Origin of the sequence: Pseudomonas sp. ICMP 561 (assembly GCF_002699985.1) — a bacterium.
Taxonomy (GTDB): Bacteria; Pseudomonadota; Gammaproteobacteria; order Pseudomonadales; family Pseudomonadaceae; genus Aquipseudomonas; species Aquipseudomonas quasicaspiana.
This window is the reverse complement of record NZ_LKBT01000021.1, coordinates 1-56,875: the sequence shown is the minus strand read 5'-3', so window position 1 is coordinate 56,875 and position 56,875 is coordinate 1. Positions and strand designations below refer to the sequence as shown.

The following is a 56,875-nucleotide window of genomic DNA, read 5'->3' as shown; positions in this document are numbered from 1 at the left end:
TCCACAGCTACAACAACTACTTGTCGCCAATAGCTATGGAGCAGCAGGCGGCTTGATCACCGTAATCGGTGTCCGGAAAAACTTGACCAGAACAGGCTTGCCCGCGATACATGAGACGCGGCTGGAAGACACACCGCGTTATCCTTTATCGTCCGCATGCGGCTCGGCCCAGGCGCCGCTCAGATATAGGTACTCACCTGTAGGAGTGAGCTTGCTCGCGATGAACGATGACACGGTCTAGCTGACAAACCGAGTCGTCTGCATCGCGGGCAAGCCTCGCTCTCACAGGTTTACAGGCCAACATATAACCTCCCACAGGGATTGTGGTCAGGACCCGAAAAGAGTCGCCAGAGTTCGCTCAAAACGGCACTGCATCAAGTAATTCGAGCTAAGCACAGCGAAGGCAGTCACGCCCTGCATGCTTGGCGGAGTAAAGCGCGGCGTCAGCGGCACCGATCAAGGCTCCGGCGCTGACGTGAGGCGCGACGGCGTCCGCGACTCCCAGGCTGATGGAGACTCGAGCACCTTCGCCCAGTGCCGGGTGTGGTACATCGAGGGCAGCGACTGCCGCTCGCAGCCTCTCCGCTAACGCGCTGGCTTTGGCGAGATCCGCATTCAGCATCAACACCAGAATCTCTTCACCGCCAAAACGAAACGTCAACGCCCCCTCTTTTTTAGCAATCTGCTGAATAGCGCCACTCAACTGTTTCAAACAGATATCGCCCTGCGGATGACCATAACTGTCGTTGTAGATTTTGAAGTGATCTATATCCAGAAGGATGACCGCGACTTTCTTGGGCGAGCGCGCCGCGTGATCCCAGACCGATGTCAGTACTTCATCCTGATACCGGCGATTGAACAATTGGGTCAGCGCATCAGTGCGGGCCATTTCCATCAATTGCACCTGCAACAGACGTCCTTGCAAGGCGAACAGATAGCTCATCCGGCTACCACGCTCAAGAAAATACGATGCCATCAACAGCAGTGCCACTGTCGAAACAAACAACAACGCATTGGCTTGCCAGATCAGAAAATCAGCGATATCTGCCATGTAGGTCGTTACAAGCTGGATGACCAGCATCAGGCTCATCGCCAGCGCGGCGTAACGCAATGGCAGTTGCTGGATCATGGTGCAATAGACCATGAGCAGCAGCATTCCCAACTGGTAGTGAAGCCGATACGGACTGTCGCTATAGATCATCACGATCAGTGGCATCAGCGAGGCGACGACAGTGCCAGTCGCCGCAATGGCTTCCAGCGCCCAGCGCTTTTTCAGCCGCTGGATCCACAACAGGAAGACGATAAACATCGGCGTGATCAGGCACAGCCTGCCGAGTGCTACGTAAGCAAATACATCGCGCAGTGTCAGCCAGTCGCTGATCAGGAACAGGTTGTAAACCAGTCCTCCTCCAATGCCGACGATGGTGATGAATTGACGCCGCTGTTCCAGTGTTTCGGCCTCGTAGCGTTGCTCAAGATCGTCACTGAAGCGCAATGCACGCACCCCTGACGCGATGGTCTGCTCGACCTCGATCAGAATTTGAGGATCCTTGGCACTTGGGCGATCCAGGAGGGTATTGAGCATGGGGCACCGGAACAGCAAAGAGAATTCGGTTGGATAGCGCAATGCAGCCTGCTGCTACCCTGATAACCGGAGCGATCTGTAAAGACGACCGCTCCGTTCACACGTCATGAGATGAGTGTTGTCAGCCACGTTCTACATCTTGAAACGTGACACCACCATTCGTAGCTCACCTGCCAACGTCGACAGCTCGTTGGCAGTGACGGCGTTATCTTCTATCTCTTCCCTGAGCGCTTCGCTCCCGTTGCGAATTTCGGTGACGTTACGGTTGATGTCTTCAGATACCGCATGCTGCTGTACAGCCGCACTGGCGATCTGGGTATTCATCCCGACAATCCGCTCGACACCCTCGTTGATTTCATCAAGGCTGGCCGCTGCCTGATCTGCAGAGGCAATACAATCCTGCGCCCGGTGCCTGCCGGCTTTCATTTGCTCCACCGCCGCGGTTGTCGCCAGTTGCAACTCCTGGATAATCCGGCGGATTTCTTCTGTCGAATTCTGCGTGCGTGAAGCCAGGGTCCGAACTTCATCAGCAACCACCGCGAAGCCACGGCCCTGCTCCCCTGCACGGGCAGCTTCGATGGCAGCATTCAGCGCCAACAGGTTGGTTTGATCGGCGATGTTGCGGATAACCTCGATCACGCCGCCGATTTCCTGGCTGTGCACGGCCAGCGCAGAGACCTTCTCGGCGCTGACTTCAACTTCACTGGCCAGTTCTTCAACGGTCAGTCGGGTGTCGCGCATGACTGCAAGACCTGTGCTTGACGCCTGGCTGGCTTGCTCGGCGGCACGTGCGGCGCCCTCGGTGTTCTGCGCAACATCCGCAACACTCGCGGTCATTTCATTGATGGCCGTGGCAACCTGTTCGGTCTCACCCTGCTGGGAGGTCATTGAGTGTCTTGCTCGCTCGATTGACAATCCGAGGCGTTGAGCTGCGTCCGATACGGATTGTGAGCTTTGTTCAACCTGAGTCAGCGATGTGCTGAATGCCTGTGCCATATGGTTGAGGCCATTGCCAATGTCCGCCATCTCATCTTTGCCCTGCACTTTTGCGCGGGCCGTGAGATCGCCTTGCGCAATCAGTTGGGTAGCGCTCAGCAAGCTATCGATCGCCCGGCGCATGGAACTGTAGATTCCGCTGAAACCGTAAATCAGCAACAGCCCCATGAACGCCAATGCGCCCAGAATCAGCATTCTTTCGCCTGACTTCTCTTCGATACGCTGATCCAGCAAAGCCGACAGAGAATCCTGCAGCATGTCCTGGGCCTTGTACAAATCGGCCACTACAGCGTTGCCTTTTGCTGGCAGGTCCTGCACGCCACTGATGGTGTCGCTGGTCGAAGCGATCAGCGAATCAAGGTCATTACGGAAACTGTCCAGATTCACCAATGCGTTGGTCACAGGGAGTTGAATCCGGTCAGCCAGAGCGGGTTCCTTGCGACGCAACAGATTGAGGCTCTGTTGCAGTTCTATGCGGATCTGCGCTTCAAGCTTCAGCAGTGACTGCAGCGTAGAACGTGTGCCGTCAGTCAACGGTTGCCCGTTGCGCAGACCGCTGGACAAGCCCCGTAGTTGTCCCACTACGTTGATCTGGCGAGGTAGCCTGATTGTGCTCTGGTCGATCATGAACAGCGAAGCGTAATCCTCATCCAGGACCATGCCGGAAGTGGCAGAGACGAAATAGATGAAGTTCAGCGTCTGAACAAGCTGGTCATTCCAGTCATCGAATGCCTTCCCTGGGTTGGCACCCGGCCTGGCCTGATCGATGAGCCGCTGAGCCCCGGCGCGCAAACGTTGCACGCGGTCGCCGGTTTCCAGCGCCATATTGTATTGACGGTCAGTGGAATCAAGCTTTGAAAAAGCATCCAGCAGCTTCGCCTGGTTGGCCGAGAAATCAGCCTGAACCGTCGGGTCGCCACTCAGCAAGCGATTGGTAAGCGCACGTTGCATCATCGATAGACGAAGCACCGGGGTGACGTCCATCAAATAGCGCTGCCCCACCTGTTCGGAATGCACACCATCAATGCTGGCATTGATCTGACTGACGATTCGGCCACCCAGCAGCGACAAGGGAATGAGGACTATTAATGCAAGTAAGGCGAATTTTGCGGGAAAACGTAAACGGCTGGACAGGTACACGGCAGGTGCAAGGATGTTCATGAAGATTCTCACAGCCCTGATGGGCAATATTTTCTTGATGGGGGTGAGAACGATCCGTTTCTCTAAACAATCAGGGACTTCTTTGGCCCCTTGAAGCGCACTTCGAACGATTATTTCACAAGCTAACTAAAATGCTGGCCATGAGACATCATTCAGGTTACAGCTCCGACTCGCGGATTCTGTAAAAAGTTGCGCGGCTTGATTATGTTTCGGCTGGATTTCGATTTTTATTGATCTTTATCGACGAATGGCTATGTGCCACCTCGAATATTTACAATCAGGGTGCTGCTGCCCATGCGCGGGAGTATTAGGTAGAGCGCTGTTATACGCATCGCAATTTCATCAATTACTTTCATATATTTTCTTTATAAAATGCCGATAAAGAATAATATCAATATTCCAAAAAAGCATTTCCAACGATTTTATTATGCAAATACTATCCAGTGCAGACGACATCGTTCCAGCTTTCACACCTTTCTATCAGGCCAACTCATCTGCACCCTCGCCACGGGCCAGTGCCAGTTCAATGGACACCGCCCGACATGACAACGACGCTCGCAGCAAGCGCTGCCAAAACGTATCCGCTTTTAACACTCGCCGCTGCTCTGTTGCTGGGGGTATTCTCGCCAGTGGCCGATGCCGCCGACGATGAGTCCAGGCTCAGTACAGTGACAGTGATCTCCACCGGCGTACGCGGGCAACAACGAACAGTGGCGGACAGCCCGGCGCCTATCGACATCATCAATAGCGAGCAATTACTCAAGACCGGTCGCGCTGAGCTTTCGGAAGCCATTGCGAAACTGCTGCCCTCTTTCAACTTCGGCACCAACATTGCGGGCTATAACTCGGTCACCCGGCCATTGAGCAACCGCAGCCTTGGCCCCGCCTACACACTGGTACTGGTTAACGGCAAGCGCCGCCACAACGGCGCAACAGGCCAGCGCGGCTCTATCGATAACAGCGGTGCCAATGCGGTGGATATCGACCTGATCCCGGTCAGCGCCGTGGACCACATCGAAGTGCTCAAAGACAGCGCTGCGGCTCAGTACGGTTCCGATGCAGTCGCCGGGGTGATCAACATCATTCTCAAATCCGGTGATTCTGGCGGACACTATGAAACCACCTACGGCAAGCTGTTCTCCGGAGCCGGGGAAACCATCAAGATTGCTGGCGACCAGGGCTTCACCCTCGGTGAAGAAGGCTTTTTCCACTTTTCTGCCGACGCTCGCAAACGTGGCGAGGCGTCCTGGAACAACAAGGCTGACAGCAGCGTTCGCGCGTTCAGCGACCCGGTAAAAGAGGCGGCCTGGGATCGGGTCGCGATCAAAAACGGCGATCCGGATCTCAAGGCCTTCAACCTGGCCTACAACGCCGAACTGCCCCTGGAAGACCTGACGCTGTATTCCTTCACAACTTACGGTGAGCGTGACGCCGAGGCTGCCAATTACTTCCGCTTGCCCACCGGCACCGCAGCAGTACCGGAAGTATTCCCCGACGGTTACTACCCGCTGAACAACATCAAGGACACGGATTACCAGTTCCTGTTCGGTGGCAAGGGCGAAGTGGCTGACTGGAACTGGGACCTGAGCACCACTTACGGGCGCAACAACGTTCATCACTCCAGCGACCTGAATATCAACCCGTCACTGGGCACCGCGTCGCCCACCCGATTCGACAACCTGGCGACGTTTCGCTTTGAGCAATGGGTCAACAATCTGGACTTTACGCGTCGCTATGACAGCCTGTTCCAGCTGACCTCCCCGGTTCAGGTATCGGCAGGCCTGGAACATCGCTGGGAACGTTTCAGCACCTTTGCCGGGGATCCCGAGGCTTATATCACGGGCACCTATCCAGCTGCATCGGGCGCGCAAGCGGCAGTCACTATTCGTCCGGAGGATGAGGTCAACCTGATTCGCAACAACTACGCGGGTTACCTGGATCTGGGCTTTGATCTGACCGATCGCTGGTTTCTGGACGTCGCAGGACGGGTTGAACATTACGACGATGATTCAGGCAACACCTTCGGCCTGAAAGTGAACTCCCGCTATGAACTGACCGATTCGGTCGCTGTAAGGGGCACGGTCGGCACCGGTTTCCGGGCGCCCTCCCTGACCCAGATCGGTTATACGGTTGCAGACAACCGGGTCGCCGTCGACGTGAACGGTAACGTTGTACCCGCCGTGACCCGGCTTACTCCGTCAGGCAGCAACCTGGCCAAAGCCTTGGGCGGCGATGATCTGAAGCCTGAAAAATCGCGCAACCTTGGCCTGGGTTTGACCTGGCAACCGGCACCACGCACCAGCGTCACGGCCGATGCCTACCTGATCGACATTGATGACCGCATTGCCCTGACCAGCAACATTTATGATCAGGGTAATGGCGTTATCAATGGCATTCTCGCCGCTCAAGGCGTTCCTTCGGGAACCTGGGTCAACTATTACACCAACGCGTTCGACACCCGCACACGGGGACTGGATATCGTTGCTGACCACACCACGCCATTGAATGGCTGGGGTGATGTGCGCTGGAGCCTGGGGTTCAACTGGAACAAGACCACTATAGAGGGGGTTACCGACACCCCCGCCGCTCTGGCCAACTCCGGCGTAACACTGGTAGGCCGGGACCGCGAAGGCGACCTGACCGAAGCCTCACCCAAAACCAAATGGATTCTGGGTGCCAACTGGAAAGTCGAAGACCTGGCGGTCAACCTGCAGACCAGCCGCTACGGGGCCGTCAAGACACTGGCCGTCAACCCAGGAGGCGACCGGAGTTTTGGGGCCAAATGGATTACCGATCTGGATATCAGCTACACCTTTATTGACCAACTGACGGTGAGCATTGGCGGCACCAACATCTTTGATGTGCGGCCGTCGAAAAACGCTGTTTACAGCAACCTTGGTCTGGCACCTTATGGCAACCCGCCGTTCTACCCGGGTGGCGGTTACTGGTACACCAAGCTGGCTTATGATTTTTAGTTGATTAGTGATACTGCGCTATTTATCTGCGAATGAGGATCTGTGGGAGCAGAGCTTGCTCGCGATAAGGCTGGAGGCGGTCCAAAGTGAATCGCGTCCAGCCTTATCGCGAGCAAGCTCTGCTCCCACAGGATTCTGCGCAACTCCGCAAACCATCGGATTATTACTGGCAGAGACATACTCAATATCATTCCGAATGATATTAACTTTTGTTTCATTCGATTCGTGCAATACAACCCTCAAGAACAGAATCCGCCCATCTTAATATTCCGGCGGACATTCCCATGGCTCAGAAATTCAATCAATTGCGCTTCCCTCTCGCCGCGTTGGCGTTGGTGGTGATCAGCGCTTGCGGCGGAGCACCTGAAGCGACGGTCGCGCCTGCTGCCGCTAAAGTCAGCGTGGCGAAAGTGCTGGAGCAACCCGTCAACGAATGGGATGAATTCACCGGACGCCTCGAAGCACCGGAAACTGTTGAAATCCGCCCGCGGGTTTCCGGCCAGATCGACTCAGTGGCTTTCACTGATGGCGCACTGGTCAAGAAAGGCGATGTGCTGTTCCAGATCGACCCTCGCCCTTTCCAGTCTGAAGTTCGCCGCCTCGAAGCTCAGCTGCAACAGGCTCGCGCTACTGCAAACCGCAGTGACAACGAAGCCCAGCGCGGCGAACGCCTGCGTACCAACAATGCCATTTCCGCCGAACTGGCCGACTCGCGTACCACCACCGCACAGGAAGCCCGCGCCGGGGTAGCCGCCATTCAGGCGCAACTGGATCTGGCAAAACTGAACCTGAGTTTTACCCGCGTGACATCGCCGATCAGTGGCCGTGTCAGCCGCGCCGAAATCACTGCCGGTAACATCGTCACCGCTGATGTCACCCCGCTGACCAGTGTGGTTTCCACCGACAAGGTCTACGCCTACTTCGACGCTGACGAGCGTGTCTTCCTTAAATACACCGAGCTGGCGCGCAAAGGCCAACGTGGCCAGGCCACCCCGGTGTACTTGGGTCTTTCCAATGAAGTGGGTAACCCGCATCAGGGCCAGATGAACTTTGTCGACAACCAGGTCAACCCGCGGACCGGCACCATTCGTGGTCGCGCTGTGTTCGACAACAGCGATGGCAGCTTCACTCCAGGCCTGTACGCACGGGTCAAGCTGGTGGGCAGCGGCGTTTACTCAGCGGTGCTGATCAATGACGAAGCGGTGGGCACCGACCTCGGCAAGAAATTCGTACTGGTCATGGGTCAGGACAACAAGCCGACGTATCGCACAGTCGAACTGGGTCCGAAAGTCGAAGGCCTGCGAATCGTACGCAGCGGCCTGAGCAAAGACGACACCATCGTGGTCAAGGGCCTGCAACGCGTCCGCCCCGGTCAACCGGTCACACCGGAAGAGACCCCGATGGCCAGCGCCGAGACGCTCGCTGCACTGCTCAAACAACGCCAGGCTCTGGAAGCCAGCAACCTGCCGCAAGTGAAGCCTAAAGCACCTGAAAAGGTTGCCGGCATCTCCGCGCCACGCGGTTAAGGGAAACCACTGATGAACTTCTCTCAATTCTTTATTTCGCGTCCGATCTTCGCGGCAGTACTGTCGCTGTTGATTCTGATCGCAGGCTCCATCTCGCTGTTCCAGTTGCCGATCAGTGAATACCCCGAAGTTGTGCCACCTACCGTCGTCGTTCGCGCCAACTTCCCGGGCGCCAACCCAAAGGTCATCGGCGAAACCGTAGCCGCTCCGCTGGAACAGGCCATCACCGGCGTCGAGAACATGCTGTACATGTCCTCGCAATCCACCGCTGACGGCAAGATCACCCTGACCATCACTTTCGCACTGGGCACTGACCTGGACAACGCGCAGGTACAGGTTCAGAACCGGGTCACCCGGACCGAACCGAAACTGCCTGAAGAAGTGACGCGCATCGGTATCACCGTGGACAAGGCGTCGCCCGATCTGACGATGGTGGTCCACCTGACCTCGCCGGATAAACGCTACGACATGCTGTACCTGTCCAACTACGCGATCCTTAACATCAAGGATGAGCTGGCGCGCCTTGGCGGTGTCGGTGACGTGCAGTTGTTTGGTATGGGCGACTATTCGCTGCGGGTCTGGCTGGATCCAAACAAGACCGCCTCGCGCAATCTGACCGCGACCGACGTTGTGAACGCTATTCGCGAACAGAACCGTCAGGTCGCTGCGGGTCAGTTGGGCGCGCCGCCCTCGCCTAGTGCTACCAGCTTCCAGATGTCGGTCAACACCCAGGGCCGCCTGGTCAGCGAAGAAGAATTCGAAAACATCGTGATTCGCTCCGGAGCTGACGGCGAGATCACTCGTCTGCGCGATGTCGCCCGTGTCGAGCTGGGTTCCAACCAGTACGCCTTGCGCTCATTGCTTGATAACCAGCCTGCAGTGGCGATCCCGATCTTCCAGCGCCCTGGCTCCAACGCCATCGACATCTCCAACGAAGTTCGGGCGAAGATGACGGAGCTGAAACAGAACTTCCCGGAAGGCATGGATTTCAGCATCGTTTACGACCCGACAATCTTTGTTCGCGGCTCGATTGAAGCGGTTATTCATACGCTGTTCGAAGCGTTGATCCTGGTTGTGCTGGTGGTCATCCTGTTCTTGCAAACCTGGCGGGCCTCGATCATTCCATTGGCAGCTGTGCCAGTGTCATTGATCGGTACATTCGCCGTCATGCACATGTTCGGCTTCTCGCTCAACGCGCTATCGCTTTTCGGACTCGTGCTGGCCATCGGTATCGTGGTCGACGACGCCATCGTAGTAGTGGAAAACGTCGAACGGAACATCGGACTCGGACTGAACCCCGTTGAAGCCACCAAACGGGCCATGAAAGAAGTGACAGGACCCATCATCGCCACGGCGCTGGTGCTCTGTGCGGTATTCATCCCGGCTGCGTTCATCTCCGGATTGACGGGGCAGTTTTACAAACAGTTTGCCCTGACGATCGCGATTTCCACGGTGATTTCGGCCTTCAACTCGCTGACCCTTTCACCGGCGTTGTCCGCCGTGTTGCTCAAGGCTCACGACGCGCCCAAGGATCGCTTCTCACGTGGCCTCGACAAAATGTTCGGGAGTTGGCTGTTCCGCCCGTTCAACCGTGTGTTTGAACGCGCCAGTAATAGCTACGTGGGGATTGTCGGGCGTGTAATTCGCAGCAGCGGCATTGCACTGGTGCTGTACGGCGGCCTGATGGTGCTGACTTACTTCGGTTTCGCCACCACACCGACCGGTTTCGTACCGCCGCAGGACAAACAGTACCTGGTAGCTTTCGCCCAGTTGCCGGACGCTGCCAGCCTGGACCGTACCGAAGACGTCATCAAACGCATGTCCGACATCGCCCTCAAGCAGGACGGCGTGGAAAGTGCGGTAGCGTTCCCGGGCCTGTCCATCAACGGCTTCACCAACAGCCCGAACGCTGGCATCGTGTTCGTGACCCTAAAACCTTTTGAGGATCGCAAAGACGCCAGCCTTTCGGCAGGCGCCATCGCGGGTGCACTGAACGGCAAGTTCGGCGAAATTCAGGATGCCTACATGGCGATCTTCCCGCCGCCACCCGTACAAGGTCTGGGCACCATCGGCGGCTTCCGCCTGCAGATCGAAGACCGTGGCAACCTGGGTTACGACGAGCTCTATAAAGAGACGATGAACATCATCGCCAAGAGCCACAGCGTGCCGGAACTGGCCGGGCTGTTCACCAGTTACACCGTGAACGTACCGCAGGTCGATGCTGCCATCGACCGTGAAAAAGCCAAGACCCACGGCGTGGCGATCAGCGATATCTTCGACACGCTGCAGGTTTACCTGGGCTCGCTGTACGCCAACGATTTCAACCGTTTCGGCCGTACTTATCAGGTCAACGTTCAGGCTGAACAACAGTTCCGCCAGGACGCCGATCAGATTGGTCAGCTCAAGGTGCGCAACAATCTGGGCGAAATGATTCCGCTGGCAACCTTCATCAAGGTCAGCGACACCGCAGGGCCGGATCGAGTCATGCACTACAACGGCTTCATCACCGCCGAGATCAACGGCGCTGCGGCTCCGGGTTACAGCTCGGGTCAGGCTCAGACCGCCGTGGAAAAACTGCTCAAGGACGAACTGCCTAACGGTATGACCTACGAGTGGACCGAGATCACGTATCAGCAAATCCTGTCCGGCAATACAGCACTGCTGGTGTTCCCGCTGTGCGTACTGTTGGCCTTCCTGGTACTGGCTGCTCAGTATGAAAGCTGGAGCCTGCCACTGGCGGTGATCCTGATCGTACCGATGACATTGCTGTCGGCCATCACCGGGGTGATTCTGTCGGGTAGCGATAACAACATCTTTACCCAGATCGGACTGATTGTTCTGGTGGGACTGGCCTGTAAGAACGCGATTCTTATCGTCGAGTTCGCCAAGGACAAGCAAACCGAAGGCATGTCGCCGCTGGAAGCCGTACTGGAAGCGTGCCGCCTGCGTCTGCGTCCGATTCTGATGACGTCCTTCGCGTTCATCATGGGGGTTGTGCCTCTGGTGTTCTCCAGCGGTGCCGGTGCAGAAATGCGTCACGCCATGGGTGTAGCGGTGTTCTCGGGGATGCTCGGGGTCACCTTCTTCGGCCTGCTGCTGACGCCGGTGTTCTACGTGCTGATTCGTAACTATGTCGAGCGCAAAGAGGCCCGCAAGGCGGCCAAGGTACAACGCCTGCAAAACCTGAACCCGGAGGCGCATTAATGAATTCGTTAAAGCTGTTCATGCCCAGCCTGCTGGTTCTGGCGCTGGCGGCGTGCGCTGTCGGCCCTGACTACAAGGCTCCCGACACCGCCGCTGCCAAGGTCGCTTCGGCGACCCAGGACAAGTTTGACCGCAGTCATCAGGAAACCATCTGGTGGCAGCAGTTTGAAGATCCAACCTTGAACCAGTTGGTCGCCAAATCGTTGAATGACAACCGCGAACTACGTGTCGCCTTCGCCCGCCTCAAAGCGGCTCGGGCAATCCGCGACGACGTCAGCAATGACGCCATGCCTGTTGTTACCAGCCGGGTCAGCAGTGACCTGGGCAAAGGCCAGCAGCCAGGCATCACTGAACGCCGGGTCAGCAGTGAACGTTACGATCTGGGCCTGGACATGGCTTGGGAGCTCGATTTGTTCGGCCGCATTCAGCGTGAGCTGGAAGCCAGCGAAGCCGATCAGGACGTTGCCGAAGCCAATCTGTACCAGCTTCAGGTCACGCTGACGGCCGAAGTGGTCGACGCCTATGGGCAGTTGCGTGGTGCGCAATTGCGTGAGGCCATTGCTCGGGAAAACCTGAAAAACCAGCAGGAATCCCGCGGAGTTACGGCACAACTGCGTGACGCCGGGGTAGGCAACGAGCTGGATGTCATGCGTGCCGATGCGCGTCTTGCCGCCGTCGAAGCCTCGGTTCCGCAATTACAGGCCGAACAGGTGCGTCAGCGTAACCGCATTGCAACGTTGCTGGGTGAGCGTCCGGAAAGCCTGAGTGTCGACCTGAGCCCGGCGAAACTGCCGGCGATTGCCAAGGCGCTGCCTATTGGTGACCCGACGCAGGTGTTGCGTCAGCGCCCGGACATTCGCGCCGCTGAACGTCAGCTGGCCTCCTCCACTGCGCGTATTGGTGTGGCGACGGCTGATTTGTTCCCGCGCGTCAGCCTGAGTGGTTTTCTGGGTTTCACCGCTGGCCGGGGATCGCAAATCGGTTCGTCAGCCGCCAGAGCCTGGTCGCTGGGGCCAAGCATTTCCTGGGCTGCGTTTGATCTGGGGAGCGTGCGGGCACGGATTCGTGGCGCCGATGCCGATGCTGAAGGCGCGTTGGCGAATTATGAGCAGCAGGTGTTGTTGGCGCTGGAGGAGTCGGAGAACGCATTTAGCGACTATGACAAACGTCAACAACGCCTGGTCTCGTTGATTCGTCAAAGTGAAGCGAGCCGCGCTGCGGCTAATCTTGCCTCGATTCAGTATCGGGAAGGCACCGCAGACTTCCTGGTGCTGCTGGACGCAGAACGCGAGCGTCTGGCGGCCGAGGACTCGCAGGCTCAGGCCGAGATTGAGCTATATCACGGCATCGTCGCTATCTATAAAGCACTGGGCGGAGGCTGGCAGCCACAGGCTTGATGGATTGAATGCTTAAACCAAAAAGCCCCGCTCCTGGGGCTTTTGGGTGTCTGGCGTTTGGTTATTCTTGGGTACATATCCGTTACCGCGTTATTGGCTTCTATTGGTTGCGCCCTTACGGCGCCTCACTTTTGATAGATCCGGAAGCCGGCCCAGACAAAAGTAAGCAAAACGCTCTTGCCCCACCACTCGGTCCCTCGCCTGGGCTCGGCATGCCCGTAATCCGACATTGCTGCGTGGGGCCGCCGCCACCGGCCATCCATGGCCTGAGGCGGCTAAACCGGCATCCCTGCCGGTTTGCCCCACGCAGCAATATCGAATTCCGGCCGTCGTGGTTTAACGGGGCGCTTAAGATCAAAAGCAGATCAAAAGCAGCGATTTCACCTCGGATCGGTAGGAGCGAACTTGTTCGCGAGACGTCACCACAACCAACACATTCGTCGTCTGACACACCGCATCGCAGCCTTCGGCAGCTCCTACAGAAGCCCGGAAAGTTCACAAATCAGGTCGGCTGTCAGGCCGCCGCGCTTTTGATTTTGGGCGCCCCGTTAAATCACGCTGGCCGAACGCAGATTCTGAACCGTGGGCAACCCGGCAGGACGCCGGGTTAGCCGCACCGGGCCATGGATGGCCCATTGCGGCGGCCCACGGTTCAGGATCTGCGGGCGGGTACACCGAGCACCAGCGAGGTGCCGAGTGATGGGGCAAGAGCGTTTTGCTTACTTTTGTCTGGGCCGGCTTCCGGATGTTCAAAAGTGAGGCGCCGTAAGGGCGCAACCAATAAAGGCCAATAACGCGATAACGGATATGTACACATAAATCACTAAATGGAAGAGCTATAGATACCGGTCACTCAACATACATCGTTTGACACCAAGCCATCCCTCCACGAAGCTGCAAGCCGTAAAGAAATGGATATCGGTACTCTCATGCCTGTTCGAGGCTTTTTTTCAAAAACATCGGCCCGCCGCCGCATAGCACTAATCGCCGGATTAATCCTGATTGCGCTGATCGGCGTCGTTTACCTGACACGCCAATGGTCCGTCCCGCCTGCTCCCCCGGTGCTCAGCCAGACTTACGGTGAAGCCCTGGAACTGGCGCATAACGGAAAACCTGGCGCTGCAAGGGTCCTCTACCAACACCTTGCCCGCAACGACCTTTCCGATATTCGTCGCGCTAGCCTGCTGGCCGAGCTCGCCAACTACCCGAGCCCCCAGGCACTTAAACTGCTGGATGCCGCCCTGCAGAGCGACTCAGTCCTCATCCGTCAGGCAGCGATTGAAGTCACCACAAAAATGCTCCCCGACGGCAAGCGCAGTATCTTGCTGGGGCCATTGCTTGAAGACCCCGAGGCGGCGGTTCGTCTGGCTGCGACCATGGCCTTGCTCGACTTGTCTCCCGACGAACTCGGCCTGTACTTCGCAGCCTTGCAACACAGCGTCGACCTCTGCACGGCCAGCCTCAAAGCGCAGCCCGCCACGGGCACGAACCAACTGCAACTGGCTCGTTTACTGACACACAGCGGTGAAAAGACTACTGCGCTCTCAGTGTTGAAGGCCGCAATGGACGCCGAGCCGAAAAATCTGGATGTGGCCATTGCCTACCTCGATCAACTCGACCAGCAAGGGCAAGCCGAGCGCGCACGTCAGTTGCTTGCACAACTACTGGCGCAACACCCGCACTCCTCAAGGCTTCAGCATGCCTTGGGTATGTGGCTGCTGGTGCACGACCAAACCGAATATGCCTTGCTGGCACTGGCCAAGGCTGTTGAGCTGGAACCTGACAACACCGACTATCGCTACGATCTGGCCGTGGCGCTTCACGACCTGGAACAGGTAGAGGCAGCACAGAAACAATTGGCTGAAATCCTCCAGCGTCAGCCAGCCAACCGCAAGGCACGGATTTTATTGATTCGATACTGGAAGGAAACCGGACAATTGCAAAACGTTCAGGTACTGCAAGCCGGGCTTGAACAGCAGAACCCCGACGACCCCGCGCTGCAGCAGGGGCTATAGCAGAAACTGTCGCCTCGAGACCCGTTTTGACGATAAAGCCGGTCTATTTCTGTGGCCGTCTAATATCAGAAATAACTTACAGCCGACTTCATCAGATAAGACAACATGAGTAGCGTCGCGACCAACTGTAATCATCCATGCGCCTGGTTAATCGCATCAAAACTATTTTCTAAGTCAAAAAAAAAGTGCATGATTTACCCGCTACAGATTACAACTACCTTTTTTCATCAAAACGAAAGCGACAGGAAGCTCCCATTTTCATCAGGACAAAAACGCGCTTTGGATTCCCCAACGGAGGATCGAATACGCGTGTGAGCCCTAGTTCTTGTCATATCGTTTTGTGACGCTGGTAACAGCCACTCACCGTTGGAGTATGTTATTTGTCCAGACTTGCAGAGTTTCGCGCAGCAGAAAAAGCCCTTCAGGAACAGCTGGCTCAGTTGGAGTCCTTGAAGAATGATGCGGGCCTGAAGAAGGAGATCGAGTTCGAACAGAAGCTCCAGGCTTTGATGAGGACCTACGACAAGGGGCTACGCGATATCATCACGATCCTCGACCCTAAAGGCTCTTCGTCCCTGCCGGCAGCCGCAGGGCCAAAGCGCCGTCGCGCACGCGTCGTAAAGGTTTATCAGAACCCGCATACCGGCGAACTGATCGAGACCAAAGGTGGTAACCACCGCGGTCTGAAATCCTGGAAAGAGCAATACGGCGTAGATACCGTCGACTCATGGCTTCGTGCTTAATCAAGTTCGTTGCATAAAAAAGCCCTGCACAGCAGGGCTTTTTTATCGGAGTGACAACTCTCTGGCGTCAGATATAATTCTTCCGCATTAACCGCTTTCTTCATACCGGACCGCGGTTCAATATCGTTCAATAAAGTTCGACCACCCTCGCCGCGGTCACGACATCCACTACAGTTAATGCCTCGGGCAGCGATATCTATTTATATACCCCAGGTATCACCAATAATGATTGAGCCATAACCGCTAAAGGGAATCGTCAATCATTGCTAATAACGACGAGTTTTATCATACGAACTTGTCAGACTATTCCGATATTTATAAGTACGAGCGTTCCAGATTTTTCTCACGAGATTCACGATTTTTTCACAGGCACTATCCCAAGATAGAGGCTGCTAAAGGATTAGCGCCCCAATGCCCGCTTCGGCGGGCTTCTTTTTGCCTGAAATTCGTGTTCCGCGATCATTGCGCACCGTCCAGGCGCAGCGTGCTGCGGATCTGTAAGGCCTCGTCCTTCGTCTCCGCGTAGCCGGCCGCAGAACCGGCGTAAGACAGCGACCACGCGGTATTGGCTGTCGCCGCTGCTACCAGCGTCTGGGTCATGACGTGCACTCCGTTCTGGGTAATCGTACACGTCGTCTCAACTGCCGGAATTTTGCTCAGCTCCGTGGCACGCACTCGGGTACACACACTCTGGAAACCGCTGCGGGCAAAATTGACCTGCACGGCCTTGCGCATCTCCAGCAATACGCCCTCTACATTGACCTGGTGACCTGACGCCAGACGCGACTGCGTAAGTTCCATCACCATCACTGGATTGCCTGCCTGATCATTTTTGGCAGCCCGCTGCCGGGACTGTAGTGAAGGCTGAACTGAATCGGACTGCCCTGCGCTAAGGTCTTCGACCTCCCATCCGCTGGGCCATAGGATCACCGCGTCACTCGCATGAGCGGCACCAGCAATCAGTACCAGGCAAAAACCAATGAATGAATATCTGTATCGCGGGTCAATCATGAGCGGCGTCACCGAAGTCCATAAAAGCCATTACCGAGTGCATAAACGATGAAGTCTGCCCGCCCGGCTCCTCAGTAACAAGGCCCGGCGCACTTCATTTGCCACACAGGTTTGGCTTCGACGCGGGTGGCCCGTATCATTTGTGCATACAGAAGACCTCAACCGGAGATATCCATGAGCCTGCAAGACCTTAATACCTTCCCTGGCGTGACCGCAGAGCCGGAAGCTGCGACCCGGCAATTCGTGTTCAATCACACCATGCTGAGGGTCAAGGACATCACCGCTTCACTGGACTTCTACACCCGGGTGTTGGGTTTCAGTCTGGTTGAAAAGCGCGATTTTGCTGAAGCCGAATTCAGCCTGTACTTCCTGGCGCTGGTGGACAAAAGCCAGATTCCGGCAGACGACGCTGCTCGTAACGTATGGATGAAATCGATCCCGGGCATCCTCGAGCTGACGCACAACCATGGCACCGAAAAAGACCCGGCGTTCGCCTACCACAACGGCAACGCCGATCCTCGCGGCTTCGGTCACATCTGCATTTCCGTGCCGGACGTGCATGTTGCCTGCGAACGTTTTGAAGCACTGGGCGTGGACTTCCAGAAGCGCCTGGCTGACGGCCGTATGAACAGCCTGGCGTTCATCAAGGACCCGGATGGCTACTGGGTAGAAATCATCCAGCCAACACCGCTGTAAGCTAAAAGCAAAAAGGGCCTCATGAATGTTCATGAGGCCCTTTTTTATCGCCTGAAGATTTGCTTAGGCCGGTGCGGAGGTCCGGATCAAGTGATCAAAAGCGCTGAGTGAGGCTTTGGCGCCCTCCCCCAAAGCAATGATGATCTGCTTGTAAGGCGTGGTAGTGACGTCACCTGCAGCGAAGATCCCGGGAATGGACGTTTCGCCACGTGAATCCACAACGATTTCACCGCGTGGCGACAGCTCGATACTGCCTTTGAGCCAATCGGTGTTAGGCAGCAGACCAATCTGCACGAAGATACCTTCCAGCTCCACCGTGACTTCTTCACCATTCACACGGTTCTTGTAACGCAAGCCGTTGACCTTCTGCTCGTCACCAGTGACTTCAGTGGTCTGCGCATTGGTGATGACCGTAACGTTCGGCAAGCTGGTCAGCTTGCGTTGCAACACCGCGTCAGCACGCAACTGCACATCAAACTCCAGCAGTGTGACGTGAGCCACGATACCCGCGAGGTCGATGGCCGCTTCAACGCCCGAGTTACCGCCGCCGATGACCGCGACGCGCTTGCCTTTGAACAGTGGACCGTCGCAGTGCGGGCAGTAAGCAACACCCTTGTTGCGATATTGCTGTTCGCCAGGAACGTTCATCTCCCTCCAGCGTGCGCCAGTAGCAAGGATCAGGGTCTTGGCCTTGAGGCTTGCCCCGCTTGCAAACTTCACTTCATGCAATGCGCCGTCTTTACCAGCAATCAACTGGTCAGCACGCTGCAGGTTCATGATGTCCACTTCGTATTGCTTGACGTGCTCTTCTAGAGCAACGGCGAGCTTTGGACCTTCAGTGTGTTGCACGGAAATGAAGTTCTCGATCGCCATGGTGTCCAGCACCTGACCACCGAAACGCTCCGCCGCCACGCCGGTACGAATACCTTTACGGGCTGCATAGACAGCCGCTGCAGAACCGGCCGGGCCACCGCCAACGACCAACACGTCGAAAGCATCTTTGCTGTTGAGCTTCTGTGCCTGACGATCACCGGCACCGGTGTCGATCTTGGCCAGAATTTCTTCCAGGCCCATGCGGCCCTGACCGAACAGCTCGCCGTTCAGGTAGATGCTTGGCACCGACATGATGTGGCGATCAGTGACTTCGTCCTGGAACAGCGCGCCATCGATAGCGACGTGCTTGATATTAGGGTTGAGCACAGCCATCAGATTAAGTGCCTGGACGACATCCGGGCAGTTCTGGCAAGACTGGGAGAAATAGGTTTCGAACGTGAAATCGCCTTCAAGAGCGCGAATTTGCTCGATAGTGTCCGCACTGGCCTTGGATGGATAGCCGCCTACCTGCAACAGCGCCAATACCAGCGAGGTGAATTCGTGGCCCATCGGGATACCGGCGAAACGCAGGCTGATGTCTTGTCCCGGGCTATTGAGCGAGAACGACGGAGTACGCGCGTCGGTGCCGCTGTCGTTGAGCGTAATGTCTTTCGAGACGCTGATCACGTCGTTGAGCAACGCCAGCATTTCCTGGGATTTCGCGCCGTCATCGAGGGACGCGACGATCTCCACCGGACGGGTAAGCCGTTCCAGGTAGGATTTCAGCTGGGCTTTAAGATTGGCGTCCAACATGCGGGCGATTCCTTTTTGCTGTAGTAGAAAAAACAACGCCCAGGCGATGGTCGCCCGGGCGTTTTTTAGGGGCGATGCGGTTTACTTGCTCAAGAGCTCAGCGCCCCCAGCCGATGCATGCGGCTTAGATCTTGCCGACCAGGTCCAAAGATGGAGCCAGAGTGGCTTCGCCTTCTTTCCATTTAGCCGGGCAGACTTCACCTGGGTGAGCAGCGACGTATTGGGCAGCTTTTACTTTGCGCAGCAGCTCGGACGCGTCACGACCAACACCACCATCGTTCAGCTCAACGATTTTGATCTGACCTTCAGGGTTGATCACGAAAGTACCGCGGTCAGCCAGGCCAGCTTCTTCGATCAGTACGTCGAAGTTACGGGACAGGATGTGGGTCGGGTCACCGATCAACGGGTACTGGATTTTGCCAATGGCTGGCGAAGTGTTGTGCCATGCAGCGTGGGCAAAGTGGGTGTCAGTCGACACGCCATAGATTTCAACGCCGAGCTTTTTGAAGTCAGCGTAGTTGTCAGCAAGGTCTTCCAGTTCGGTTGGGCATACGAAGGTGAAGTCTGCTGGGTAAAAGAAGACGACAGACCATTTGCCTTTGAAGTCAGCTTCAGACACGTCTACGAAAGAGCCGTTCTGGAATGCAGTGGCTTTGAACGGTTTTACCTGGCTGTTGATGATAGGCATCGGTGGTTCTCCTAGGGGGTTGTTAATTCGATGGAACAGAGCTTACGCATAATGACCTATGCAGGCTCATTGGCAAACCTGATGTAGTCGATTGGTTTTCTCTATAACAGCAGCTTATTAATAGAAGGAAATGGTATGCCCGTAAATCCAGGCGTTGTGCCTTCATCTGACAAACACTGAACCTGTAGGAACGGACGCTTCGTTCAGACGCCGCGCTATCGCACCGCCAACAGTGGATCTGTAGGAGCGCACTAGCACCGCGAGTCCGCGATGGCGGTGTCTCAGGCAGGACACCTTCGCGGCCTCGCATTGCTCGTGCCCTCCTGCGAAATAAAACTCCATTCGATATAATTTCAAATTTAGTATGTAATTACAGGGTACATACCACAGTATGAAATAAAGGCGATCAAAATGGCCCGGGGCGGCGTAAGCAAGGCATTAGTACAGACGGCGCGCCTGGCATTGATGGCCCGCGGCGAGCACCCGAGCATCGATTCGGTACGTATTGAAATGGGCAACACGGGCTCTAAAACAACGATTCATCGCCATTTAAGAGAGCTGGACGCAGCTGACCGGGCAGGTACAACCCCGGCTGATATCAGCGACGAGCTGACCGGGCTGGTTACCCGCCTTGCCCATCGCCTGCAAGGTCAGGCACAAGAAACCATAGACGACGCACGGTCGCGCTTTGACGCAACCTGCCAGTTGCAACAGGAAGAATTACTGAAGACCCAGAATCAACTTGCAGAAACCAACACGCGACTGGAACGCAAGACAGAACAACTCAAGGAGCAAGCCGCCACCCTTCTCGCAACTCGCGAACGACTGCAGATCGAGCAGACCCACAACGCCCGGCTGACTCAGATCAATCAGGATGCGGCGACGCGCCTGGCTGAAAAAGATGAACAAATCCGCTCACTGGAAGAGAAAAACCTGGACGCCCGCGAATCTGCGAAAGAGCAGCGTGAGCTATCGCTGCGGCGTAACGACGAGCAGGAAGCAGAGCTGCGTCAGGCGAAGAAGATCGCTACGCAGCATCAGGTAGAAATCACCCGACTCACTCGTGACAACGAGCGCCTGCTGGCAGAAAACCGCAGCGCCCAGCGTGAACTGAACAGTCAGAATGATCAATTGGACAAAAAAGCGGCTCAGGTAGCAGGCGCCATTGAACAGCTCCAACAATTGGAAACCCGCTGCGCCCTGCTGGAAGAGCGTGCCCGAGCGGCACAACAGGAAAGTGCGGACACTCGCCAGCAACTGACTGACCAATTGCAGCAGAACCGAGTAGTGGAACTGATACTGATCAAGACCGAACTGGCCCTTGAAAACCTGCGAGCCACTCAGGCGAAGGCCAAGCCAAAACCTTCAAAACCCGCAAAATGATCAGGCTTGCTCACGCTGCTCAAGCATGGTTCGCACGCGCAATCCCAGCTCATCGACAGTAAAGGGCTTGGTCATCATGTCCATTCCGCTCCCGAGAAAGTCTCCACGGACCTGAGCTTCAGGTGCATAGCCGGTCACGAACAGGACGCGCAACCCGGGCCTGTATTGCCGGGCTATTTCGGCCAACTGACGCCCGTTCAGCCCCGGCAGCCCCACATCACTGACCAGTAAGTCAACGCGCTTCGAGCTCTGCAAGTAAGATAATGCGGCCTTGCTGTCAGCCGCTTCCAGGGTCGAATATCCCAGCTCCTGCAACACATCGACCATCAGCATCCGAACCGGCTCTTCGTCTTCAACCACCAGCACGCACTCGCCATTGACTGCGCGCGGCGCTTGCGGCCCATCAATGACGACCGGACTGCGCTCACTCACATCGTGGTGGCAAGGCAAGTAAAGCTGCACCGCCGTACCCTGCCCCTCAGCGCTGTCGATCACAACGTGACCTCCAGTCTGCTTGATAAAACCGTAGACCATGGACAAACCCAGCCCGGTGCCCTGCCCAATCGGTTTAGTCGTGAAGAAAGGGTCAAAAGCCCGGCCCAGAACATCGTCAGACATACCTGAACCAGTATCACGGACACTTAGACGAACATACTCACCCGCCGAAATCTCGCTCGATCGACCCTCAACACTGACGTGCTCGCTGGACACGGTCAGCTGCCCCCCATCAGGCATCGCATCCCGGGCATTGATGACCAGATTGAGCAATGCGTTTTCCAACTGGTGCTCATCCGTACTGGTCAGTTGCAGGCCATCGTTCAGTTCGATACGCAACTCGATGCTTTCCCCGATGGTTCGCGCCAACAGTTCCTGCATAGACGCCACCATCCGATTGACATCGACAGCACTATTGTTCAGCGATTGCCTACGGGCAAAAGCGAGCAGACGATGAGTAAGGGCTGCAGCCCGATTGGCAGAGGTCATGGCGGCCGTGATGTAGCGATCAATTTCATTGCTACGGCCAGCGGCAATGCGCCGCTGCATCAGATCCAGCGCACCCAGTACGCCGGTCAGCATGTTGTTGAAGTCATGGGCGATACCACCGGTGAGCTGCCCAATGGCGTCCATTTTCTGCGCGTGCCGCAACGCCTCTTCAGCCTGCTCACGCTCGGCCATTTCGATCTGCAGCAATTCATTGATACTAGCCAGTTCGCGGGTACGTTCGGCCACTCGCAACTCAAGGCTTTCATTGAGCTCACGGAGCGCTTCTTCAGCATTGACCTGGGCAGTGATATCGGTGTGAGTCCCGAGCCAGTGGGTTATGTGTCCGTGCTCATCGCGAATCGGCAAGGCCCGCGCCAGGAACCAGCTGTATGCACCGCTCTTGCTGCGCAACGGGAACGTGTCCTCCCAGATCGAGCCGGTCGCGAAACAGTGCGTGAGCCGCGCCGTCACCCGGGCGACGTGCTCCGGATGATGCACCGAACGCCAACCCAATGCGCGCATGGCCTCGAGAGAGGCCCCGGTATAGGTATACCAGCGCTCGTTGTACCAATAGATATTTCCGGCAGAGTCCGCTGTCCATGCTAACTGACTCATGTTGTCAGCCAGGCTGCGAAACTGCCGCTCACTCTCAAGCAACGCATCAATGTTGCGCATAGAACCTATATCTTGCTCGTCGAAATTCAATGGCATCGCCGCCCAAATAAATTGACTGCTCATTGCGGGTGTCCTTCCTGGAAAGTGGAATCAGCCCGGCCTTCATCCTGAATCCCGGGCATATATCATTTATGGAGCGAACGCTTAACGGTCCACCGGTGAGCGCATGGTGACGAACTCTTCAGCCAGTGTCGGGTGCACGCCAATCGTGTCGTCAAACTGGCGCTTGGTGGCACCAGCTTTCAGGGCAATAGCCAATCCCTGAATGATTTCACCTGCCTCCGGACCGACCATATGGCAACCCAGCACCTTGTCTGTTTTGGCATCGACCACCAGTTTCATCAGCGTCCGTTCCTGATTATCGGTCAGCGTGAGCTTCATGGGGCGGAAGCTGCTTTCGAAGATCTTGACCTCATGACCCGCCTTGCGGGCATCTTCTTCCGTAAGGCCGACGGTGCCAATGTTGGGCAGACTGAAAACAGCGGTTGGAATATGCGTGTATTCAACCGCCCGGTAATCTTCAGGCTTGAACAAACGTCGCGCTACAGCCATGCCCTCAGCCAGCGCCACCGGTGTCAGTTGCACACGACCGATGACATCGCCGATGGCCAGAATCGACGGTTCGCTGCTTTGGTAATTCTCATCAACTTCGACAAAGCCTTTTTCGTCTAGCTTGACGTTGACGTGCTCCAGCCCGAGGTTATCGAGCATCGGACGACGCCCGGTAGCATAGAACACGCAGTCGGTGTTCACCTGCTCACCATTCTTGAGGAGTAGCTGAAGACTGCCATCAGCCTGCTTTTCGATGCGCTCGATGTCCGCATTGAATCGCACATCCATGCCGCGCTTGGTCAGCTCCTCGTGCAAATGAGTGCGCACGCTGCCATCAAAGCCGCGCAGGAACATTTCCCCGCGATACATCAGCGTGGTGTCAGCGCCAAGGCCGTGGAAAATCGAGGCGAACTCGACCGCGATATAGCCGCCGCCGACGACTACGATACGTTTTGGAAGCTGGTTGAGATGAAACGCCTCGTTGGAGGTAATGGCGTGCTCGCGACCGGGAATATCCGGCACCTGTGGCCAGCCACCGACAGCAATCAGAATATGTTCAGCGGTGTAGATCTGACCGTTGACTTCAACCTCATGGGGCCCTTTGAGCGCAGCATGCCCCTCAAGCAACGTCACTCCGCTGTTAACCAGCAGGTTGCGATAAATGCCGTTGAGGTGCTGGATCTGGCGATCCTTGTTGGCAATCAGCGTTTGCCAATCGAAGCCCGGCTCTCCGGTCGTCCAGCCAAAGCTTTTTGCCTGCTCGAAATCTTCAGCGTAATGCGCACCATAAACCAACAGTTTTTTCGGCACGCAGCCTACGTTGACGCAAGTGCCGCCCAGATAGCGGCTCTCGGCGACTGCCACGCGCGCACCAAAACCAGCAGCAAAACGCCCGGCGCGCACACCGCCAGATCCGGCACCGATGACAAAAAGGTCGAAGTCGTAAGCCATGCAAATCTCCTAAACAGAGCTACAGCATATCAGTCAGAAACGACAAAGCCACCCGAAGGTGGCTTTGTCCAGCAAGCAAACCTGAGGAATTCCCGGTTGCTTAACTGCCTTTCTTGTAGAAGTGCTCGAAGCAGAAGTTGGTTGCTTCGATGTACCCTTCAGCGCCGCCGCAGTCGAAACGAGTGCCTTTAAATTTGTAAGCCAGGACGTTGCCTTCTGCCGCCTGCTTCATCAAAGCGTCGGTGATCTGGATTTCGCCGCCTTTGCCTGGCTCAGTCGCTTCGATCTTCGCGAAGATGTCCGGCGTCAAAATGTAACGACCAATGATCGCCAGGTTGGAAGGCGCATCTTCAGGCTTCGGCTTTTCGACCATGTCAGTGACACGGAACAGGCCCGGCTTGATTTCTTCACCCGCGATAACGCCATATTTGTGCGTTTCGTTGGCAGGCACTTCCTGGATTGCAACAATCGAGCAGCCATAGTGCTTGTGCAGTTTGACCATCTGCGCCAGCACGCCTTCACCTTCAAGATTGACGCACAAGTCGTCAGCCAGCACGACAGCAAATGCCTCATTACCGATCAGTGGACGACCGCTGAGGATTGCGTGGCCCAGACCCTTCATTTCAGTCTGGCGAGTGTAGGAAAAGCTGCACTCGTCGATCAGTTTACGAATGCCAACCAGGTATTTTTCCTTGTCCGTGCCCTTGATCTGGGTTTCCAGCTCGTAGCTGATGTCGAAATGGTCTTCCAGCGCGCGCTTGCCACGACCGGTGACGATGGAAATTTCATTAAGGCCTGCAGCAAGAGCTTCTTCCACGCCGTATTGGATCAGCGGCTTGTTGACCACTGGCAGCATCTCTTTGGGCATGGCTTTGGTCGCTGGCAAAAAGCGAGTGCCGTAACCGGCTGCGGGGAACAAGCATTTCTTGATCATAAAAGTCCTTTATAAGGGCTGTTGGCGTTAGCGGCGCAGTCTAATCAGGCGGCGATCACCTTACAATGGTCCGCCTCTGGCCTTTCAATGCCATGGTAGAGGAATCCTCGAGCAGATAGTTCCGCTCGATTTCAGATTTAAAGAACATCAAAGCGCCTTTGAGCACCCGGTTTCACACCCGCCGGATTCACTTCCTGCCAGCGCAAATACTCCGTTTTGATCAACAGAGACGGTGATTTCAGCAAGCATCCAAAGGTCACGAAAGCGTAGCCGAACACGGTTTAACTTGTAGGATTTATGTCAACGCAAAGCGCAGGAGACAGCCACCCAACTGACGCTTTATGATGCGCAACTGCATAGCCACCCACGAGACCGCTGCAATGTCATCAGTAAAAAACATAAACGGTTACCTGATCAAAAAGCTTCAGGATGGCCAGTGGTGGGCCTGCTCGGCCGAAGATGAAGCCATCGCGGGCCCATTCGCCAACGAAGAGGCCGCTATTGAAGTAGCCGCGGTCTTACAGGACCAGCCAAAAGCTTCACGTCGACGCACCGGAAACAAACCCTGATCGAAGCATATCGAATGATGTCGGAACGATGGCTCTCTGTGTCTGTCATAGCATCAAACCCTTGAACCTACTCCCCCGCCTTTCCTGAAGAAGTACAAAGACATGATCAGAGTTTTGTCCATTATCGCTGTACTGGGCCTTACTGGCTGTGCAACCGCATCCAACACGTACTTGAAGAACGGCAAACAGGGCTTGAACATCGACTGCTCGGGCGAAGCGATGTCTTGGGCCAGTTGCTACGAAAAAGCAGATGCTTCCTGCGCAGGGACTGGCTACGAGATCGTCGGTACCGATGGCACGCCACGGCCCCCCGAAAGTGAAAAGACTCTCGGGGTCGATGTGGGCAACTACAAGAACCGCAGCGTACTGGTCGTGTGCAAGTAAAGCGTCTTAGCCCGAAATACAGAACGTCGCAGCATGCTGTACGTCCTTGGGACGGATCGGCATATTGGACAGTCGTTCGTAAACTTTGATCGTGCTGCCGCCTGACCGGTTTTCAACGTCCAGAATCGCTGCAGGATCTTTGCTGAATTTCTGCGCAACGATCACCCGCAGGCCGTCATGGTGAGGTTCGATCAGAGGCGGCTTGCGGCTGTTGGCGATTTTGCCAACGAAGCAGTCGGTATATTCCTGCGGAGTTTTGCCAGACATCACGTTCATGGTCGCTGGGGTATGTTCGATATCTTCGACGGTGGCGCAGCCAGTCATCGCCAGAGCCAAAATCACGACAGCCAATTTCATACAATCCTCCCGGTAAAGGTGCTACGACAAGCCTGAGGGGAATTAAATCCCTGATAAAGTCGTTTTTAGCGAGATGACCGCAATAAAACCTTAATCGCTGATAAATGCGGACCTGCACCATGTTATCGTTTTGATTTTTTGAAAGAAGCCTTACCGTCGGAGACATCCATGAAATTCGTACACCAGCGTGAGCACCTCAATGAAGACGATCTGGTCGTCATTGAGTGTTCTCAGCTCTGCAACATCCGCCTGATGAATGACTCGAACTTCCGGACCTTCAAAAACGGCGGACGTCACACTTACCACGGCGGTGCATTCGACAAGTTCCCGGCCAAAATCGCTGTTCCGAGCACCGGCTTCTGGAACATCACCATTGATACTGCCGGTCGCAAGATGGATACCAACGGCGGGCGCAAAACCAATTTCACGCATTCGATCAAAATAGTCCGTCGTTCGACGTCTCGACTGAGCTGATCCCCACCAAAAATCAGGAGCCAACGTGAACACGCCTGCCCCGAGAACCACCAAATACGCCGTCAGCTACAAACTCAACGGCGAACGCCGCTTCGAATTCGCCCAGTTACAGTCTGCCTCCGTTGAAGAGGCAAGAAGCGCGCTGGAAAAAATGCACGGTGAAAGCGGCGATGTGATTAGCGAAGTGAAGGTCAGTAAGGCCCTGTAAACCCTTCACCGGCCAAGATAGCGCAAGATATGTCCCGGCACTGATCCTGCAGGAACATCCCGGTGTCCCTGACACCGCGCTGTCGCGCAGCAAATATAGGACCTGTAGGAGCGCACGAGCACCGCGAGGCCGCGATGGCGGTGTATCTGACAGGAAGCCATCGCTGCCTCGGGAAGAGGTCGGCACATCCCCCACATCATCGTCGTCGGGAATGCCGCCTTCCCGGATGAATCCGGTCCTACCAATCCTATGTTTGCCGCGAGACAGCAAGCTGCCATGCACATCAGAGCCCCTCAGTACTCTGAAGGATTTCCCACTCAATGAAACGGCAAAGCACGACGCCAATCACCTTCGACCTGTTCGCCGAAGAGCCCCCGCAAAGTACCGCCATGGAGCAGATCGGCCCCTGCTCCTGGGTACTGCGCGGCTTTGCGCTCGCGGAAATTGAGCGTTTGCTGCCCGCACTGGAAGACACGCTCAGCAAAGCCCCCTTCCGGCACATGGTGACGCCGGGCGGCTTCACCATGTCGGCAGCCCTGAGCAGTTGCGGCAGTTTTGGCTGGATGACTGACCGTGGCGGCTACCGCTATACCCCAATCGATCCGCAGACCCAACTGCCATGGCCCGATATACCCTCGGCATTCATGGCGCTGGCGCAACGTGCGGCCGGAGCCTGCGGCTTTGCGGATTTTGTTCCCGACGCCTGCCTGATCAACCAGTACATACCCGGCGCAAAAATGTCCCTGCATCAAGACAAGGACGAAAAGCACTACGAGTGGCCGGTGGTCTCAGTTTCCCTCGGGCTACCTGCAATCTTTCTTTTTGGTGGCCATCAGCGCAATGACAAAACCCAACGCGTAGCGCTGTTGCATGGCGATGTCGTGGTCTGGGGTGGTGAAGACCGTTTGCGCTTTCACGGTGTCCTGCCGATCAAGCCCGGCCGTCACCCATTGCTGGGGGAGCAGCGAATAAACTTCACCTTCCGGCGCGCCCATTAAGCTAAAGGGCAGCAGACTCATTGGCAGCGCGTGATTTGACCGGGCAGACCACCCTGTGCAGGTTGAGGGCGGTGTTGATAATGCCGATATGGCTGAACGCCTGAGGAAAGTTGCCCAGCATGCGCTTTTCCCTGGGATCGTATTGCTCGGCGAGCAAACCCAGGTCGTTGCACAACCCACACAGACGATCAAATAACGCCGATGCCTCTTCCTCACGACCCATGAGCACGTAAACGTCCGCCAGCCAGAACGAGCACACCAGAAACGTTCCTTCGTGACCGGATACACCATCAACGCTGCGCTCAGTGTCGTAACGCAACAGCAGACCGTCCTGAATGAGGTGCTTCTCGATGGCCGCAACCGTGCCAATCACTCGCGGATCATCAACCGGCAAGAAACCGGTCAGCGCAATCTGCAACAGACTGGCATCCAGCGCCGAGGAACCGTAGGTCTGCGTGAAACTGCCCATGTCCGGGTCGTAACCGTTCAGGCAGACATCCGCGTGGATGTCGTCGGCGACCTTGCGGTAGTGAACCGCCAGCGCCCGCTCCTTTTCGGTTTGCGCCGACTCCGCAAGCAACGTCGAATTGCGGTCGAAGGCGACCCAGGTCATGACCTTGGAATGAGTAAAATGGCGCGGCTCGGAGCGAATTTCCCAGATTCCCTTGTCCGGCATATGCCAGACTTTTTCCAGAAACGGCATGATCACGCGAGAAATCGCGATGCTGCGCGGCGGACGCGGCAAACCACCTCTGATAGCCTGAATCATGGCGTCAGCGACTTCGCCATAGACGTCCAGTTGCATCTGCGTCGCTGCACCGTTGCCGATGCGCACAGGGCGCGAGCCTTCGTAGCCATTCAGCCAGGGCAATTCGAACTCTGACAGTCGTCTCTCACCGCCAAGCCCGTACATGATTTGTATCTGTTCAGGATTACCAGCCACCGAACGCATCAACCACTCGCGCCATGCAGCCGCCTCCTCGAAGTAACCGAGATTCATGAACGCCAGCAGCGTCATCGTCGCATCACGTAGCCAGCAGTACCGATAATCCCAGTTGCGCTCACCGCCCAGTTGCTCAGGCAGCGATGTAGTGACCGCCGCGACAATGCCGCCCGTGGGCTGATAGGTCATCGCCTTCAAGGTGATCAGTGAGCGTTTGACCTGCTGTGTCCAGGGGCCGACGTCAGGGCAGCGATCAGAGAATTCAAGCCAGAAATACTCGGTTTCGGCCAGCGCCGATTCAGCGTCGATGGCGTCATGAAGGCTTTCAAAAGACGCCTGATGCGTCAGGACGAACGCCTGGCGCTGGCCTTCGGCGATCTCGAAATGGCAGCCCGTGTGGTGATCGAATGCGCGCAACGGCTCAGGGGCACGCAGCACCAGCATTTCAGGGCCCGCCACTGCCGTGAGGGTCTGGCCGCCTTTGTTCTCCACCCACGGCACACTGCTGCCGTAGTCAAAGCGAATCGCAAGGTCCATCTCGAAAGACACCTGCCCACTCAGGCCAACGACCATCCGAACCACGTGACTGCCTTCGCCCGGCGGCATGAAGTCAATGAGCATGGCGCGTCCGGTGGAGGTTTCGAACAGTGTCTCAAGAATCAGGGTACCTTCCCGATAACGCCGCTCGGTATTGACCAAAGGTTGGCTGGGAGCGAGCTTCCAGCGCCCGTTGTCGACGTCACCCAAGAGCGCGGCGAAACAGGCAGGTGAATCAAATCGCGGGAAGCACAGCCAGTCCAGCGAGCCATCTCTGGCGACGAGCGCGGCAGTTTTGCAATTGCCGAGCAATGCGTAGTCTTCGATCAATGCAGCCATGAACAGCATCCATCATCGGGGAAACATCAACAGCCGTTCAGCGCGGCAGCATGTAGCGCTCAATGGCGCTGGCAACTCCATCTTCCAGATTACTGCCGGTGACGACATCCGCCTGACTGCGAACGCTTTCCTCAGCCTGCCCCATGGCAACTGAAAACCCGGCTTTATGGAACATCGCGACATCGTTGCCGCCATCACCCAGTGCAGCGGTGTGCGCCATGTCGACGCCCAACTGCCCTGCCAGGGTGACCAGCGCATTGCCTTTGTTGGCATCCAGCGCAGTCACATCCAGATAGTAAAGCTGCGAACGTGCAGCGAAGGCTTTTCCTTCAATCATCGGGTTGAGGGTTGTTTCGAGCTGCTTCAAGAGCTCGAAATCGGTACTGGCGGCGACGATCTTGTCGACCCGATCCAGCCACGGCTCGAAGCTCTCAACCTGGACCGGCTCGTAACCAAGAGTCGTGCGTTCGTGCTCGACGTAAGCGCCCTGCGGATCGATCAGAAACCACTGATCATCGGCGAACACCCACACGGCTACGTCGTATCCGGCGAACAGCTCGATGCAGGTCCGTGCAGCTACCGGGTCAATGCGGTAAGCAAACAGGACGCTGCCGTCCGGGGCAACGATATTGGCACCGTTGAAGCCTGCGGTCGGTAGATCGACGCCCAGGGCTTCAATCTGTTCGCGCATGGCGCGCGGCGGACGACTGCTGGCCACGGTGAACAGGATTCCGGCATCACGCAGCCGGGCTACGGCATCGATCGTCGCCTGACTCAAGCTGTGATCGGGACGCAATAAAGTCCCATCGATATCGGAAAGCACGAAACGAACTTGCGGTGTCTTTACTTCAGGCATTGATATCCCGCCATTCTCGACCGTCTTTGCCCAGCAATGTATCCGCAGAAGCAGGTCCATTGCCCCCCGCGGGATACAGCTCGACCTGAGGATTGTTCTGCCAGGCATCCAGGAACGGCTGCACCGCCCGCCAACCGTTTTCAATGTTGTCGGCGCGCTGGAACAGGGTCTGATCCCCGGTGAGGCAGTCGTAAATCAAGGTTTCATAACCCGTAGACGGCTGCATCTCGAAGAAGTCTTTGTACTCAAAGCCCAGCTCGATGTCTTCCATTTGAAGGGTCGGACCGGGACGCTTGGCGTAAAGGTCAAACCACATACCCTCATTGGGCTGGATATGGATGCGCAGGTAGTTGGGCTTGATACGGTCGACTTCGGTATCGCGAAACTGCGCATAGGGCGCTGGCTTGAAGCAAATGGCAATCTCGGTGCTGCGCATGCTCATGCGCTTGCCGGTGCGCAGGTAAAACGGTACGCCGACCCAGCGCCAGTTATCGATCATGACCTTGAGGGCCACGTAGGTTTCAGTGGTACTGGCCGGATCAACCTTGTTTTCCTGACGATACCCGGGCACATCAGCGCCATCCCTGGAGCCTTCCGAGTACTGACCGCGAACCGAATTGGCCAGTGCCTCCTTTTCAGACCAGGGGCGAATCGCACCGATGACCTTGGCCTTCTCGCCGCGAACTGCATCGGCTCCGAAGGCTGCCGGGGGCTCCATGGCAACCATGGCCAGCAACTGGAACAGGTGATTGGGCACCATGTCCCGCAACGCACCGGTGTTTTCGTAAAAACTGCCGCGTGTCTCCACCCCTACCGTTTCGGCGGCAGTGATTTGCACGTGGTCGATATAGTGATTGTTCCAGAAGGATTCGAACAAGGCGTTGGAGAAACGACTGACCAGAATGTTCTGTACTGTCTCTTTGCCCAGATAGTGATCGATCCGGTAGATCTGCTTCTCGGTCATGACCTTGAGCAGGCACTCATTGAGTGCAACGGCGCTGGGCAGGTCGGAGCCGAAAGGTTTTTCGATGACGACCCGGCGAAACTGGCCCGGTGCTTCACTCAGCAAGCCCGAAGAACCGAGGCGCTTAGCGACTTCGCTGAAGAAGCGCGGAGCAGTTGCCAGGTAGAACACCGCATTGCCGGTGCCGGTGCTTTTGATCTTTGCGGCGATATCGCTGTAAGTGGAGTCGTCGAGGAAGTCGCCCTGCACATAGCTGATACGGCCAGCCAGTTTGCTCCACAGCTCCGGATCCAGAGGATCCTTACCGTCATCAGCAACTTTGCTGGCTGCCTCCTGACGAATGAAATCCTCGAGCTTTTTCGCAAAATCCGCATCGCTGATCGCGTTGTGGTCAACGCCAACGATATACAGGTTTTCATCAACCAGACCGTCCCTGCTCAGGTTGTACAGCGCCGGCATCAACAGGCGCTTTACAAGGTCCCCATGGGCACCGAACAGGAACAGCGTGGTGGGTGGCGCAACTTCAGGCGTTTGCCGGGTAGTGCTGCGCGATAAACCCATTATTTAGGACCTTCCTTGTGACCGCCGAAACCAAAGCGCATTGCCGACAGCATTTTGTCTGCGTACGAGCTCTTCTGCCGTGAACGGAAGCGGGCAAACAGTGCACTGGAGAGTACTGGGACAGGAACGGCTTGCTCCATGGCAGCCTCGATGGTCCAGCGCCCTTCACCGCTATCGGCCACAGCACCGGAATAAGCGTCCAGTTGCGGGTCGGTTGCCAATGCATCGGCAGTCAGGTCCAGCAGCCATGAAGAGACAACGCTGCCGCGACGCCAGACTTCGGCGATATCGGCCATGTTCAGATCGAAGCGTTGCTCGACCGGCAGGTTTTCCGAATTCTTCTGCTTGAGGATATCGAAGCCCTCGGCAAAGGCTTGCATCATGCCGTACTCGATACCGTTGTGAATCATCTTCACGAAGTGACCGGAACCGGCCGGGCCTGCGTGGATGTAGCCACGTTCAGCGCGGTCATCGGCAGAGTTACGACCTTTGGTGCGCTCGACAGAGCCCATGCCCGGAGCCAGCGTCGCGAAAAGCGGATCAAGGCGTCTCACCACTTCATCTTCGCCACCGATCATCATGCAGTAGCCGCGCTCAAGACCCCATACACCGCCGGACGTACCGACGTCGACATAATGTAGCCCCTTGGCTGTCAGCGCCTGAGCACGACGTACGTCGTCTTTATAGAAGGTGTTGCCGCCATCAATGATCACGTCGTCTGCATCAAGCAGGTCGCTCAGGACATTGATGGTTTCTTCAGTAGGCTCGCCTGCAGGGAGCATGACCCAGATGGCGCGAGGCTTGTCCATGGCTGCCACCAGCGCAGGCAGATCGACTGCGGCAGTCGACCCTTCCTTGGCAAGGGCGCTGCGAGACGCTTCATCACGGTCGTACACCACGGTGGTGTGGCCATTGAGCATGAGGCGTCTTGCGATATTGCCGCCCATGCGGCCCAGTCCGATGATTCCAAGTTGCATGCTGGTGCTCCGTAATTCGCGATAAAACAAAAAAATGTTACCTCATTGTACAGCTCACTCCGTCGTGAGCCAGCCATGAGCATGATTTTTAAAGCGGCAAATTCCCGCTATCCCAAGCGCTGCGGGGGCTGCAAGGTGGCCAATGGACACCATTCGAGAATCACAAGCAATCAAGAACAAGAAACGTTCGCGACCCTCCAAAATAAAAAAGTTCCATTTTTGCGCAAAAGAAATCAGAATTGTGGCCGATAGAGAGGTAAGCAGAGGCGAGTCGGGGATCGCGATAGTCATTTGCCAAGACCTTTCATGTTGAATCCGCCATTTGCGAGGTGAGCAATGGGCACTGTACTACCGGCAACCGCACCACAAACTCTCTATGTCACTATCCGTCGTGACGAACTGCGCCAACTTAAAGAAGAGCGCGAACAGTTGCTCAGCAAGGTCGCTAATTTGAGCCTCATGCTGCAACAATCGCAGTTGATGATCTCCAGCAACGCACTTCAAGCCTGACCCCCCACTCGTTGCCTCTGGGCAACGCAGCGTGACGAATAGCGGCAAGCCCGATCAGCTGGCTTGCCCGTGGCAGCACCCTCCTCCGAATTCCTTTCTTTTCTGCTCTAAAAACCATTCTCAATTCGAGTTTTTAATCAGCACTGCCTGCTGGATTTGAAACGTATTCTGTAGGAGCCCACGGGCACCGCGAGGCAGCGATTGCGTCCTGTCTGATACACCGCTATCGCGGCCTCGCGGTGCTCGTGCGCTCCTACAGGTTCTAGGTTTGCCTCAAGACAGCGCGTTGTCAGGGACACCCGGACACCTCCTACAGGGCTGGCGCTGTACGTGGGACAGTGCGGCAACTCTTACGAACCAATCGTTCCAGGCTCCGCTGCCGGGGTGTTTCACCTAAAAATCCGACCGGACACCCTGTCTAACGTTCAAACCCTATGCGGGTTTAGCGCGATTACAGTGTCTTCTGCCAGAACATGGCCTTGCCCATCTGCGGATCCAGCTCATAGCCCGCGAAGCCGAGTTTGCGATAGGCGCCCTGGGCGACAACGTTGCCTTCCAGCACTTCCAGGGTCAGCTTGCAGCAACCACGTTGACGGGCGATTTCTTCGACCTTTGCCAACATCTTCTGACTGATACCCAAACCTCGGTATTTACCCAGAACTGCGACGTCATGAATATTGACCAATGGCCGACACTGAAAGGTTGAAAAACCCTCGAAGCAATTGACCAGCCCCACCGGCTCGCCAGCGATGAAGGCCAGGACACTGAACGCGTGAGGACGCTTCGCCAGCTCAATGGCAACTTGCTGCTGCGTATCAATCGATAACGGCTCACCACCGCCCATGACATCTTCGGCGTACTGACTGAGCATGAAGCCGATCGCTTGCGCATGCACCGGGTTGGTGTAGCTGGCTTGCAGTACCAAAACTTCAGGGCTATCCATTACATCCTCTATACGACTGCGTGATCACGAATATGGCTGACTCGACCGAGTCAGGCCTCCGATTCTATCCCGACGTGCGCGAAAATGTTTCGATCAGAGATCAGGATAATTCTACGAGTGCCCCAGGAATAAGCGACACACGCACCAAGAAAAGGCCGTAGTCGTTGTAGGAGGTTATTTTTGCCCCACGTAGGCACGTGCCACACGCCCGCCTGAAGCCCAAGAGCACTATCGTCTAACAATCCGACGGCCGGTCATTGGCATGCCCCATGGGATTTTTTTCCGCTCTAACATAGAGCAGTGCGGCATTTCGCCACATATAACGGATGATATTGCCCCCGTGTAATCAGGCTCCGAACCCTATCCCAGACATTTCCCACAAAAAAAGTCGAAACTTTCCAATCAACGCACAGGTCATCTGATAACAGCGCCTATGCTGTTGGCTAAGCCCGCGTTTTTAGCACTACCTGTCTGTCCGTGAAGAACGCAAACAGTAAATGGGTACTGATCTTGCGTAGTGCTTGTGTGCCCGGTCATAGGACATGGCCAATAACAAATCTGATGCAGTACCGATACTGTATTGAATGGGGAGAAATCGATGATTAGCGCCGCTGTCAAAACCCAGAAGGGAGAGAGTTTTAATCAGCCGGCCAGCGAGCTGACTCATCTGCCAGGCTTCGCTACGACGAGCGTTCCACTGCTGCAACTGCCTGCCGTTACACAGCCTGTGATCGTGTCGAGCAATAGACGTAAAGTCCTGTTTGTCACGTCTGAACTGGCTGACCTGGTCAAGACCGGGGGGTTGGGTGATGTTTCTGCCGCGTTGCCGCGCGCCATGCGCCACCTGCACGACGTCAGAGTGCTGATTCCCGGCTATCCGCAAGTGCTTAACAGTGGTAACCCGATTCACGTCATCAGCCAATTGGGTGGCCACGCAGCCCTGCCGCCTTGCAAGATCGGCCGGATGGACATGAAAGACGGCCTGGTGATTTACGTGCTGATCTGCCCAGAGCTGTATGAGCGTGAAGGTACGCCTTACGCCGACAGCCAAGGACGTGACTGGTCCGACAACCATATTCGCTTCGCCCGACTGGGTCTGGCGGCGGCTGAATTTGCAGCCGGCGCAGTAAAAACCCAGTGGAGCCCTGAGCTGGTTCACGCTCATGACTGGCCTGCCGGCCTGGCACCCGCCTACATGAAATGGCGCGGACAGACCACTCCTACGATCTTCACCATTCACAACCTGGCTTATCAGGGCACTGTCAGCACGGCGTCCGCCCGGGAACTGGGCATTCCGGATGAAGCGTTGAGCGCTGAAGGTATGGAGTTCTACGGCAAGCTGTCATTTATCAAGGCAGGTATGGCTTACGCCAGCCACATCACCACGGTCAGCGCGACCTATGCCAAGGAAATCACGACCCCCGAGTTCGGTTGCGGCCTTGAAGGTTTCCTGCAGCATAAAGCCAACCGCGGCCAGCTCAGCGGTATCCCGAACGGGATTGACGCCAGTTGGGATGCAGCGACCGACGAACACTTGATTTGCCACTTCGCGCCTAATGAATGGCAGCGCAAGGAAATCAACGCCGACCACGTACGTGAATTGTTTGAACTTGAGCCGTCCACAGGCCCGCTATTCGCCGTGGTTTCGCGTCTGGTCTACCAGAAGGGTCTGGACCTGACCATCGGTGTTGCTGAACACATCGTTAACAATGGTGGCCAGATCGCGATTATCGGTCGTGGCGAGCCCGAAGAAGAAGACGCCATGCGCGCCCTGGCAGAACGCTTCCCGGGGAAAATCGGTGTACGTATCGGCTTCAATGAAACCGACGCCCGTCGCATGTTCGCAGGCAGTGACTTCCTGCTGATGCCGTCGCGTTACGAACCTTGCGGTCTGAGCCAGATGTACGCCCAGCGTTTCGGCTCTCTGCCGGTCGCTCGCAACACCGGCGGCCTGGCTGACACCATCGAAGATGGCGTCACCGGCTTCCTGTTCAACGAGTCAACGGTCGAAAGCTATAAAGAAGCATTGAACCGCGCCTTCAAGGTGTTTTCCAACTCAGCACTGATCAACGCCATGCGTTGCCGGGCAATGGCAGCCCCGTTTAACTGGCACCAAGCGGTAGAGCCTTACGCAGAGCTCTATCAGGACCTGTTGAAAAAGAACGTGGGAACTGCACTTCATTATTGATTAAGGGGTCAACGGATGCCTCTGCGTACGGACGAGAACTGGCGCCACGGCGCCGTATTACTGGATTCTGGCCACACGCGGTTCGCCCTCTGGGCACCCGACGCCTATTACGTCAGTGTAGAAATCGAGGGTGGCCAGTCTCTGGCCATGCTCCCGCAAAACGAAGGATGGTTTGTACTCGAGGCCCGCTGTCCGGCGGGCACTCGCTACCGGTACAACATCGACGGGGAACTCGAAGTCCCTGATCCTGCCTCCCGCGCCCAATCCTCTGATGTCCACTCACATAGCGTAGTGGTCGATCCCCTCGCTTATGAATGGCAGAACACTGGCTGGCAGGGTCGCCCCTGGTGCGAGGCTGTCATTTACGAATTGCACGTCGGGTCACTGGGCGGCTATGCCGGGGTCGAAGCTCATCTGGAGCGTCTGGCAGCGCTTGGGGTCACAGCCATCGAGCTGATGCCTATCGCGCAATTCCCTGGTGAGCGAAATTGGGGTTACGACGGTGTGTTGCCTTACGCACCACAGTCCTCCTACGGTACACCGGAGCAACTCAAGCACCTGATCGATACTGCCCACGGCCACGGCCTGATGGTGATCCTTGATGTGGTCTACAACCACTTCGGTCCGGACGGCAATTATCTGGGGCGCTACGCCAAAGGATTCTTCCGCAACGATGTGAAGACCCCTTGGGGTGACTCCATTGATTTCCGGCGTCGGGAAGTCCGCGATTTCTTCATCGACAACGCTCTGATGTGGCTGCTTGAATACCGGTTCGACGGTCTGCGGATGGACGCCGTACACGCGATCAAGGACGACACCTTCCTGCAGGAGTTCGCGCAGAGGGTTCGTGAGCAGATCGACGCGCCGCGCCATGTCTGGCTTAACCTGGAGAACGAGTTCAACCAGGCCAGCCTGCTGGAGCAGGGCTACGATGCGCAATGGAACGATGACGGTCACAACACCCTGCACGTGCTGCTGACTGGCGAGACCGATGCGTATTACACCGACTTCGCTCACGAGGCCACCGAGAAGCTGGCGCGCTTGCTCAGCCAAGGCTTTGTCTATCAGGGCGAACCGACTCGCCACGGCCATACCCGCGGCGAATCCAGCGGCCATCTGCCGCCCAGCGCGTTTGTCCTGTTCCTGCAGAACCACGATCAGATTGGCAACCGGGCCTTTGGTGAGCGTCTGCCGCAAATCTGCTCCGCACCTGCGTTGCGGGCGGCCACCGCCTTGTGGCTACTCTCACCGATGATCCCACTGATGTTCATGGGCGATGAATGGGCGGCCAGTGAGCCGTTTCTGTTTTTCACCGATCATCATGGCGAACTGGCCGATGCCGTGCGTGAAGGCCGACGCAGTGAATTTGCCGACTTCGCAGCCTTTGCTGATGAAGAGAAACGCGAACACATTCCCGACCCCAACGATCCGGCAACCTTCGAAGCCTCCAGACCGGCTTTTGATGCGGTGTATCTGGAAACCGACAAAGGCAGCGACCACCGCAACTGGCTTGAGCTCTATCGCCAGCTGTTGGCGCTTCGTCACCAGCACATCGTCCCTCGCCTGCCAGGCAGTCACGCCTTGGGCGCTGAAGTGCTGAGCGAAGGCGCGGTGTCTGCGCGCTGGAGGATGGGCGACGGCGCGTTGCTGCGCATCGATATCAATCTCACTGAACACGCGGTCACCGCCCCTGAATGGAAAAGCGGCAGCGTTGTTTTCGAAACCCTGCCACATGCGGCAGAACTTTCCCGGCGAGGCATCCTCAATCCATACACGGCCATTGTCAGCCTGATAGCAACCGATGTTCTGGAGGAACGGGATGAGCAATGAGCAAATAGAGAGTCTGGCTGCCGAAGCAGGCTTGTCCGTGGACTGGATTGATGCAAACGGAAAGGCGCAAAGGGTCAGCCCTGAAGTGCTGAGCAAGATTCTGGGCTGCCTGGGTTTTCCGGCTGACGACAATCTGCAGATAGACGCCAGCCTGCAACGCCTGAAGCTTGCCCATCACCAACCCACACCTCCGCCTTTGCTGACCGTCGACCATGGCAGCAACCTGGATCTGAGTGCCTGGTTTGAACCGGGCACGCCTTTCGTCCTGCATCTGGAAGACGGCGCCACCATCGACGCCAACCTGACCGCTAATGCCAGCCTGCCCGCCCTGGCTTCAGTGGGCTATCAGCAACTGAACATTGCCGGTCAACACCTGACCATCGCTGTTGCTCCGAAGACTTGCTTCAGCATGGCCATGGCGACCGACAGCCGCGTGCCGCGTGCCTGGGGGCTGACCGTTCAATTGTATGGCCTGCACCGCGAAGGCGACGGCGGTTTTGGCGATACCCAAGCGCTGGAAAGTCTTGCTCGCGCTGCCGGAGAACGTGGTGCTCACGCGCTGGCGATCAGTCCTGTGCACGCGATGTTTGCCAATGACCCGCATCGCTACAGTCCTTACTCGCCCTCCAGCCGCCTGTTTCTCAACAGCCTGTATTGCTCGCCCGGCGCTATTCTGGGTGAGCGCGCGTTGCGCATGGCCATTGAAGAGTCCGGCCTGAGCGATGAGCTCAAACGCCTTGAAGCGCTGCCGTTGGTAGACTGGCCTGCCGCCGCCAGCGCCAAGTGGAAAGTGCTGCGCAAGCTGTATGACGCTTTCAGCGGGAGCGATCATCCGCTGCACGAGGACTTCAACAGCTTCCGCCACAGCGCGGGAGAAGCACTTGAGAATCACTGCCGATTCGAGGCCATCCGCGATGAATGCCCGCGTCTGGGCATGAGCGATAACTGGCATGAATGGCCAGAAGAGTTCAAGAATCCACGCAGTGAGGCCATCGCCCGCTTTGCCGCCAATCACAGCGAGCAGATTGGCTTCTACGCCTTCGCCCAATGGCTGACGGCCCGTGGTCTGGAGCGTGCACAAGTTGCTGCCCGCAGCAGCGGCATGAGTGTAGGGCTTATTGCCGACCTCGCCGTCGGTGCAGATGGCGCGGGCAGTCAGGCATGGAGTCGGCAGGATGAATTGCTCTCCGCGCTCAGCGTCGGTGCGCCGCCGGACATTCTCAACCGTGCCGGACAAAGCTGGGGGATTTCCGCTTTTTCTCCTGAAGGCCTGAAGCGTAATGGTTTCCGTGCGTTCATTGAAATGCTGCGGGCCAACTTCGCCCATGCAGGCGGCCTGCGCATCGACCACATCATGGGCTTGCAACGTCTGTGGGTAGTGCCACTAGGCTCACCCGCCAGCGAAGGTGCCTACCTCAACTATCCGCTGGACGACATGCTCCGGCTGCTGAGCCTTGAATCGTGGCGACACAAAGCGATCGTGCTGGGTGAAGATCTGGGCACTGTTCCTCCCGGCCTGCACGAAAAGCTGGCTGCCCGGGCAATCCTCGGCATGCGCGTGCTGCTGTTTGAACAGAACAACGCGAACTTCAAGCCGATCCTCGACTGGTCCGATCAGGCCCTTGCCACCACCAGCACCCACGACCTGCCGACACTGGCGGGTTGGCTGGCGGAGAACGATATCGCCTGGAACCTGCGTCTGGGCATGGTCAACGAGCAACAAGCGCAAGACTGGAGCGCAGACCGACATCGCGAACGCGAGGGGCTGCGTCAGGTCTTGAGCCAGAACTCCACTAACTTCAGCGACGGACGTCCGGATGCAGAACAAATGATCGACGCCAGCATCCGCTATATCGGCCACACCCGTGCGCCTCTGGTGCTCCTGCCAATGGAAGACGCAATGGGCCTGACCGAGCAGTTCAACCTGCCTGGCGACACGCCGCAACACCCCAACTGGCGCCGCCGTATTCCCGGCGAAAGTTCGACACTGATGGACAACGAAGCCGTTGCACGACGGGTTGAGCTGTTGTGTCAGGCACGCCTGCAAGCTGCGGAGCGTGATCAATGAGCCCGCGCCTGGAAACCCTGCGTGCCACGCAGCGTCTGCAATTTCATAAAGACTTCACCCTGGATGACGCCGTAGCGCTGGTGCCCTACTTCGCCAGCCTGGGTATCAGCCATATCTACGCCTCGCCGCTGCTAAAGGCTCGCGCGGGTTCGATGCATGGTTATGACGTGGTCGATCCGCGGGTCATCAACCCGGAACTCGGTGGTGAACCAGCGCTGCGTCGTCTGGTCAGCGCTCTGCGTGAAAAAGGCATGGGCCTGATTCTGGACATCGTGTCCAATCACATGGCTGTGGGCGGTAACGATAATCCTTGGTGGCTTGATCTGCTCGAGTGGGGACGGCGCAGTCCCTACGCTGACTTCTTCGACATTCAGTGGCACTCGCCGGATCCGTTGCTCAAAGGCCAACTGCTTCTGCCGTTTCTCAGCACTGACTACGGCACTGTATTGCAAGCCGGTGAGATTCCGCTGCGCTTCGACCCCGACCATGGCGTTTTCTACATCGAGCATTACCAGCACCATTTCCCTATCAACCCTGGTACTTACGGGCCATTGCTTGAATCCGATGAGAATCCGCTTCTGGACGAATTGAGCAAGCGCTTTGCCGCACTTGATCAATTCCCGCAGGCATGGGAACGAGCCAGACAAGCCCGCGCCGAACTGGTCGAGCTGGTTAAAGACAAATCGATCATGAAAGCCATTGAGCTGGCGATGCAGCGCTACGACTCGACTACACCCGAAGGCTTCGATCGGCTGCATCACTTGCTGGAGGCCCAGCATTACCGTCTGGCTAGCTGGCGCACCGCAGGCGACGATATCAACTGGCGGCGCTTCTTCGACATCAACGAACTGGGTGGCTTGCGAGTCGAGCGCTCCAATGTATTTGAAGCTACCCACGGCAAGATCTTTGAGCTGATCAGCGAAGGTCTGGTGGACGGTTTACGCATCGACCACATTGACGGCCTGGCAGATCCACGCGGCTACTGCCGGAAACTGCGCCGCCGGGTCAACACCCTGCTCGCTGCACGTCCTGCGGGCACCGAACTGGCGCATTTACCAATCTTCGTCGAGAAGATCCTTGGCCCTGATGAATCGTTGCGTCAAGACTGGGGTGTCGATGGCACCACCGGTTATGAATTCATGAATCAGGTGTCGCTGCTGCAACATGACCCCAAGGGTCAGGAGCCTCTGGCCGAGCTGTGGAGCCGCATCAGTGAACGCACCGCTGACTTTGATCAGGAAGTGCTTGAAGCACGTGATCTGGTGCTGCACGGTACTCTGGCGGGTGACTTTGAAAACGTCGCGCAATCCTTGCTGCAAGTAGCACGCAGTGACCTGATGAGCCGCGACCTGACGCTGGGGGCGATTCGCCGGGCCTTGCTGGCGCTGGTGGTGAACTTCCCGATTTATCGGACCTACATCAGCGTGTGCGGGCGCTCTGCGGAAGATGAGCGTTTCTTCCAGCAAGCCATGCAAGGCGCACGCACCATGCTCAGCGAAGCTGACTGGCAAGTGCTGGATTACTTGCAGCGCTGGCTGGGTGGAGAGTCCTGGCGCAAGTTGCCACGGGGCAAGCAACGCAAGTTGAACAAAAACGCCTGTGTGCGCTTCCAGCAACTCACCTCGCCGGTGGCCGCCAAGTCTGTGGAAGACACCTCGTTCTATCGCAGCGCAGTATTGCTGTCGCGCAACGACGTAGGCTTTCATCCGCAGCACTTCAGCGCGCCGGTTCAGGATTTTCACGATGCTTGCCTGGCTCGCATCAAAGCCTTCCCGGACAACCTGCTGACCACCGCGACTCACGACCACAAGCGCGGTGAAGACACCCGCACTCGTCTCGCCGTGCTCAGCGAATGCGCCGGTTGGTACGGCGAGCAGGTGGAGCGCTGGCGCCAGTTGGCGGTACCGCTCAAAGGCGAAGAAAACCCGATCAGCCCTGGCGATGAGCTGATGCTGTATCAGGCCATGCTGGGCAGCTGGCCGCTGGACATGCAGGAGGATGAGTTCGAAAACTACGCAGAGCGCCTCATCAAGTGGCAGGAAAAGGCCCTGCGTGAAGCCAAACTGCAGAGCAGCTGGAGCGCGGCCAATGAACCGTATGAGCGCGCATGCCGGGAGTTCCTGCAGAACATCCTGCTCAGCCCTCAGGGGCTCGCGTTGCGTCAGTCGCTAGGCGCCACCGCTAACCGCATTGCTACCAACGGTGCATTGAACAGCCTGGCGCAAACCTTGCTTCGTATGACCGCGCCTGGCGTTCCTGATTTGTATCAGGGCACCGAGTACTGGGACTTCACTCTGGTCGATCCGGACAACCGCCGCCCTGTTGATTACGCAGATCGGCAGGACGCGCTGAGTCAGGCGTCCACTGTCAGCGACCTGCTGGGCTCCTGGCAGAACGGCCGGATCAAGCAAGCGCTTATCCATCAGGTGTTGAACCTGCGGGCCGGGCACTCCGAGCTGTTCAGTCGCGGCGACTATGTGCCGCTGGAGGTGCTAGGCACCCATGCTGACAAGGTGATGGCATTTGCCCGTGTTCTTGATGCAGAACAGGCTATCGTTGTGGTGCCACGCTTGTGCAATGAACTATTGGGTACTGCCCAAACTCCATTCATCAATGCAGAAAATTGGGGGGACACGCGGGTCGTTCTACCGTTCGCGGATGCAAATCGAAGTTGGAAGGGACTTTTTTCAGACGCCGTAGTCACAACTGACAAGGAGTTGCTGCTCAGCGCAGCACTCGAGGAATTTTCTGTAAACCTGTTTATTCAGACTAAGTAAAACCTGGGAGTGTCGAGATGAGTGCCGACGAAAAGCGAATTCGCGAGTTTGCGTATCAGATATGGGAGTCGGAAGGTAAACCTTCCGGCCAGGACGCACGTCATTGGGAAATGGCTCGCAAGCTGGCTAAAGCTGAAGCACTGGCTCCGGATAAATCCACCGCCCGCAAGGCAACCAAGCCGAAGCTGCCAAAGGTTGAAGCCAAGCCGGCGGCTGATAAAGCCAAGCCTGCTACGGCAAAGTCCGCTCCGAAAGCTGCCCCAAAACCGGCCAGCAAGCCAGCGGCGGCACCTGCCGCTAAACCGGCTGCCAAGCCCGCAAGCAAGCCGGCTGCCGTAAAGAGCAAACCGGCTCCAACGGCGACCCAGGCCGAACAGCCTGCAAAGCCAGCCCCTAAAAAACCAGCAGCCAAGCCAGCAGCAAAAAAACCGGGCAAACCATCAGCGCCTTGATTCCTCCAAAGCGCCGCACCAACTCCGTACCGCAGGTATCACGTTCTTAACCGTCGTGACCTGCGGTAACCCAACATTTTTTACTTCGACTTTTTTGTTGAAGCGCTCTCGCTTCGACCGCGGTTTCGGCCGCCCCGAAAAACACCAGCCGTCAGGAACGCACAATGAACACGCAGTCCAAAACCTCAAAGAAAGACAGTCCACAAGGTGCATCCGCCAAGGCCGATCAAGTCGAAGCCAGCGTGTCACGTATTCGTGAAGGCCTTCCCTTCCCTCTCGGCGCCAGCTGGGACGGTCTGGGCGTCAACTTTGCGATCTTCTCGGCCAACGCTACCAAGGTTGAGCTTTGCCTGTTTGATTCCACTGGCGAAGTTGAACTTGAACGCATCGAGTTGCCGGAATACACCGACGAGATTTACCACGGTTATCTGCCTGACGCCCACCCGGGGCTGATCTACGGCTACCGTGTCTACGGTCCATATGACCCAAAAAATGGCCATCGCTTCAACCACAACAAACTGCTGATTGACCCGTACGCCAAACAATTGGTTGGCGAACTGAAATGGTCCGAAGCGTTGTTTGGCTACACCATCGGCCACCCGGATGGCGACCTCAGCTTTGACGAACGCGACAGCGCGCCGTTCGTGCCGAAAAGCAAAGTCATCGACCCCGCCTACACCTGGGGTCGTGACCAGCAGATCAGTGTGCCGTGGGACAAGACCATCCTGTATGAAACTCATACCCGTGGTTTCACCATGCGTCATCCGTCGGTGCCGGACGAACTCAAAGGTACGTTTTCCGGTTTGATGGTTGCTGATGTGATCGATCACATCCGCAAGCTGGGTGTGACCTCCGTCGAGTTATTGCCGATTCACGCTTTCGTCAACGATCAGCATCTGTTGCAGAAAGGCATGACCAACTACTGGGGTTACAACAGTATTGCGTTCTTTGCCCCTGATCCGCGCTACCTCGCTCACGGCAAAATTGCCGAGTTCAAGGAAATGGTTGCGCACATGCACCATGCCGGGCTGGAAGTCATCCTCGACGTGGTTTACAACCACACCGCGGAAGGCAACGAACTCGGCCCGACCCTGTCCATGCGCGGCATCGACAACGCCTCGTACTATCGTTTGATGCCTGACGACAAACGGTTTTACATCAACGATTCCGGCACCGGCAACACGCTGGATCTGAGCCACCCTTGCGTGCTGCAAATGGTTACCGACTCCCTGCGTTACTGGGCTTCGGAAATGCACGTCGACGGTTTCCGCTTCGACCTGGCAACCATTCTCGGCCGTTACCACGATGGCTTTGACGAGCGTCACAGCTTCCTCGTGGCTTGCCGCCAGGATCCGGTCCTGCGTCAGGTGAAACTGATTGCCGAGCCGTGGGACTGTGGTCCAGGCGGCTATCAGGTCGGTGGTTTCCCACCAGGCTGGATGGAGTGGAACGACAAGTTCCGCGACACCGTGCGCGCATTCTGGAAAGGCGATGAAGGTCAGCTGGCGGATTTCGCCGGGCGCATGACTGCGTCGGGCAACATGTTCAACCAGCGCGGTCGCAGGCCTCAGGCGTCGGTGAACTTTATCACCGCTCACGACGGCTTCACCTTGCATGACCTTGTCTCCTACAACGACAAGCACAACGAAGCCAACGACGAAAACAATCAGGACGGCAGCAACAACAACCTGTCCTGGAACCACGGCGTGGAAGGCCCGACAGAAGATCCCGAAATCAACGCGTTGCGCTTGCGCCAGATGCGTAACTTCTTCGCAACCTTGCTGCTGGCCCAGGGTACGCCGATGGTGGTTGCCGGTGACGAGTTCGCCCGCACCCAGCACGGTAATAACAACGCCTACTGCCAGGACAGTGAGATTGGCTGGGTAAACTGGGATCTGGACGAAGACGGCAAGTCACTGCTCAAGTTCGTCAAGCGCCTGATCAAGCTTCGTCTGACTTATCCGATCCTGCGTCGTAGTCGCTTCCTGGTAGGCGATTACAACGAAGAAATCGGCGTCAAGGATGTCACCTGGCTGTCGCCGGATGGCAACGAGATGGGCATCGAGCAATGGGAAGACGCACACGCCCGTTGCCTGGGCATGTTGATGGACGGCCGTGCCCAAGAGACCGGCATCCGTCGGCCTGGCGCTGACGCGACCTTGCTGCTGGTAGTCAACTCGCACCATGACGGGGTCAACTTCACCCTGCCACAAGTGCCTGAAGGCGAGCACTGGACCTGCCTGGTCGATACCAATCAGCCAGACATGAAAGCCAGTGAGCAATTTGGTTTTGGTGATCACTACACCGTCACTGCTCGCTCACTGCTGCTGTTCGAACTGCAGCACGATGAAAACGCATGAGTCAGGCGCTCAGTGAGTTCCTCGACTGGCGCAAGCACGGCTATGCCGATACGCGAGCGCTGGGCGAATGCTTGCAGGCGCTGATTGACGAAGGGCTGGATCAGCTCCCCTTTCCTGCCAGCGGCCAGATACTTGAGCGCTGGCAAGGACTGGCCTGCGTTGCCGGGCATGATCTGGGGTTGTGCAAATTGTATGAAGGCCACACCGATGCGTTGGCCATCATGCATGAGGTGGGTGTCAACGCACCGGAAGCCGGGACCAGTTGGGGCATGTGGGCGGCCGAGCCGCCCCAGGCCAGGGTTAGCGTGCAGCGCAAAGGCGATAACCTGCACATCAGCGGTCGAAAAGCCTGGTGTTCGGGCGCGGCGGTACTCAGCCACGCATTGATGACTGCCTGGGACGAAGATGATCAGCAACAGCTGGTCGCCGTCGATCTCAGGCAACCCGGTGTCAGCATTACTCAGGAAGGTTGGCGTGCCGTGGGCATGGGCGCAACTGGCAGCGTTGAGGTGGTGTTCAAAAGCGCTCTAGGCGTCGCCATCGGTAAACCCGGTGATTATCTGGCCAGACCCGGATTTTGGCAGGGTGGCATCGGCATCGCAGCTTGCTGGTACGGGGCGTCCACAGCTCTGGCCCAGCGCCTGTTGCAACAAGGCTGCAAATCACAAGAGCCACACACCATGGCCCATTTGGGCGCGGTGGATGTGGCAATGCACAGTTCCTGGGCAGCCCTGCAACACGCGGCCCACCGTATCAATAAAACACCCATCGCCGACGCACAGGTGTTAGCGCGTCGCAGCCGAGCAGTGATCGAACACAATGTCGAGCAGGTGATTCTGCATGTGGGCCGCGCCTTGGGCGCAGGCCCTTACTGCAAAGATGCGCATTTCGCGCGGATGATCGCTGACCTCCCGGTTTTCCTGCGCCAGAGTCACGCCGAGCGTGACCTGGCAGCCTTGGGTGATCTGACAGCCCGGCAGGCTGTGATCACGCCATCACGGATGTGGCAACTATGACTGACCATAACCCCATCGTCGGCAGCGGTACTTCGCTTCAGGCCTGGAACGGATCGAAAAAACTCGCGCAGCTCGCGGCAATCAGCGCCGATGAGCTGGTTCCGCCCAACTCACGCGCGGTGATTATCGCACCTCACCCTGACGATGAAGTACTCGGTTGCGGCGGCCTGATGCATCAACTGGCGCAACTGGGTCGACCACTGAAACTCATTTCGGTCACCGACGGCAGCGCCAGCCATCCCGGCTCGTCCACCTGGCCGGCCGAGCGGCTCAGTGTGATTCGCCCCCAGGAAAGCGCTGAAGCCTTGCGCCGCCTCGACCTGCCCATGCACAGCCTGCAATGGATACGGGGTGGTTTCGCTGACACCTCCGTGGCCCAACAGGAAGATCAACTGACGGCTTTTATCGAGCGCTACCTTGAGCCAACGGACGTGGTGTTTACCACGTGGGCCAACGATGGGCACAGCGATCATGAAGCAGTTGGTCGCGCCAGCGCACGTGCTGCCCACGCCGTTGGCGCACATTTGCACGAGGTGCCGATCTGGGCGTGGCACTGGGCTTCGCCTGAAGATGACCGCTTGCCTTGGGAGCGTGCGCGCAAGATCCTCCTGGAACCCGCCGATATCGCGCGTAAACGTCATGCGGCTCATGCATTTGCCAGTCAACTGGAAGGCGATCCCCGGATCGGTCTGCCACCGGTATTGGCCGCGGATGTGCTGGAGCGTTTGATGCAGCCGTTTGAGGTGGTTTTTCTGTGAGTGTCGATGACAGCTACTTCGAACGACTTTTTCAGGAAAGCGACGACCCGTGGGCGTTCAAGAAACGCTGGTACGAACGCCGCAAGCGGGCGTTGACTCTAGCCGCCCTGCCCCGTGAGCGTTACGCGTCGGTATTTGAACCTGGCTGTGCGAATGGCGAGCTCAGCGCGGATCTGGCCACGCGCTGCGATCGATTGCTGGTCTGCGATACCAACCGTTCGGCGGTTGAACTGGCACGTCAGAGGCTCGCGACGTTCACACAGGTAGAAGTCATGCATGGGCGTCTGCCTGAGCAATGGCCAGACGGCCGGTTTGATCTGATCGTGTTCAGCGAACTGGGCTATTACCTGGACGAGCAGGACCTCAATAGCTGGATTGATCGCGCTCTGGCGTCGCTGACAGATGATGGACAAGTACTTGCCTGTCACTGGCGACCACAGATTGATGGCTGCCCTATGGATGCGCAAAAGGTCCACGCGATCCTTGCGGCACGCCTGGAAATGCCCCGGATTTTCAGTCATGAAGAGGCAGATTTTTTCCTCGATGTCTGGAGCCGTGATGAAAGATCCGTCGCAGAAAGGGAGAACCTACGATGATTGGCGTGCTCATACCGGTTCACAACGAAGAACTGTTGCTCGGTCAGTGCCTTGAAACCCTGTTACGTGCGAGTAGGCATACCGCATTGGCTGCCGAGCGGGTTGTCATTCTAGTGGTGCTGGACAGTTGCACTGATGCTTCGGCGAGCATTGCGCGGCAGTATGGCGTGGACACTGTCGAGGTCAATGTACGCAACGTGGGTCAGGCGCGGGCTGCAGGCGCAGCACTGTTACTGGAACAAGGTGCCCGCTGGATTGCCTGCACCGATGGCGACAGCACGGTGGCCGAGGATTGGTTGGTAGAACAACTGGCGCTGGACGCCGATGCCGTCTGCGGGACAGTAACGCCTGGCGTCTGGCAGGACGGAATTCCCGTTGAAGCGCAGATTCGCTATCAACAGCATTATCAGCATCGTGACGGTCATCGCCACGTTCACGGGGCCAATATGGGCATCAGCGCGGCGGCTTATCGTCTGGCAGGTGGCTTCCCGCCGCTGGCTTGCCATGAAGACGTTCAGTTGATTCGGCAACTGGAGTTGAACGGGGCTCGTATCGCCTGGAGCTGCCGACCTCGCGTGACCACCAGCACCCGGCTGGAAGCACGTGCAGCGGGTGGTTTTGCCGATTTCCTGCGTTCGCTGACGGCGACAACCGGCTGATCATCAGGGTTGTTCATGATGGGCTGTTTGCATTCCCCCGGCGCCCAACTCCGGCATGCCCAGCGCATTCTCGAAAAAACGCACGGCCTCGGCACTCAGGTTGCGATGAATGTCTTCCCGGTCGACACCTTCACGGTCATTGCACATGACCGGTGAGGTCGCCCTCAACTCATCGCTGCAGGGTGCCATGAACACGAAATGCCCTGCCCCCGCCAATAACTTGTAGTCCGGCGTCTGCGGCAGCTTGCGCGCCAGTGCTTCGGCATTCTGGTCAACGGCCAGCAGTTCGTCACCATCGCCGCTGTACAACAATACCGGGACGTGAACGTCCGCCAGAGTATGGCGGCCAAACATCAGTGTCAGCGGTGCCATCAACATCAATGCGCCAACCCTTGGATCAGCTTGTGCGTGCAGATCATCTCGATCTAGCAGCAATTCGCCTCCGGTCTTGCAGGCATCCCGATCATCAGGGCGTTTGGTGCAATACGTTTTCAGGCGCTGCAGATCAGGTTCCGCACCGGCCAGGATCAAAGCTGTTTCGCCCCCTGCCGAATAGCCAATGACGCCCACTTGATCGGCGCGGATATAGGGCGCAAGCGACGGATCAAGCAGTGCAGTGCTGATTGCTTCGGAGATTTGCAGGGGTCGGCCATACAGATTGCTGACGCTGCCCAGTCGGCTGTGGTCAAGGTTGTTATCGCCGGGATGAATCACCGCAACCACGACAAAACCCTGCCTGGCCAGTGAAGTGGCCAGGTCATGCAGCGCGAGCGGCGTACCGGTATTGCCATGGGAGAGCAATACCAAAGGAAAACGTCCCAGGGCTATCGGCGCTTCGAGCGCAGCATCAACGGTGTAGCCCTGAATAGTGCTGGTTTGCTCCACTGCCGTAGAAGGATAAAAGGCAATGGCCTGCATCGGCTGGGAGTCCAGCGGATCGGGGAAGCTGAGGCGGTGGTAGCCGACACTCCAGTCGTCGTCGGCCAAGGCCTGCACCGAAATCAGGCTTTGGGTCAGGCACACCAGCAATAATGCACAGATACGTACCATCGTGCGATCCAACCTATGCAGGTCCGAAAGTAATCCATCCAGCGGTATCAACCGGTCTGGAGCGAGCTTCATGCTCTGCCGTGAACTCGTGTAACGAATTCTGTTAACAAACCATTAACAAACCCTGGTAACAACTGCTTACAGGTATCAGAGTCGCGACTTTGAAATTAGTGCACAACCCACGCCAAAATTTGGCGAAAACTTTATGGGTGATGCATTCCTACACCTACAGCATGACTTTAAACCTGCTCATTGACACATCTCCACCTCAAGGCTTACGTTAACGTAAAGGTCATAGCGACTCATCCAAAAATAACAAGGAACGCTAACCATGAGTTACCCCAGCCTGAACTTCGCTCTGGGCGAAACCATTGATATTTTGCGCGACCAGGTGCAATCGTTTGTGGCTGCCGAAATCGCCCCACGCGCTGCGCAGATTGATAAAGACAACCTGTTCCCTGCAGACTTGTGGCGCAAGTTTGGCGACATGGGGCTGCTCGGGATCACGGTCGCTGAAGAGTACGGGGGCGCTGGACTGGGTTATCTGGCCCACGTCGTGGTCATGGAAGAAATCAGTCGCGGCTCTGCGTCTGTTGCGCTGTCTTACGGCGCGCATTCGAATCTGTGTGTGAATCAGATCAATCGCAATGGCACTGACGCGCAGAAAGCGAAATACCTGCCCTCCCTCATCAGCGGGGAGCATGTCGGGGCGCTGGCCATGAGTGAACCCAACGCCGGCTCAGACGTGGTTTCGATGAAACTTCGAGCCGAAAAACGCGGCGACCGCTTCGTCCTCAATGGCAGCAAGACCTGGATCACCAACGGTCCGGATGCGAATACGTATGTGATCTACGCCAAGACCGACCTTGAAAAGGCGGCTCATGGCATCAGCGCGTTTATCGTCGAGCGGGACTGGAAAGGTTTTTCCCGCGGCAGCAAGTTCGACAAGCTGGGTATGCGCGGTTCGAACACCTGTGAATTGTTCTTTGACGATGTGGAAGTCCCGGAGGAGAACCTGCTGGGGGCGCTGAATGGTGGCGTGAAGGTCTTGATGAGCGGCCTGGATTACGAGCGTGTCGTGCTGTCGGGAGGACCAACCGGAATCATGCAAGCGTGTATGGACGTGGTCGTACCCTACATCCATGACCGTAAACAGTTCGGCCAGAGCATCGGCGAGTTCCAGTTGATTCAAGGCAAGATCGCCGACATGTACACCCAGCTCAACGCCAGCCGCGCTTATCTGTACGCCGTGGCTCAAGCCTGCGAACGTGGCGAGACCACACGCAAGGATGCGGCCGGGATCATCCTCTACAGCGCCGAGCGCGCTACGCAGATGGCTCTGGAAACGATCCAGATTCTGGGCGGTAACGGCTACATCAACGAATTCCCGGCCGGACGACTGCTGCGCGACGCCAAGCTTTACGAAATTGGCGCAGGCACCAGTGAAATCCGGCGGATGTTGATTGGGCGGGAATTGTTTAATGAGTCGAGATGATGTGACCCACAGGCGACGAAAACCCAACTGATTCACACCAATCCCTGTGGGAGATTCTATGTTTGCCTGCAAGCGAGTTCTTGATCTTGTAGGACCGGCTTTAGCCGGGAGAGCGGTATGTCGCCAAAGAAAATTTAGCGAACATTCGGACTTCCTCCCGGCTAAAGCGGAACGCCGCCCGGCCGGTCCTACGGAATAGCGCGGTCTATGTGGGAGCGAGGCTTGCCCGCGATGCAGGAGACGAAAGTGGCAGACGCACCGCGGAATCTTTTATAGCGCGCAAAAAACCCGGAGTAGCCATGACCACCCTCCAGACCCGCATCAACACCCGCTCCACCGAATTCGCCACCAACAGCGCTACCTTGCTGGAACAGGTCAACGCACTGCGTAACCTGCTCGCGAAAATCCAGCAAGGTGGCGGACCAAAAGCTCAGGAGCGTCACACCTCTCGGGGCAAACTACTGCCACGGGATCGCATCAATCGCCTGCTCGACAGCGGATCGCCGTTTCTTGAAATCGGTCAACTGGCCGCTTTGCATGTGTATGACGAAGATGTGCCCGCTGCCGGAGTGATCGCCGGGATCGGCCGCGTGGAAGGCGTGGAATGCATGATTATCGCCAACGACGCCACGGTCAAAGGCGGTTCGTATTACCCCCTCACGGTCAAAAAGCACCTGCGGGCTCAGACCATCGCCCAGCAGAATCGCCTGCCGTGTATTTATCTGGTCGACTCAGGCGGTGCCAATCTGCCGCGACAGGATGAGGTGTTTCCGGATCGCGAGCACTTCGGGCGGATCTTCTTCAATCAGGCCAACATGAGCGCGCTGGGAATCCCGCAGATCGCCGTCGTCATGGGCTCCTGCACTGCCGGTGGCGCCTATGTACCCGCCATGGCAGACGAAGCGATCATGGTTCGTCAACAGGCGACCATCTTTCTCGCCGGACCTCCTTTGGTCAAAGCAGCGACAGGCGAAGTGGTCAGCGCTGAAGACCTGGGAGGTGCGGACGTGCATTGCCGCACCTCGGGGGTTGCAGACCATTACGCCGAAAACGATGAACACGCACTGGAGCTGGCACGCCGCAGCATCGCCAACCTTAACTGGCACAAACTCGGCACTTTGAATAACGCAGCCCCCATTGCTCCGCTGTACGCCGCTGACGAGCTGTATGGCGTCATCCCTGCTGATGCCAAACAACCTTTTGATGTCCGCGAAGTCATTGCCCGCCTGGTGGACGGCTCGGTGTTCGACGAATTCAAGGCACTATTCGGCACCACCCTGGTGTGTGGCTTCGCAAGGCTGCATGGCTATCCCGTCGCGATCCTCGCCAATAACGGCATCCTGTTCGCCGAAGCAGCACAGAAAGGCGCGCACTTCATCGAACTGGCCTGCCAGCGCGGGATTCCGTTGCTGTTTCTGCAGAACATCACCGGCTTCATGGTCGGACAGAAATACGAGGCCGGCGGCATCGCCAAGCACGGTGCAAAGCTCGTGACAGCGGTGGCCTGCGCCAAAGTCCCGAAATTCACCGTGATCATTGGCGGCAGCTTTGGTGCGGGTAATTACGGGATGTGTGGACGCGCATACGACCCCCGCTTCCTGTGGATGTGGCCCAACGCGCGGATCGGTGTCATGGGTGGCGAGCAGGCCGCTGGCGTCTTGGTCCAGGTCAAACGCGAACAGGCCGAGCGCAGCGGCGAACCGTTCAGTGCCAGCCAGGAAGCGGCCATCAAACAGCCGATTCTCGACCAGTATGAACATCAAGGGCATCCGTATTACTCCAGCGCCCGGCTATGGGATGACGGCGTGATCGATCCAGCACAAACCCGGGACATCCTCGGTCTCGCCCTCTCCGCCTCGCTGAATGCGCCTATCGAACCGACGACCTTCGGTCTGTTCCGCATGTGATCAGGAAACCCTCATGACTGACTTTCAAACCGTCGAACTGCTGCGAGATCCCCAAGGCTACGCCACGCTCTGGCTGAATCGGCCTGAGAAAAACAACGCGTTCAACGCGCAAATGATCCGCGAGCTGATCCTCGCGCTGGATGCAGTTCAGGCTGATGCCAGCCTGCGCTTCCTCCTTATACGCGGCCGCGGCAAGCACTTTAGCGCGGGGGCGGACCTGGCCTGGATGCAGCAAGCAGCCGATCTGGACTACAACACCAACCTGGACGATGCCCGCGAACTGGCCGAGTTGATGTACAACCTCGCCAAACTGAAGATTCCGACATTGGCGGTAGTACAGGGCGCAGCATTCGGCGGCGCGCTGGGTCTGATCAGTTGCTGCGACATGGCCATTGGCGCCACAAACGCTCAGTTTTGTCTATCAGAAGTGCGCATCGGCCTGGCACCGGCGGTGATCAGTCCATTCGTGGTTCAGGCCATCGGCGAACGCGCAGCCCGCCGCTATGCACTGACCGCCGAACGCTTTGACGGTGTGCGTGCCCGGGAAATCGACCTCATTGCCGAGTGTTATCCGCCGCAGGAACTTGAGCAACAAGTGGAGACCTGGACCGGCAATCTGCTGCTGAACAGCCCCCAGGCCATGCGAGCCAGCAAAGACTTGCTGCGCGAAGTGGGCAATGGTGCACTGACGCCGGCCCTGCGTCGCTATTGCGAAAACGCTATCGCCCGGATTCGCACCAGCCCTGAAGGTCAGGAAGGTCTGCGCGCCTTTCTGGACAAGCGTCCACCCGCCTGGCAGACCGAGCAGCCCAAGGAGCCACGCCCATGAGCGCTTCCCCTCTAACGACTGTATTGATTGCCAACCGTGGCGAAATTGCCTGCCGCATCATGCGCACCGCGAAAAACCTGGGGCTGACCACCGTCGCTGTTCACAGCGAAACAGACAGACACGCCCGCCACACTCGGGAAGCAGACATTAAGGTCAACCTGGGGGGCAGCAAAGCCGCCGACAGCTACCTGCAGATATCCAGACTAATCGCCGCAGCACTCGCCAGTGGCGCTCAGGCGATTCACCCCGGTTACGGTTTCCTCTCCGAAAATGCCGAATTTGCTCGCGCCGTTGAAAGCGCCGGCCTGATCTTCCTCGGCCCGCCCGCCTCCGCCATCGACGCCATGGGCAGCAAGTCCGCGGCCAAATCGTTGATGGAACAAGCTGGTGTGCCGCTGGTACCGGGTTACCACGGCGAGGCTCAGGATCTGGCGACCTTTCGCGATGCAGCCGAGCAGATTGGTTACCCGGTACTGCTCAAGGCAACTGCGGGCGGGGGCGGTAAAGGCATGAAGGTTGTCGAGCGTGTCGAAGATCTGGCCGACGCACTGGCCTCGGCGCAGCGCGAAGCCGCGTCATCCTTTGGCGACTCGCGCATGCTGGTCGAGAAATACCTGCTCAAACCTCGCCATGTGGAGATTCAGGTGTTTGCTGATCAGCACGGTCATTGCCTGTACCTCAACGAACGCGACTGCTCGATCCAGCGTCGTCATCAGAAAGTCGTCGAGGAAGCGCCCGCGCCGGGCCTGAGTCCGCAGTTACGCAAGGCCATGGGCGAAGCTGCGGTTAAAGCGGCGCAGAGCATTGGTTATGTCGGCGCGGGAACTGTGGAGTTTCTGCTCGATGCCCGAGGCGAGTTTTTCTTTATGGAGATGAACACCCGCTTGCAGGTTGAACATCCTGTGACCGAAGCCATTACCGGTCTGGACCTTGTGGAATGGCAATTGCGAGTCGCACAGGGCCAAGCGCTGCCGATGACTCAGGAGCAAGTGCCTTTGATGGGCCACGCCATCGAAGTGCGGTTGTACGCTGAAGATCCAGACAATGAATTCCTGCCCGCTACCGGGACGCTGGCGCTTTATCGCGAAAGCTCGCAGGGCGCAGGGCGCAGGGTCGACAGTGGCGTGGCGCAGGGCGACAGCATCTCACCGTTTTACGATCCCATGCTCGGCAAGCTGATTGCCTGGGGGGAAGACCGCGAGCAAGCCCGTTTGCGTCTCCTGGCGATGCTCGATGAGTTCGTTGTGGGTGGGGTCAAAACCAACCTGCCGTTTCTGCGACGCATCATCGGCCACCCGGCATTTGCTGCTGCCGAACTGGATACTGACTTCATTCCGCGCCATCAGGCGCAACTGTTGCCGCCGCCTACTCCATTGTCGGAAGAGTTCTGGCAAGCGGCCGCTGCTGCGTTCAGTCAGAGCGAGCCTGCCCGCGTGCGTCAGGATGATGCCCACTCACCCTGGTCGTCGATGCAGGGCCTGCGCTTTGGCATGCCCAGTGAAGTGGATCTGCACCTGGCCTGCGATGATCGGGAGCAAGTCATCAAACTGTACGATGACAGCGCAGCGTCATTTCAATTGATTGGCGATCAGTTATTGATTGAGCGAAACGGCGTGCGTCAGCAACACCTGGCGCTGCGTCGCGACGACACCCTGTTCCTGAAATGGGCAGGTAACCTGCATGCTGTCAAACGCTTCAATCCCATCACAGCAGCAGACGCCAGCCACGCCCCTCAAGGCGGACTGACCGCGCCCATGAATGGCAGCATCGTGCGGGTTCTGGTCGAAGCTGGCCAGAACGTTGAAGCGGGTACGCTACTGGTGGTGCTGGAAGCCATGAAAATGGAACACAGCATCCGCGCTGACAAGGCCGGAGTCGTTACTGGCGTGCATTGCAGCGAAGGAGAGATGGTCAACGAGGGAGTGGTCTTAGTGGCAATTGAAGTGCTGGCTGAGTGACGATGCCGGAAGACCGTCCTCCAGGCTGAAGCCGGTCCTTCGAGAACCTGTGGGAGCTGGGCTTGCCGCGACAAGGACAACTCGGTTCACCTGCAACACCGCAGGGTCTGCATCGCGGGCAAGCCTGAACTGGCTTAATGATCCCGGACACCTCTTAAGGGCGATATGATTCGCCCAATCAGGAGGTTCCATGCAAGAGCGAAAGACCTA

43 protein-coding genes and 1 pseudogene are annotated in these 56,875 nt (G+C 57.2%); 28 read left to right on the top strand and 16 right to left on the bottom strand.

Annotation, left to right across the window (positions count from 1 at the left end):
* Nucleotides 1-388: 388 nt before the first annotated feature.
* Both AO242_RS16070 and AO242_RS30395 read right to left on the bottom strand, forming a co-directional pair.
* Nucleotides 389-1,585, bottom strand: coding sequence for a GGDEF domain-containing protein (locus AO242_RS16070; protein ID WP_099269510.1), 1,197 nt, complete (start codon nucleotides 1,583-1,585; stop codon nucleotides 389-391).
* 132 nt (nucleotides 1,586-1,717) lie between these two features.
* Nucleotides 1,718-3,742 carry a methyl-accepting chemotaxis protein gene (locus AO242_RS30395; RefSeq protein ID WP_099269509.1) on the bottom strand — a complete coding sequence of 675 codons (2,025 nt, stop codon included), beginning with the start codon at nucleotides 3,740-3,742 and terminating at the stop codon, nucleotides 1,718-1,720.
* 542 nt (nucleotides 3,743-4,284) lie between these two features.
* Here AO242_RS30395 and AO242_RS16060 point away from each other — a divergent pair.
* The 6 genes from AO242_RS16060 (at nucleotide 4,285) to AO242_RS16030 (ending at nucleotide 15,602) form a co-directional block, all read left to right on the top strand.
* Nucleotides 4,285-6,717 carry a TonB-dependent receptor plug domain-containing protein gene (locus AO242_RS16060; protein ID WP_099269508.1) on the top strand — a complete coding sequence of 811 codons (2,433 nt, stop codon included), beginning with the start codon at nucleotides 4,285-4,287 and terminating at the stop codon, nucleotides 6,715-6,717.
* Between the two features lie 284 nt (nucleotides 6,718-7,001).
* Nucleotides 7,002-8,243 carry a multidrug efflux RND transporter periplasmic adaptor subunit MexE gene (mexE, locus tag AO242_RS16055; protein ID WP_027898638.1) on the top strand — a complete coding sequence of 414 codons (1,242 nt, stop codon included), beginning with the start codon at nucleotides 7,002-7,004 and terminating at the stop codon, nucleotides 8,241-8,243.
* 12 nt (nucleotides 8,244-8,255) lie between these two features.
* The gene (locus AO242_RS16050) at nucleotides 8,256-11,447 is read left to right on the top strand and encodes an efflux RND transporter permease subunit (protein ID WP_099269507.1); all 3,192 of its coding nucleotides are present in this window, start codon (nucleotides 8,256-8,258) and stop codon (nucleotides 11,445-11,447) included.
* Nucleotides 11,447-12,844 carry an efflux transporter outer membrane subunit gene (locus tag AO242_RS16045; protein WP_099269506.1) on the top strand — a complete coding sequence of 466 codons (1,398 nt, stop codon included), beginning with the start codon at nucleotides 11,447-11,449 and terminating at the stop codon, nucleotides 12,842-12,844. Before AO242_RS16050 ends, AO242_RS16045 begins: the two co-directional genes overlap by 1 nt.
* A gap of 911 nt (nucleotides 12,845-13,755) precedes the next feature.
* A complete protein-coding gene (locus AO242_RS16035; RefSeq protein WP_257153452.1) occupies nucleotides 13,756-14,859 on the top strand; it encodes a tetratricopeptide repeat protein in 1,104 nt (367 codons plus the stop codon).
* A 380-nt stretch (nucleotides 14,860-15,239) separates the two neighbouring features.
* A complete protein-coding gene (locus AO242_RS16030; protein ID WP_099269505.1) occupies nucleotides 15,240-15,602 on the top strand; it encodes a histone-like nucleoid-structuring protein, MvaT/MvaU family in 363 nt (120 codons plus the stop codon).
* A gap of 459 nt (nucleotides 15,603-16,061) precedes the next feature.
* On the opposite strand, the gene AO242_RS16025 is transcribed toward AO242_RS16030, so the two are convergent.
* Nucleotides 16,062-16,613, bottom strand: a complete 552-nt coding sequence (locus AO242_RS16025; protein ID WP_099269504.1) for a DUF4946 domain-containing protein — start codon at nucleotides 16,611-16,613, stop codon at nucleotides 16,062-16,064.
* A 174-nt stretch (nucleotides 16,614-16,787) separates the two neighbouring features.
* On the opposite strand from AO242_RS16025, the gene gloA reads away from it, so the two are divergent.
* The gene (gloA, locus tag AO242_RS16020) at nucleotides 16,788-17,309 is read left to right on the top strand and encodes a lactoylglutathione lyase (RefSeq protein WP_095097829.1); all 522 of its coding nucleotides are present in this window, start codon (nucleotides 16,788-16,790) and stop codon (nucleotides 17,307-17,309) included.
* A gap of 63 nt (nucleotides 17,310-17,372) precedes the next feature.
* On the opposite strand, the gene ahpF is transcribed toward gloA, so the two are convergent.
* Together ahpF and ahpC are read right to left on the bottom strand one after the other, a co-directional pair.
* On the bottom strand, nucleotides 17,373-18,935 hold the full coding sequence (ahpF, locus tag AO242_RS16015; protein WP_099269503.1) for an alkyl hydroperoxide reductase subunit F: 1,563 nt from the start codon (nucleotides 18,933-18,935) through the stop codon (nucleotides 17,373-17,375).
* Between the two features lie 124 nt (nucleotides 18,936-19,059).
* Nucleotides 19,060-19,623 (bottom strand): alkyl hydroperoxide reductase subunit C, encoded by a 564-nt coding sequence (gene ahpC, locus AO242_RS16010; protein ID WP_027902690.1) that lies wholly within the window; start codon nucleotides 19,621-19,623, stop codon nucleotides 19,060-19,062.
* A 411-nt stretch (nucleotides 19,624-20,034) separates the two neighbouring features.
* Here ahpC and AO242_RS16005 point away from each other — a divergent pair, with 411 nt between their 5' ends.
* Complete coding sequence (locus AO242_RS16005; protein WP_099269502.1) at nucleotides 20,035-21,006, top strand: DNA-binding protein; 972 nt, start codon at nucleotides 20,035-20,037, stop codon at nucleotides 21,004-21,006.
* Here AO242_RS16005 and AO242_RS16000 read toward each other — a convergent pair.
* The 3 genes and pseudogenes from AO242_RS16000 to galU form a co-directional block, all read right to left on the bottom strand.
* Nucleotides 21,007-22,665, bottom strand: a pseudogene (locus AO242_RS16000) (ATP-binding protein); the annotation flags it as partial.
* Nucleotides 22,666-22,809: 144 nt separating this feature from the next.
* Nucleotides 22,810-24,168, bottom strand: a complete 1,359-nt coding sequence (gorA, locus tag AO242_RS15995) for a glutathione-disulfide reductase (protein ID WP_099269501.1) — start codon at nucleotides 24,166-24,168, stop codon at nucleotides 22,810-22,812.
* Nucleotides 24,169-24,268: 100 nt separating this feature from the next.
* A complete protein-coding gene (gene galU, locus AO242_RS15990; protein WP_027902687.1) occupies nucleotides 24,269-25,102 on the bottom strand; it encodes a UTP--glucose-1-phosphate uridylyltransferase GalU in 834 nt (277 codons plus the stop codon).
* Between the two features lie 380 nt (nucleotides 25,103-25,482).
* Between galU and AO242_RS15985 the strand changes: the two genes are divergently transcribed.
* Together AO242_RS15985 and AO242_RS15980 are read left to right on the top strand one after the other, a co-directional pair.
* Nucleotides 25,483-25,671, top strand: coding sequence for a hypothetical protein (locus AO242_RS15985; RefSeq protein ID WP_099269511.1), 189 nt, complete (start codon nucleotides 25,483-25,485; stop codon nucleotides 25,669-25,671).
* A 102-nt stretch (nucleotides 25,672-25,773) separates the two neighbouring features.
* Nucleotides 25,774-26,055, top strand: a complete 282-nt coding sequence (locus AO242_RS15980) for a hypothetical protein (protein ID WP_099269500.1) — start codon at nucleotides 25,774-25,776, stop codon at nucleotides 26,053-26,055.
* 6 nt (nucleotides 26,056-26,061) lie between these two features.
* Here AO242_RS15980 and AO242_RS15975 read toward each other — a convergent pair whose 3' ends face one another.
* Nucleotides 26,062-26,412: a hypothetical protein gene (locus AO242_RS15975; RefSeq protein WP_099269499.1), complete on the bottom strand. Its 351-nt coding sequence runs from the start codon at nucleotides 26,410-26,412 to the stop codon at nucleotides 26,062-26,064.
* A 168-nt stretch (nucleotides 26,413-26,580) separates the two neighbouring features.
* Here AO242_RS15975 and AO242_RS15970 point away from each other — a divergent pair, with 168 nt between their 5' ends.
* From AO242_RS15970 to alkB, 3 genes are all read left to right on the top strand, one after another.
* The gene (locus tag AO242_RS15970; protein WP_095097853.1) at nucleotides 26,581-26,886 is read left to right on the top strand and encodes a DUF1883 domain-containing protein; all 306 of its coding nucleotides are present in this window, start codon (nucleotides 26,581-26,583) and stop codon (nucleotides 26,884-26,886) included.
* 25 nt (nucleotides 26,887-26,911) lie between these two features.
* Nucleotides 26,912-27,094, top strand: a complete 183-nt coding sequence (locus AO242_RS15965) for a hypothetical protein (RefSeq protein ID WP_027902682.1) — start codon at nucleotides 26,912-26,914, stop codon at nucleotides 27,092-27,094.
* A gap of 320 nt (nucleotides 27,095-27,414) precedes the next feature.
* A complete protein-coding gene (gene alkB, locus AO242_RS15960) occupies nucleotides 27,415-28,092 on the top strand; it encodes a DNA oxidative demethylase AlkB (RefSeq protein ID WP_099269498.1) in 678 nt (225 codons plus the stop codon).
* A 1-nt stretch (nucleotide 28,093) separates the two neighbouring features.
* On the opposite strand, the gene AO242_RS15955 is transcribed toward alkB, so the two are convergent.
* Genes AO242_RS15955 through AO242_RS15935 form a run of 5 tightly spaced genes read right to left on the bottom strand, consistent with a single transcriptional unit; the run spans nucleotide 28,094 to nucleotide 33,560 of the window.
* Nucleotides 28,094-29,911, bottom strand: coding sequence for a glycoside hydrolase family 15 protein (locus AO242_RS15955; protein ID WP_099269497.1), 1,818 nt, complete (start codon nucleotides 29,909-29,911; stop codon nucleotides 28,094-28,096).
* A 37-nt stretch (nucleotides 29,912-29,948) separates the two neighbouring features.
* On the bottom strand, nucleotides 29,949-30,767 hold the full coding sequence (locus tag AO242_RS15950) for an HAD family hydrolase (protein WP_099269496.1): 819 nt from the start codon (nucleotides 30,765-30,767) through the stop codon (nucleotides 29,949-29,951).
* The gene (zwf, locus tag AO242_RS15945; protein WP_099269495.1) at nucleotides 30,760-32,292 is read right to left on the bottom strand and encodes a glucose-6-phosphate dehydrogenase; all 1,533 of its coding nucleotides are present in this window, start codon (nucleotides 32,290-32,292) and stop codon (nucleotides 30,760-30,762) included. The genes AO242_RS15950 and zwf overlap by 8 nt, the downstream gene beginning before the upstream one ends.
* Nucleotides 32,292-33,269 carry a phosphogluconate dehydrogenase (NAD(+)-dependent, decarboxylating) gene (gene gnd, locus AO242_RS15940; protein ID WP_099269494.1) on the bottom strand — a complete coding sequence of 326 codons (978 nt, stop codon included), beginning with the start codon at nucleotides 33,267-33,269 and terminating at the stop codon, nucleotides 32,292-32,294. The genes zwf and gnd overlap by 1 nt, the downstream gene beginning before the upstream one ends.
* Nucleotides 33,270-33,323: 54 nt before the next feature.
* Complete coding sequence (locus AO242_RS15935; RefSeq protein ID WP_099269493.1) at nucleotides 33,324-33,560, bottom strand: hypothetical protein; 237 nt, start codon at nucleotides 33,558-33,560, stop codon at nucleotides 33,324-33,326.
* A 45-nt stretch (nucleotides 33,561-33,605) separates the two neighbouring features.
* On the opposite strand from AO242_RS15935, the gene AO242_RS15930 reads away from it, so the two are divergent.
* On the top strand, nucleotides 33,606-33,779 hold the full coding sequence (locus AO242_RS15930) for a DUF6026 family protein (RefSeq protein ID WP_099269492.1): 174 nt from the start codon (nucleotides 33,606-33,608) through the stop codon (nucleotides 33,777-33,779).
* Between the two features lie 451 nt (nucleotides 33,780-34,230).
* On the opposite strand, the gene AO242_RS15925 is transcribed toward AO242_RS15930, so the two are convergent.
* The gene (locus tag AO242_RS15925) at nucleotides 34,231-34,722 is read right to left on the bottom strand and encodes a GNAT family N-acetyltransferase (RefSeq protein ID WP_027902676.1); all 492 of its coding nucleotides are present in this window, start codon (nucleotides 34,720-34,722) and stop codon (nucleotides 34,231-34,233) included.
* 598 nt (nucleotides 34,723-35,320) lie between these two features.
* Here AO242_RS15925 and glgA point away from each other — a divergent pair.
* The 10 genes from glgA (at nucleotide 35,321) to AO242_RS15875 (ending at nucleotide 49,426) form a co-directional block, all read left to right on the top strand.
* Nucleotides 35,321-36,910: a glycogen synthase GlgA gene (glgA, locus tag AO242_RS15920; RefSeq protein WP_027902675.1), complete on the top strand. Its 1,590-nt coding sequence runs from the start codon at nucleotides 35,321-35,323 to the stop codon at nucleotides 36,908-36,910.
* Nucleotides 36,911-36,925: 15 nt separating this feature from the next.
* Nucleotides 36,926-38,740, top strand: coding sequence for a malto-oligosyltrehalose trehalohydrolase (treZ, locus tag AO242_RS15915; RefSeq protein ID WP_099269491.1), 1,815 nt, complete (start codon nucleotides 36,926-36,928; stop codon nucleotides 38,738-38,740).
* Entirely contained in the window at nucleotides 38,730-40,808 is a 2,079-nt protein-coding gene (malQ, locus tag AO242_RS15910) for a 4-alpha-glucanotransferase (RefSeq protein WP_099269490.1), read from the top strand. The genes treZ and malQ overlap by 11 nt, the downstream gene beginning before the upstream one ends.
* Nucleotides 40,805-43,585, top strand: coding sequence for a malto-oligosyltrehalose synthase (locus tag AO242_RS15905; protein ID WP_099269489.1), 2,781 nt, complete (start codon nucleotides 40,805-40,807; stop codon nucleotides 43,583-43,585). The genes malQ and AO242_RS15905 overlap by 4 nt, the downstream gene beginning before the upstream one ends.
* Before the next feature lie 17 nt (nucleotides 43,586-43,602).
* Nucleotides 43,603-44,037, top strand: coding sequence for a DUF2934 domain-containing protein (locus tag AO242_RS15900; RefSeq protein ID WP_099269488.1), 435 nt, complete (start codon nucleotides 43,603-43,605; stop codon nucleotides 44,035-44,037).
* Between the two features lie 164 nt (nucleotides 44,038-44,201).
* On the top strand, nucleotides 44,202-46,397 hold the full coding sequence (gene glgX / locus AO242_RS15895; RefSeq protein WP_027902670.1) for a glycogen debranching protein GlgX: 2,196 nt from the start codon (nucleotides 44,202-44,204) through the stop codon (nucleotides 46,395-46,397).
* Nucleotides 46,394-47,413, top strand: coding sequence for an acyl-CoA dehydrogenase family protein (locus AO242_RS15890; protein ID WP_099269487.1), 1,020 nt, complete (start codon nucleotides 46,394-46,396; stop codon nucleotides 47,411-47,413). The genes glgX and AO242_RS15890 overlap by 4 nt, the downstream gene beginning before the upstream one ends.
* Nucleotides 47,410-48,171 carry a PIG-L deacetylase family protein gene (locus AO242_RS15885; protein ID WP_099269486.1) on the top strand — a complete coding sequence of 254 codons (762 nt, stop codon included), beginning with the start codon at nucleotides 47,410-47,412 and terminating at the stop codon, nucleotides 48,169-48,171. The genes AO242_RS15890 and AO242_RS15885 overlap by 4 nt, the downstream gene beginning before the upstream one ends.
* Nucleotides 48,168-48,767 (top strand): class I SAM-dependent methyltransferase, encoded by a 600-nt coding sequence (locus tag AO242_RS15880; RefSeq protein WP_099269485.1) that lies wholly within the window; start codon nucleotides 48,168-48,170, stop codon nucleotides 48,765-48,767. Before AO242_RS15885 ends, AO242_RS15880 begins: the two co-directional genes overlap by 4 nt.
* Nucleotides 48,764-49,426, top strand: coding sequence for a glycosyltransferase (locus AO242_RS15875; protein WP_099269484.1), 663 nt, complete (start codon nucleotides 48,764-48,766; stop codon nucleotides 49,424-49,426). Before AO242_RS15880 ends, AO242_RS15875 begins: the two co-directional genes overlap by 4 nt.
* Before the next feature lie 3 nt (nucleotides 49,427-49,429).
* On the opposite strand, the gene AO242_RS15870 is transcribed toward AO242_RS15875, so the two are convergent.
* Nucleotides 49,430-50,476, bottom strand: coding sequence for an alpha/beta hydrolase family protein (locus AO242_RS15870; protein WP_099269483.1), 1,047 nt, complete (start codon nucleotides 50,474-50,476; stop codon nucleotides 49,430-49,432).
* A gap of 331 nt (nucleotides 50,477-50,807) precedes the next feature.
* On the opposite strand from AO242_RS15870, the gene AO242_RS15865 reads away from it, so the two are divergent.
* The 4 genes from AO242_RS15865 (at nucleotide 50,808) to AO242_RS15850 (ending at nucleotide 56,665) form a co-directional block, all read left to right on the top strand.
* Nucleotides 50,808-51,971: an isovaleryl-CoA dehydrogenase gene (locus AO242_RS15865; protein WP_099269482.1), complete on the top strand. Its 1,164-nt coding sequence runs from the start codon at nucleotides 50,808-50,810 to the stop codon at nucleotides 51,969-51,971.
* A gap of 299 nt (nucleotides 51,972-52,270) precedes the next feature.
* Nucleotides 52,271-53,878 carry a carboxyl transferase domain-containing protein gene (locus AO242_RS15860; protein WP_099269481.1) on the top strand — a complete coding sequence of 536 codons (1,608 nt, stop codon included), beginning with the start codon at nucleotides 52,271-52,273 and terminating at the stop codon, nucleotides 53,876-53,878.
* Between the two features lie 13 nt (nucleotides 53,879-53,891).
* Nucleotides 53,892-54,707 (top strand): gamma-carboxygeranoyl-CoA hydratase, encoded by an 816-nt coding sequence (locus tag AO242_RS15855; RefSeq protein WP_099269480.1) that lies wholly within the window; start codon nucleotides 53,892-53,894, stop codon nucleotides 54,705-54,707.
* Complete coding sequence (locus tag AO242_RS15850) at nucleotides 54,704-56,665, top strand: acetyl/propionyl/methylcrotonyl-CoA carboxylase subunit alpha (protein WP_099269479.1); 1,962 nt, start codon at nucleotides 54,704-54,706, stop codon at nucleotides 56,663-56,665. Before AO242_RS15855 ends, AO242_RS15850 begins: the two co-directional genes overlap by 4 nt.
* Nucleotides 56,666-56,875 lie beyond the last annotated feature (210 nt).

Excerpts from the sequence above, each read along its gene's own strand:
- AO242_RS15885 (WP_099269486.1), top strand. The coding sequence starts at position 47,410 with ATGACTGACCATAACCCCATCGTCGGCAGCGGTACTTCGCTTCAGGCC.
- AO242_RS15865 (WP_099269482.1), top strand. The coding sequence starts at position 50,808 with ATGAGTTACCCCAGCCTGAACTTCGCTCTGGGCGAAACCATTGATATT.
- glgA (WP_027902675.1), top strand. The coding sequence starts at position 35,321 with ATGATTAGCGCCGCTGTCAAAACCCAGAAGGGAGAGAGTTTTAATCAG.
- AO242_RS15925 (WP_027902676.1), bottom strand. The coding sequence starts at position 34,722 with ATGGATAGCCCTGAAGTTTTGGTACTGCAAGCCAGCTACACCAACCCG.
- AO242_RS15975 (WP_099269499.1), bottom strand. The coding sequence starts at position 26,412 with ATGAAATTGGCTGTCGTGATTTTGGCTCTGGCGATGACTGGCTGCGCC.
- alkB (WP_099269498.1), top strand. The coding sequence starts at position 27,415 with ATGAAACGGCAAAGCACGACGCCAATCACCTTCGACCTGTTCGCCGAA.
- AO242_RS15955 (WP_099269497.1), bottom strand. The coding sequence starts at position 29,911 with ATGGCTGCATTGATCGAAGACTACGCATTGCTCGGCAATTGCAAAACT.
- AO242_RS16050 (WP_099269507.1), top strand. The coding sequence starts at position 8,256 with ATGAACTTCTCTCAATTCTTTATTTCGCGTCCGATCTTCGCGGCAGTA.
- AO242_RS15935 (WP_099269493.1), bottom strand. The coding sequence starts at position 33,560 with ATGACTATCGCGATCCCCGACTCGCCTCTGCTTACCTCTCTATCGGCC.
- AO242_RS15875 (WP_099269484.1), top strand. The coding sequence starts at position 48,764 with ATGATTGGCGTGCTCATACCGGTTCACAACGAAGAACTGTTGCTCGGT.
- AO242_RS16045 (WP_099269506.1), top strand. The coding sequence starts at position 11,447 with ATGAATTCGTTAAAGCTGTTCATGCCCAGCCTGCTGGTTCTGGCGCTG.
- AO242_RS15855 (WP_099269480.1), top strand. The coding sequence starts at position 53,892 with ATGACTGACTTTCAAACCGTCGAACTGCTGCGAGATCCCCAAGGCTAC.
- AO242_RS15890 (WP_099269487.1), top strand. The coding sequence starts at position 46,394 with ATGAGTCAGGCGCTCAGTGAGTTCCTCGACTGGCGCAAGCACGGCTAT.
- mexE (WP_027898638.1), top strand. The coding sequence starts at position 7,002 with ATGGCTCAGAAATTCAATCAATTGCGCTTCCCTCTCGCCGCGTTGGCG.
- AO242_RS15930 (WP_099269492.1), top strand. The coding sequence starts at position 33,606 with ATGGGCACTGTACTACCGGCAACCGCACCACAAACTCTCTATGTCACT.
- AO242_RS15900 (WP_099269488.1), top strand. The coding sequence starts at position 43,603 with ATGAGTGCCGACGAAAAGCGAATTCGCGAGTTTGCGTATCAGATATGG.
- gnd (WP_099269494.1), bottom strand. The coding sequence starts at position 33,269 with ATGCAACTTGGAATCATCGGACTGGGCCGCATGGGCGGCAATATCGCA.
- AO242_RS15950 (WP_099269496.1), bottom strand. The coding sequence starts at position 30,767 with ATGCCTGAAGTAAAGACACCGCAAGTTCGTTTCGTGCTTTCCGATATC.
- AO242_RS16005 (WP_099269502.1), top strand. The coding sequence starts at position 20,035 with ATGGCCCGGGGCGGCGTAAGCAAGGCATTAGTACAGACGGCGCGCCTG.
- treZ (WP_099269491.1), top strand. The coding sequence starts at position 36,926 with ATGCCTCTGCGTACGGACGAGAACTGGCGCCACGGCGCCGTATTACTG.
- zwf (WP_099269495.1), bottom strand. The coding sequence starts at position 32,292 with ATGGGTTTATCGCGCAGCACTACCCGGCAAACGCCTGAAGTTGCGCCA.
- ahpF (WP_099269503.1), bottom strand. The coding sequence starts at position 18,935 with ATGTTGGACGCCAATCTTAAAGCCCAGCTGAAATCCTACCTGGAACGG.
- AO242_RS16025 (WP_099269504.1), bottom strand. The coding sequence starts at position 16,613 with ATGATTGACCCGCGATACAGATATTCATTCATTGGTTTTTGCCTGGTA.
- AO242_RS15905 (WP_099269489.1), top strand. The coding sequence starts at position 40,805 with ATGAGCCCGCGCCTGGAAACCCTGCGTGCCACGCAGCGTCTGCAATTT.
- malQ (WP_099269490.1), top strand. The coding sequence starts at position 38,730 with ATGAGCAATGAGCAAATAGAGAGTCTGGCTGCCGAAGCAGGCTTGTCC.
- ahpC (WP_027902690.1), bottom strand. The coding sequence starts at position 19,623 with ATGCCTATCATCAACAGCCAGGTAAAACCGTTCAAAGCCACTGCATTC.
- AO242_RS16060 (WP_099269508.1), top strand. The coding sequence starts at position 4,285 with ATGACAACGACGCTCGCAGCAAGCGCTGCCAAAACGTATCCGCTTTTA.
- AO242_RS15970 (WP_095097853.1), top strand. The coding sequence starts at position 26,581 with ATGAAATTCGTACACCAGCGTGAGCACCTCAATGAAGACGATCTGGTC.
- AO242_RS15860 (WP_099269481.1), top strand. The coding sequence starts at position 52,271 with ATGACCACCCTCCAGACCCGCATCAACACCCGCTCCACCGAATTCGCC.
- AO242_RS16035 (WP_257153452.1), top strand. The coding sequence starts at position 13,756 with ATGGATATCGGTACTCTCATGCCTGTTCGAGGCTTTTTTTCAAAAACA.
- AO242_RS15980 (WP_099269500.1), top strand. The coding sequence starts at position 25,774 with ATGATCAGAGTTTTGTCCATTATCGCTGTACTGGGCCTTACTGGCTGT.
- AO242_RS30395 (WP_099269509.1), bottom strand. The coding sequence starts at position 3,742 with ATGAACATCCTTGCACCTGCCGTGTACCTGTCCAGCCGTTTACGTTTT.
- galU (WP_027902687.1), bottom strand. The coding sequence starts at position 25,102 with ATGATCAAGAAATGCTTGTTCCCCGCAGCCGGTTACGGCACTCGCTTT.
- AO242_RS15870 (WP_099269483.1), bottom strand. The coding sequence starts at position 50,476 with ATGGTACGTATCTGTGCATTATTGCTGGTGTGCCTGACCCAAAGCCTG.
- gorA (WP_099269501.1), bottom strand. The coding sequence starts at position 24,168 with ATGGCTTACGACTTCGACCTTTTTGTCATCGGTGCCGGATCTGGCGGT.
- gloA (WP_095097829.1), top strand. The coding sequence starts at position 16,788 with ATGAGCCTGCAAGACCTTAATACCTTCCCTGGCGTGACCGCAGAGCCG.
- AO242_RS15985 (WP_099269511.1), top strand. The coding sequence starts at position 25,483 with ATGTCATCAGTAAAAAACATAAACGGTTACCTGATCAAAAAGCTTCAG.
- glgX (WP_027902670.1), top strand. The coding sequence starts at position 44,202 with ATGAACACGCAGTCCAAAACCTCAAAGAAAGACAGTCCACAAGGTGCA.
- AO242_RS15850 (WP_099269479.1), top strand. The coding sequence starts at position 54,704 with ATGAGCGCTTCCCCTCTAACGACTGTATTGATTGCCAACCGTGGCGAA.
- AO242_RS16070 (WP_099269510.1), bottom strand. The coding sequence starts at position 1,585 with ATGCTCAATACCCTCCTGGATCGCCCAAGTGCCAAGGATCCTCAAATT.